General features: G+C 62.0%; 59 protein-coding genes (2 of these 59 only partly in view). 35 read left to right on the top strand and 24 right to left on the bottom strand.

What is annotated here, in order from left to right; translation table 11 throughout:
- Nucleotides 1–1,058, bottom strand: the 5' portion of a protein-coding gene (locus R0J92_RS08285; RefSeq protein WP_411051330.1) for an acyclic terpene utilization AtuA family protein. Its footprint begins 751 nt before the window's first position; only the first 1,058 of its 1,809 coding nucleotides appear in the window; it begins with the start codon at nt 1,056–1,058; its stop codon lies beyond the left edge, outside the window.
- Nucleotides 1,059–1,374: 316 nt separating this feature from the next.
- Between R0J92_RS08285 and paaA the strand changes: the two genes are divergently transcribed.
- The 17 genes from paaA (at nt 1,375) to R0J92_RS08200 (ending at nt 15,856) form a co-directional block, all read left to right on the top strand.
- The gene (paaA, locus tag R0J92_RS08280) at nt 1,375–2,367 is read left to right on the top strand and encodes a 1,2-phenylacetyl-CoA epoxidase subunit PaaA (protein ID WP_317384355.1); all 993 of its coding nucleotides are present in this window, start codon (nt 1,375–1,377) and stop codon (nt 2,365–2,367) included.
- A gap of 89 nt (nt 2,368–2,456) precedes the next feature.
- A complete protein-coding gene (gene paaB, locus R0J92_RS08275) occupies nt 2,457–2,741 on the top strand; it encodes a 1,2-phenylacetyl-CoA epoxidase subunit PaaB (protein ID WP_106161775.1) in 285 nt (94 codons plus the stop codon).
- Entirely contained in the window at nt 2,741–3,514 is a 774-nt protein-coding gene (gene paaC / locus R0J92_RS08270) for a 1,2-phenylacetyl-CoA epoxidase subunit PaaC (RefSeq protein WP_411051329.1), read from the top strand. The genes paaB and paaC overlap by 1 nt, the downstream gene beginning before the upstream one ends.
- Before the next feature lie 151 nt (nt 3,515–3,665).
- On the top strand, nt 3,666–4,142 hold the full coding sequence (gene paaD / locus R0J92_RS08265) for a 1,2-phenylacetyl-CoA epoxidase subunit PaaD (protein ID WP_411051328.1): 477 nt from the start codon (nt 3,666–3,668) through the stop codon (nt 4,140–4,142).
- A gap of 12 nt (nt 4,143–4,154) precedes the next feature.
- Complete coding sequence (locus R0J92_RS08260; protein ID WP_411051327.1) at nt 4,155–5,237, top strand: 2Fe-2S iron-sulfur cluster-binding protein; 1,083 nt, start codon at nt 4,155–4,157, stop codon at nt 5,235–5,237.
- A 110-nt stretch (nt 5,238–5,347) separates the two neighbouring features.
- Nucleotides 5,348–6,211 (top strand): branched-chain amino acid aminotransferase, encoded by an 864-nt coding sequence (locus R0J92_RS08255; RefSeq protein ID WP_317384359.1) that lies wholly within the window; start codon nt 5,348–5,350, stop codon nt 6,209–6,211.
- A 141-nt stretch (nt 6,212–6,352) separates the two neighbouring features.
- Nucleotides 6,353–6,808 (top strand): universal stress protein, encoded by a 456-nt coding sequence (locus R0J92_RS08250; protein ID WP_106161767.1) that lies wholly within the window; start codon nt 6,353–6,355, stop codon nt 6,806–6,808.
- 258 nt (nt 6,809–7,066) lie between these two features.
- The gene (locus R0J92_RS08245) at nt 7,067–7,630 is read left to right on the top strand and encodes a NifU family protein (RefSeq protein WP_106161765.1); all 564 of its coding nucleotides are present in this window, start codon (nt 7,067–7,069) and stop codon (nt 7,628–7,630) included.
- Between the two features lie 229 nt (nt 7,631–7,859).
- Nucleotides 7,860–8,528 (top strand): tRNA (adenosine(37)-N6)-threonylcarbamoyltransferase complex dimerization subunit type 1 TsaB, encoded by a 669-nt coding sequence (tsaB, locus tag R0J92_RS08240; protein WP_411051326.1) that lies wholly within the window; start codon nt 7,860–7,862, stop codon nt 8,526–8,528.
- Nucleotides 8,521–8,946 carry a GNAT family N-acetyltransferase gene (locus R0J92_RS08235; RefSeq protein WP_411051325.1) on the top strand — a complete coding sequence of 142 codons (426 nt, stop codon included), beginning with the start codon at nt 8,521–8,523 and terminating at the stop codon, nt 8,944–8,946. Before tsaB ends, R0J92_RS08235 begins: the two co-directional genes overlap by 8 nt.
- Before the next feature lie 6 nt (nt 8,947–8,952).
- Nucleotides 8,953–9,078 (top strand): hypothetical protein, encoded by a 126-nt coding sequence (locus tag R0J92_RS08230; RefSeq protein ID WP_279327821.1) that lies wholly within the window; start codon nt 8,953–8,955, stop codon nt 9,076–9,078.
- A 4-nt stretch (nt 9,079–9,082) separates the two neighbouring features.
- Complete coding sequence (locus R0J92_RS08225) at nt 9,083–10,078, top strand: BMP family protein (RefSeq protein ID WP_106161759.1); 996 nt, start codon at nt 9,083–9,085, stop codon at nt 10,076–10,078.
- Between the two features lie 199 nt (nt 10,079–10,277).
- Complete coding sequence (locus tag R0J92_RS08220) at nt 10,278–11,807, top strand: ABC transporter ATP-binding protein (protein ID WP_106161757.1); 1,530 nt, start codon at nt 10,278–10,280, stop codon at nt 11,805–11,807.
- Nucleotides 11,808–12,902: an ABC transporter permease gene (locus R0J92_RS08215; RefSeq protein ID WP_106161755.1), complete on the top strand. Its 1,095-nt coding sequence runs from the start codon at nt 11,808–11,810 to the stop codon at nt 12,900–12,902. It begins immediately after the preceding gene.
- A complete protein-coding gene (locus R0J92_RS08210) occupies nt 12,902–13,909 on the top strand; it encodes an ABC transporter permease (RefSeq protein ID WP_106161753.1) in 1,008 nt (335 codons plus the stop codon). The genes R0J92_RS08215 and R0J92_RS08210 overlap by 1 nt, the downstream gene beginning before the upstream one ends.
- A 262-nt stretch (nt 13,910–14,171) precedes the next feature.
- On the top strand, nt 14,172–15,089 hold the full coding sequence (locus R0J92_RS08205; protein ID WP_106161751.1) for a sulfite exporter TauE/SafE family protein: 918 nt from the start codon (nt 14,172–14,174) through the stop codon (nt 15,087–15,089).
- Nucleotides 15,089–15,856, top strand: a complete 768-nt coding sequence (locus R0J92_RS08200; RefSeq protein ID WP_411051324.1) for a TIGR02186 family protein — start codon at nt 15,089–15,091, stop codon at nt 15,854–15,856. Before R0J92_RS08205 ends, R0J92_RS08200 begins: the two co-directional genes overlap by 1 nt.
- A gap of 80 nt (nt 15,857–15,936) precedes the next feature.
- Here R0J92_RS08200 and R0J92_RS08195 read toward each other — a convergent pair whose 3' ends face one another.
- The 5 genes from R0J92_RS08195 to R0J92_RS08175 all read right to left on the bottom strand — a co-directional run bounded on the left by R0J92_RS08195 (nt 15,937) and on the right by R0J92_RS08175 (nt 22,336).
- The gene (locus tag R0J92_RS08195; RefSeq protein ID WP_411051323.1) at nt 15,937–16,674 is read right to left on the bottom strand and encodes an SDR family oxidoreductase; all 738 of its coding nucleotides are present in this window, start codon (nt 16,672–16,674) and stop codon (nt 15,937–15,939) included.
- Nucleotides 16,671–18,227 (bottom strand): ATP-dependent RecD-like DNA helicase, encoded by a 1,557-nt coding sequence (locus R0J92_RS08190; protein WP_317384366.1) that lies wholly within the window; start codon nt 18,225–18,227, stop codon nt 16,671–16,673. The genes R0J92_RS08195 and R0J92_RS08190 overlap by 4 nt, the downstream gene beginning before the upstream one ends.
- Nucleotides 18,228–18,333: 106 nt before the next feature.
- Nucleotides 18,334–19,053, bottom strand: coding sequence for a helix-turn-helix transcriptional regulator (locus R0J92_RS08185; RefSeq protein WP_411051322.1), 720 nt, complete (start codon nt 19,051–19,053; stop codon nt 18,334–18,336).
- 445 nt (nt 19,054–19,498) lie between these two features.
- Nucleotides 19,499–20,779, bottom strand: coding sequence for a crotonyl-CoA carboxylase/reductase (ccrA, locus tag R0J92_RS08180; protein WP_106161741.1), 1,281 nt, complete (start codon nt 20,777–20,779; stop codon nt 19,499–19,501).
- A 126-nt stretch (nt 20,780–20,905) separates the two neighbouring features.
- Nucleotides 20,906–22,336: a 1-acyl-sn-glycerol-3-phosphate acyltransferase gene (locus R0J92_RS08175; RefSeq protein ID WP_411051321.1), complete on the bottom strand. Its 1,431-nt coding sequence runs from the start codon at nt 22,334–22,336 to the stop codon at nt 20,906–20,908.
- 176 nt (nt 22,337–22,512) lie between these two features.
- On the opposite strand from R0J92_RS08175, the gene R0J92_RS08170 reads away from it, so the two are divergent.
- From R0J92_RS08170 to deoD, 3 genes are all read left to right on the top strand, one after another.
- Nucleotides 22,513–24,498: a methylmalonyl-CoA mutase family protein gene (locus R0J92_RS08170; protein ID WP_411051320.1), complete on the top strand. Its 1,986-nt coding sequence runs from the start codon at nt 22,513–22,515 to the stop codon at nt 24,496–24,498.
- A 129-nt stretch (nt 24,499–24,627) separates the two neighbouring features.
- Nucleotides 24,628–24,948 carry an H-NS family nucleoid-associated regulatory protein gene (locus R0J92_RS08165; protein ID WP_106161735.1) on the top strand — a complete coding sequence of 107 codons (321 nt, stop codon included), beginning with the start codon at nt 24,628–24,630 and terminating at the stop codon, nt 24,946–24,948.
- Between the two features lie 16 nt (nt 24,949–24,964).
- The gene (gene deoD, locus R0J92_RS08160; protein WP_106161733.1) at nt 24,965–25,669 is read left to right on the top strand and encodes a purine-nucleoside phosphorylase; all 705 of its coding nucleotides are present in this window, start codon (nt 24,965–24,967) and stop codon (nt 25,667–25,669) included.
- Nucleotides 25,670–25,757: 88 nt separating this feature from the next.
- Here deoD and R0J92_RS08155 read toward each other — a convergent pair whose 3' ends face one another.
- From R0J92_RS08155 to R0J92_RS08090, 14 genes are all read right to left on the bottom strand, one after another.
- Nucleotides 25,758–26,615: an urea carboxylase-associated family protein gene (locus R0J92_RS08155; RefSeq protein ID WP_411051319.1), complete on the bottom strand. Its 858-nt coding sequence runs from the start codon at nt 26,613–26,615 to the stop codon at nt 25,758–25,760.
- 264 nt (nt 26,616–26,879) lie between these two features.
- Nucleotides 26,880–28,097 carry a type III PLP-dependent enzyme gene (locus tag R0J92_RS08150; RefSeq protein WP_411051318.1) on the bottom strand — a complete coding sequence of 406 codons (1,218 nt, stop codon included), beginning with the start codon at nt 28,095–28,097 and terminating at the stop codon, nt 26,880–26,882.
- A gap of 211 nt (nt 28,098–28,308) precedes the next feature.
- Nucleotides 28,309–28,506: a hypothetical protein gene (locus R0J92_RS08145; RefSeq protein ID WP_317384372.1), complete on the bottom strand. Its 198-nt coding sequence runs from the start codon at nt 28,504–28,506 to the stop codon at nt 28,309–28,311.
- A gap of 67 nt (nt 28,507–28,573) precedes the next feature.
- A complete protein-coding gene (locus R0J92_RS08140) occupies nt 28,574–28,747 on the bottom strand; it encodes a hypothetical protein (protein ID WP_165798074.1) in 174 nt (57 codons plus the stop codon).
- Between the two features lie 589 nt (nt 28,748–29,336).
- Nucleotides 29,337–30,116 carry a succinate dehydrogenase iron-sulfur subunit gene (locus tag R0J92_RS08135; protein ID WP_106161727.1) on the bottom strand — a complete coding sequence of 260 codons (780 nt, stop codon included), beginning with the start codon at nt 30,114–30,116 and terminating at the stop codon, nt 29,337–29,339.
- Nucleotides 30,117–30,338: 222 nt separating this feature from the next.
- On the bottom strand, nt 30,339–31,190 hold the full coding sequence (locus R0J92_RS08130) for a hypothetical protein (RefSeq protein WP_411051317.1): 852 nt from the start codon (nt 31,188–31,190) through the stop codon (nt 30,339–30,341).
- Complete coding sequence (gene sdhA / locus R0J92_RS08125; protein WP_106161725.1) at nt 31,191–32,999, bottom strand: succinate dehydrogenase flavoprotein subunit; 1,809 nt, start codon at nt 32,997–32,999, stop codon at nt 31,191–31,193. It abuts the gene before it with no gap.
- A 23-nt stretch (nt 33,000–33,022) separates the two neighbouring features.
- On the bottom strand, nt 33,023–33,394 hold the full coding sequence (locus R0J92_RS08120) for a succinate dehydrogenase, hydrophobic membrane anchor protein (protein WP_106161723.1): 372 nt from the start codon (nt 33,392–33,394) through the stop codon (nt 33,023–33,025).
- Nucleotides 33,395–33,405: 11 nt separating this feature from the next.
- Nucleotides 33,406–33,789 carry a succinate dehydrogenase, cytochrome b556 subunit gene (gene sdhC / locus R0J92_RS08115; RefSeq protein ID WP_106161721.1) on the bottom strand — a complete coding sequence of 128 codons (384 nt, stop codon included), beginning with the start codon at nt 33,787–33,789 and terminating at the stop codon, nt 33,406–33,408.
- A 209-nt stretch (nt 33,790–33,998) separates the two neighbouring features.
- Entirely contained in the window at nt 33,999–34,673 is a 675-nt protein-coding gene (locus tag R0J92_RS08110; RefSeq protein ID WP_411051316.1) for a DUF1194 domain-containing protein, read from the bottom strand.
- A gap of 183 nt (nt 34,674–34,856) precedes the next feature.
- Complete coding sequence (locus R0J92_RS08105) at nt 34,857–35,900, bottom strand: MaoC family dehydratase (protein ID WP_411051315.1); 1,044 nt, start codon at nt 35,898–35,900, stop codon at nt 34,857–34,859.
- Nucleotide 35,901: 1 nt separating this feature from the next.
- Nucleotides 35,902–36,105: a DUF1737 domain-containing protein gene (locus tag R0J92_RS08100; RefSeq protein WP_011537137.1), complete on the bottom strand. Its 204-nt coding sequence runs from the start codon at nt 36,103–36,105 to the stop codon at nt 35,902–35,904.
- Nucleotides 36,106–36,108: 3 nt separating this feature from the next.
- Nucleotides 36,109–36,657, bottom strand: a complete 549-nt coding sequence (locus R0J92_RS08095; protein ID WP_411051314.1) for an NnrU family protein — start codon at nt 36,655–36,657, stop codon at nt 36,109–36,111.
- A gap of 38 nt (nt 36,658–36,695) precedes the next feature.
- A complete protein-coding gene (locus tag R0J92_RS08090) occupies nt 36,696–37,550 on the bottom strand; it encodes an HpcH/HpaI aldolase/citrate lyase family protein (RefSeq protein ID WP_411051313.1) in 855 nt (284 codons plus the stop codon).
- A 355-nt stretch (nt 37,551–37,905) separates the two neighbouring features.
- Between R0J92_RS08090 and R0J92_RS08085 the strand changes: the two genes are divergently transcribed.
- The 14 genes from R0J92_RS08085 (at nt 37,906) to R0J92_RS08020 (ending at nt 52,728) form a co-directional block, all read left to right on the top strand.
- On the top strand, nt 37,906–38,217 hold the full coding sequence (locus R0J92_RS08085) for a hypothetical protein (protein WP_106161711.1): 312 nt from the start codon (nt 37,906–37,908) through the stop codon (nt 38,215–38,217).
- A gap of 415 nt (nt 38,218–38,632) precedes the next feature.
- Nucleotides 38,633–39,595, top strand: coding sequence for a malate dehydrogenase (mdh, locus tag R0J92_RS08080; protein WP_106161709.1), 963 nt, complete (start codon nt 38,633–38,635; stop codon nt 39,593–39,595).
- 149 nt (nt 39,596–39,744) lie between these two features.
- Nucleotides 39,745–40,272 (top strand): GNAT family N-acetyltransferase, encoded by a 528-nt coding sequence (locus tag R0J92_RS08075; RefSeq protein ID WP_411051312.1) that lies wholly within the window; start codon nt 39,745–39,747, stop codon nt 40,270–40,272.
- Nucleotides 40,273–40,654: 382 nt separating this feature from the next.
- Nucleotides 40,655–41,848, top strand: a complete 1,194-nt coding sequence (sucC, locus tag R0J92_RS08070) for an ADP-forming succinate--CoA ligase subunit beta (RefSeq protein WP_317384381.1) — start codon at nt 40,655–40,657, stop codon at nt 41,846–41,848.
- A 454-nt stretch (nt 41,849–42,302) separates the two neighbouring features.
- Nucleotides 42,303–43,142 carry a glycosyltransferase family 25 protein gene (locus R0J92_RS08065; protein WP_411051311.1) on the top strand — a complete coding sequence of 280 codons (840 nt, stop codon included), beginning with the start codon at nt 42,303–42,305 and terminating at the stop codon, nt 43,140–43,142.
- Nucleotides 43,143–43,160: 18 nt separating this feature from the next.
- Nucleotides 43,161–44,048: a succinate--CoA ligase subunit alpha gene (sucD, locus tag R0J92_RS08060; RefSeq protein WP_411051310.1), complete on the top strand. Its 888-nt coding sequence runs from the start codon at nt 43,161–43,163 to the stop codon at nt 44,046–44,048.
- A 241-nt stretch (nt 44,049–44,289) separates the two neighbouring features.
- Nucleotides 44,290–47,241, top strand: coding sequence for a 2-oxoglutarate dehydrogenase E1 component (locus R0J92_RS08055; protein WP_106161696.1), 2,952 nt, complete (start codon nt 44,290–44,292; stop codon nt 47,239–47,241).
- A gap of 14 nt (nt 47,242–47,255) precedes the next feature.
- Nucleotides 47,256–48,779, top strand: coding sequence for a 2-oxoglutarate dehydrogenase complex dihydrolipoyllysine-residue succinyltransferase (gene odhB, locus R0J92_RS08050; RefSeq protein ID WP_317384384.1), 1,524 nt, complete (start codon nt 47,256–47,258; stop codon nt 48,777–48,779).
- A 50-nt stretch (nt 48,780–48,829) separates the two neighbouring features.
- On the top strand, nt 48,830–49,222 hold the full coding sequence (locus R0J92_RS08045) for a hypothetical protein (RefSeq protein ID WP_411051309.1): 393 nt from the start codon (nt 48,830–48,832) through the stop codon (nt 49,220–49,222).
- A complete protein-coding gene (locus tag R0J92_RS08040) occupies nt 49,219–49,629 on the top strand; it encodes an MAPEG family protein (protein WP_411051308.1) in 411 nt (136 codons plus the stop codon). The genes R0J92_RS08045 and R0J92_RS08040 overlap by 4 nt, the downstream gene beginning before the upstream one ends.
- A complete protein-coding gene (locus R0J92_RS08035; protein WP_411051307.1) occupies nt 49,626–50,186 on the top strand; it encodes a L,D-transpeptidase family protein in 561 nt (186 codons plus the stop codon). The genes R0J92_RS08040 and R0J92_RS08035 overlap by 4 nt, the downstream gene beginning before the upstream one ends.
- Nucleotides 50,187–50,323: 137 nt before the next feature.
- Nucleotides 50,324–51,721, top strand: a complete 1,398-nt coding sequence (lpdA, locus tag R0J92_RS08030; protein ID WP_411051306.1) for a dihydrolipoyl dehydrogenase — start codon at nt 50,324–50,326, stop codon at nt 51,719–51,721.
- Between the two features lie 89 nt (nt 51,722–51,810).
- On the top strand, nt 51,811–52,125 hold the full coding sequence (locus R0J92_RS08025; protein ID WP_411051305.1) for an EthD family reductase: 315 nt from the start codon (nt 51,811–51,813) through the stop codon (nt 52,123–52,125).
- A gap of 54 nt (nt 52,126–52,179) precedes the next feature.
- Nucleotides 52,180–52,728, top strand: a complete 549-nt coding sequence (locus R0J92_RS08020; RefSeq protein ID WP_317384389.1) for a hypothetical protein — start codon at nt 52,180–52,182, stop codon at nt 52,726–52,728.
- A 7-nt stretch (nt 52,729–52,735) separates the two neighbouring features.
- Here R0J92_RS08020 and R0J92_RS08015 read toward each other — a convergent pair whose 3' ends face one another.
- From R0J92_RS08015 to R0J92_RS08000, 4 genes are read right to left on the bottom strand one after another with little or no spacing between them, the layout of a single operon-like run.
- The gene (locus tag R0J92_RS08015; RefSeq protein WP_411051304.1) at nt 52,736–53,341 is read right to left on the bottom strand and encodes a pyridoxamine 5'-phosphate oxidase family protein; all 606 of its coding nucleotides are present in this window, start codon (nt 53,339–53,341) and stop codon (nt 52,736–52,738) included.
- A complete protein-coding gene (locus R0J92_RS08010; RefSeq protein WP_106161686.1) occupies nt 53,319–54,068 on the bottom strand; it encodes a lysophospholipid acyltransferase family protein in 750 nt (249 codons plus the stop codon). The genes R0J92_RS08015 and R0J92_RS08010 overlap by 23 nt, the downstream gene beginning before the upstream one ends.
- Nucleotides 54,065–54,958 (bottom strand): cell division protein FtsX, encoded by an 894-nt coding sequence (locus R0J92_RS08005; RefSeq protein WP_106161684.1) that lies wholly within the window; start codon nt 54,956–54,958, stop codon nt 54,065–54,067. Before R0J92_RS08005 ends, R0J92_RS08010 begins: the two co-directional genes overlap by 4 nt.
- Nucleotides 54,955–55,632 (bottom strand): cell division ATP-binding protein FtsE, encoded by a 678-nt coding sequence (locus tag R0J92_RS08000; protein ID WP_106161683.1) that lies wholly within the window; start codon nt 55,630–55,632, stop codon nt 54,955–54,957. Before R0J92_RS08000 ends, R0J92_RS08005 begins: the two co-directional genes overlap by 4 nt.
- A 213-nt stretch (nt 55,633–55,845) precedes the next feature.
- Here R0J92_RS08000 and R0J92_RS07995 point away from each other — a divergent pair, with 213 nt between their 5' ends.
- Nucleotides 55,846–55,864, top strand: the 5' end (the start) of a protein-coding gene (locus R0J92_RS07995; protein ID WP_411051303.1) for a zinc-ribbon domain-containing protein. It continues 1,031 nt past the right edge of the window; only the first 19 of its 1,050 coding nucleotides appear in the window; its start codon is at nt 55,846–55,848; its stop codon lies off the right edge, out of view.

Here is a 55,864-nt window from a genome sequence, read left to right as displayed (position 1 = left end):
AGCTGGGCGGAGGCTCTGGCCAGTGTCGCCTCGGCAAACCGCTCCGCCTTGCGCTCTGCATCCGCGCCATAAAAGGTGAAATACTCCCCGGTGCGAAACCCATTCGCCCAGGCCACGCAGGTCCTGTAGGTGCCGGGTCCACTCCGACCACGCGCGCCCAGCACCTGCACCCTGTCAGGGCCGATCTGCTCCAGCCTCACGTCGGAGAAATCACAGATCACATCCGGCAACACATACTCCCGGGGGTTGCCGATCTGGTAGAGGATCTGCTCGCCCACAGTGCCGCAACTCACAAGCCCACCGGTCCCCTCGGGCTTGGTCACGACAAAGCTGCCGTCGCCCGCGATCTCGGCAATCGGATAGCCCAGACTTTCGATATCGTCCGCGACCTCTTCCCAATCGGTGAAGGTGCCGCCGGTCGCCTGCACGCCGCATTCCAGCACATGCCCGGCGAGGCTGCCACCCGCGAGGTAGTTCAGATCCCCCTTGGACCAGCCGAAGTGATGGATCGCTGCCGCCAACGTCAGGCTGCTGCCCGCGCAGCCGCCGGTGATGATGATATCCGCACCCTCTTCCAGCGCAGCGACAATGGGCAGCGCGCCATGGTAGGCGGTGATGCTGGCGATGGTCTCCGTTGAGGGGAACTGCGCGCCCGTGTGAATGTCACGTGGTGCCTCAGCTGCCATCTGTTGTGCCCGCGCTATCAGGTCGTCACCGGTGATCACCGCCACCCTGAGGGCGAGGCCGGCACGGTCTATCGCGGCCTCCGCCGCCGCCGCGCACGCCTGCGGGTTCATACCACCCGCGTTGGCGATGACCGTCACCCCCTGGCGGGCAATCTGCGCAAGGTTCGGGGTCAGAGCATCGTGAATGAACGCCGCGATATAGCCGGACTTCGCCTCGCGCGCCCGCGCCTTGGCAAGATGTGCCATCGTTTGCTCAGCCAGGTAATTATAGACCAGAACGTCCAGATGACCTGCCGCCAACACCTGTGACGTGGCCTGTGCGTCGTCTCCCCAGTAGCCACAAGCTCCTCCGATACGCAGAATATTGTCCATTTCAGCCAGCTTGCAGCCCCTTCCACTCAGAATTGCAGACAGGGCATGGCGCGTTCGCGACTCACCCCCAGTCTTCCATCATGGCCGAGACGACACGGCCGAGTCTCGAAACCGCTGCAAATTTCTAGCTTTTACGGTGTGATAGCGGTCGGGTGACGTGTCCACCCAGGCATGCGTTACACATTTTCACAAATATGACTATTTCGGTTACATTTGACTTGAGCCGAATCGCACGGAGGCCTAGATTAAGGACAGACGGACAGATCCAGGTCCGGCCTTTGCCAAGTTATTCGGGTTACAACCGGAGGAGCCAGCCATGTACGCGCAGATGGTCAAATCGACCGGCACGGGAGTGCAATCCCTTGACGAGATGAGCCCTGAGGACCGCGCCTTTCAGGAGCGTATTGACGCGGGCGAGAAGATCGAACCGAAGGACTGGATGCCCGACGGCTACCGCAAGACGCTGATCCGCCAGATCGGCCAGCACGCCCATTCCGAAATTGTCGGCCAACTGCCCGAGGGCAACTGGATCACCCGCGCACCGACGCTGGAACGCAAGGCGATCCTCTTGGCCAAGGTGCAGGACGAGGCGGGCCACGGGCTCTACCTCTATTGCGCGGCGGAAACGCTGGGCATCTCGCGCGACGAGATGACCGAGATGCTGCTGGACGGGCGGATGAAATATTCGTCGATCTTCAACTACCCGACGCTGACATGGGCCGATATGGGCGCGGTGGGCTGGCTGGTCGATGGCGCCGCCATCATGAACCAGGTGCCGTTGCAGCGCACGTCCTTTGGCCCCTATTCCCGCGCCATGATCCGCGTCTGCAAGGAAGAGAGCTTCCACCAGCGTCAGGGCTTTGACATCATGATGAAGATGGCGCAGGGCAATGCTCAACAGAAGGCGATGGCACAGGATGCGCTGAACCGGTTCTGGTACCCGGCGCTGATGATGTTTGGCCCCTCAGACAAGGACTCGGTCCATTCCGCGCAGTCGATGGCGTGGAAGATCAAGATGAACACCAATGACGAGCTGCGTCAGAAGTTCGTCGACCAGACCGTACCGCAGGCAGAATACCTTGGCCTGACTGTGCCGGACGAAAACCTCAAGTGGAACGAGGAAAAGGGCGGCTACGATTTCTCCGAACCGGATTGGGAGGAGTTCTTTGAGGTCATCAAGGGCAACGGCCCCTGCAACACCGACCGTCTGGCGGCCCGCAACAAGGCTTGGGACGATGGTGCCTGGGTGCGCGAGGGCATGATGGCGCATGCCGCCAAGAAACGTGCCCGCAAGATGGCGGCGGAATAAGCGCCCCCCTTCGTTTTGACATCCCCTGCGGCAGTGCCGCGTGCCCACAGCCTCGGGCGCGCCCTGTCTCAGCACCGAAAGGACCAAACATGAAAACCGAATGGCCCCTCTGGGAAATCTTTATCCGCGGCCAGCATGGCCTCAGCCACCGTCACGTCGGCAGCCTGCATGCGCCCGACGCGGAAATGGCGATCAAGAACGCCCGCGACGTCTACACCCGCCGCAATGAGGGCGTGTCGATCTGGGTGGTCGAGGCAGAGCAGATTACAGCCTCGTCACCTTCGGAAAAAGGCCCGCTCTACGAGCCCTCCGAAAGCAAGGTCTACCGCCACCCATCCTTCTACGACATTCCTGATGACGTGGGGGCGATGTAATGGCGCGCGACGTGTCACGGGATGAGGCCTTCTACGAGTTTCTCCTGCGTATGGGAGACAACACGCTGATCCTCGGCCACCGCGTCAGCGAATGGTGCGGCCATGCCCCGGTGCTGGAAGAGGATATCGCGCTCGCCAATACTGCGCTCGACATGATCGGTCAGACCCAGATGTGGCTCGGCCTCGCGGCAGAGGTGCAGGGCGAGGGCAAGACCGCAGACGATCTGGCCTTCCTGCGCGACGCTTGGGACTTCCGCAATCTGCTGCTGGTCGAAATGCCAAACGGCGATTTTGGCCAGACCCTGATGCGGCAGTTCCTGTTTGATGCGTGGCACGTGCTGCAACTGCAGGCGCTGACCCAGTCTACCGACGACCGTGTCGCCGCAATTGCCGCCAAATCGGTGAAAGAAGCGACCTACCATCTGGACCGCTCTGCCGAGACCGTGGTGGCGCTGGGGGACGGCAGCGAGGAAAGCCATGCCCGGATGCAAGCGGCGCTTGATTACCTCTACCCCTATGTGGGCGAGATGTTCCTGACCGACGCAGTGGATACGACGCTGGTCGAGGCGGGCATTGCCCCCGATCCCGCGAGTTTGCGCGCGGAGTATGATGAAACACTCGCCCGTGTTTTGGGCGAGGCAACTCTGACACTCCCCGAAGCTCGCCGCGCCCGCGGTGGTGGCCGTGATGGCAAGATGCACACCGAACACCTCGGGCATCTGCTGACCACGATGCAATGGATGCAGCGCGCCTATCCGGGAGCGACGTGGTGATGTTTTTGCTGCCCTGTCCTTTTGCCCAGAGGGCCACGTCCGGCCCGGCGGGGTGGGCGGGGAACGCCCGCCCCGTGGGGGGCGGGTCAGACTGGCAGTCTGCCTCCGGCATGGGCGTGGCCCGGCCTATCGGCCGGACCGGAGGTTCATCGTGACCGACACGCAATCCAACCAGCCCTCTCTCGCGCAGATCTGGGAATGGCTCGACGCGGTGCCCGATCCGGAAATCCCGGTAATTTCCCTCGTCGACCTCGGCATCGTGCGCGATGTGCAGTGGAGCGATGACGGCCTCATCGTCACCCTGACGCCCACCTATTCCGGCTGCCCGGCGACCTCGATCATTCGTCTGGATGTCGAAACCGCGCTGGCCGCCCACGGGATTGAGCGCGTGGAGATCAAAACCCAGATCGCCCCGCCCTGGACCACCGATTGGCTGTCGGACAAAGGCCGCGCCCGGCTGGAGGAATACGGCATCGCGCCCCCTTCTCCCGCTGGCGGACCCGACCACTGCCCGCGCTGCGGCAGCCCCGATGTGACCCGCGTGAGCCAGTTCGGCTCCACCCCCTGCAAGGCCCATTGGCGCTGTACCGCCTGCCTGGAACCTTTCGACTATTTCAAATGCATCTGAGGAGGCTCGCTGATGACCCGCGCGCAGGCCCGCTTTCACCCGCTCGAAGTCACCGACATCAAGCACACCATCCGCGACGCGGTGGTACTCACGCTGAAGCCCGTCAATGGCGCGGCGGCTGAGTTCGACTTCACCCAAGGCCAGTATCTGACCTTTCGCCGCGATTTCGACGGCACCGAGCTGCGCCGCAGCTATTCGATCTGTGCGGGCAAGGAAGATGGCGTCTTGCAAGTCGGCATCAAACGGGTCGATGGCGGCGCCTTCTCGACCTGGGCCAATACCGACCTCAAGGTGGGCGACACGGTCGAGGCCATGCCACCGCAGGGGCGGTTCTTCACCGATCTCGACGCGGCTGCCGAAAAACACTACCTCGGCTTTGCTGGTGGCTCCGGCATCACGCCAGTGCTGTCGATCCTGAAAACCACCCTGCAGGCCGAACCCCAGTCCCGCTTCACGCTGGTCTATGCCAACCGGGGCATCAACTCGATCATGTTCCGCGAAGAGATCGAGGACCTGAAGAACCGCTACATGGGCCGCCTGTCGGTGATCCATGTGCTGGAAGCCGACGCGCAGGAGGTCGACCTGTTCACCGGCCTGGTCACACCTGAAAAATGCGCCCAGCTGTTCGAGCGCTGGATTCCGATCCACAACGTCGACACCGCCTTCATCTGCGGACCGGAACCTATGATGCTGGGCATTGCCGAGGCCCTGCGCGCCGCAGGTCTCTCGGACGCGCAGATCAAGTTCGAACTCTTCGCCTCCAACCAGCCGGGCCGGGCGGCGAAAAAAGCCGCCAGCAGTGACGCTGCTGCCAGCGCGCCGGTCACCGCTGCCATCACGCTGGATGGGGCCACGCGCTCGGTAACGCTGGATCGCAATACCAGCGTGCTCGAAGCGGCATTGGACAACGCCATGGATGCCCCGTGGTCCTGTCGCGCCGGCGTCTGTTCCACCTGCCGCTGTCGGGTGCTGGAAGGCGAGGTCGAGATGGCCGCCAACCACGCGCTGGAGGATGACGAGGTCGCCAAGGGCTTTGTGCTGTCGTGCCAGTCCTACCCGCTGACGGATCATCTGGTGGTCAGCTACGACGAATAACACGCGCAGGCGCCGAACGGACACGAGGCGGCATTGGCTCTGGACCTTGCCGGGCCCGCCGCATAACGTCCCGATCGTATCCAATCCGCATTCCCAGATCCGAGGTTCCCATGGCTGTCGGCAAAACGATCCGCACCTATTTCAACGGCCAGTGGCACGACGGCGATGTGCCGATCATGTCCGCCGCAGACCACGCCGCCTGGCTCGGGTCCTCCGTGTTTGACGGCGCGCGCTGGTTCGATGGCGTCAGCCCCGACCTCGACAAACACTGCGCCCGCGCCAATGCCTCTGCCGAGGCGCTGATGATGGCCGCCACGGTTCCCGCCGATCAGATGGTCGAGATCACCCGCGAGGGCCTGTCCGGGTTCTCCGCCGACAGTGCGGTCTACATCCGCCCGATGTACTGGGCCACCGAGGGCGACCAGACCCTGATTGCCCCCGCCCCGGAGGCGACGCAATTCGCGCTCTGCCTCGAAGAAATCCCGATGCCCGCCGAAGCCGCTTCCGCCACGCTCACGCGGACCAGCTTCTGCCGCCCGGTGCTGGAATCCTCGGTGGTCAATGCCAAGGCAGGGTGCCTTTATCCCAACAACGCCCGCATGCTGCGCGAGGCCCGCGCCAAAGGGTTCACCAACACGCTGACCTGCGACGTGATGGGCAATGTGGCAGAAACTGCGACCGCCAACATCTTTATGGTCAAGGACGGTGAGGTCTTCACCCCGATCGCCAATGGCACCTTTCTGTCGGGCATCACCCGCGCGCGCCACATCAGCAACCTGCGCGCCGATGGAATCACCGTGCATGAATGCGTGCTGACCTATGCGCATTTTGAGGCGGCGGATGAGGTCTTCACCTCCGGCAACATGTCCAAGGTCACCCCGGTCACCGCCTTTGATGATGTCACCTATCAGCACGGCCCCATCACCCGCCGGGTGCGCGAGATGTACTGGGACTGGGCCAAATCCGGCCACTGACCCACAGCCGCGCAACCACAGCAACAACAGCACCCCTGCCAGATCATCTGTGCGGATGCGACACATCGCACCCGCGACAGATCTATTGCGCGGGGTGGTTGCATCGGCCAATATGCTTCGGACACGACAGCAGAGGTTTTAATGCGCAAGTTCCTGGTCGTCCTCGACGACAGCCGCGAATGTCTGAACGCCATGCGGTTTGCCGCCATGCGCGCCGCCAACACCGGGGGAGGCGTGGTCATTCTTTCGGTCATTCCTCCGGATGAGTTCAACCATTGGATCGGCGTTGGTGAAGTCATGCGCGAGGAAGCCCGCGAACGCATCCACGCCCATTTCGAGGTTTTCGCCAAATGGATGCGCGACCGGCAGGGCGTTGATCCGGAACTGGTGATCCGCGAGGGCGAGGTCGTCCCCGAAATCCTGGCCCAAATCGAAACGGACCCCGAAGTCGGCATTCTGGTGCTTGGGGCCGCCAGCGACCGCAAGGGGCCCGGCCCGATCGTCACCCAGCTGACACGGACAGCGGGCTCCCTGCCCTTTCCGATCACCATCGTTCCCGGCGACATGTCGAAAGAACAGCTGGAAGCCATCACCTGACGGCCTTCAACGCGCTTCAAACATAGCCTGTTGCCACCAGCGACAGTCACCCAGAGCCCCACATCGCAAACCTGCGCAACAGCAGAGGTTTGCGCCTGCTACATCCCTTGCGTCGTGATCTGATGTGCCCAACTGGTGCGGATGCCTTGCAATTCGCACCGCAGTCGCTAATTTAGAATCATTCCAAAACTTGACAGACCCCGGTCGGGCGCGCATATGCACTACACACGCACCAGGCCAGCCTGACGGAGAACCGAGATGTTTATCCAGACCGAATCCACGCCGAACCCGGCGACCCTGAAATTCCTGCCCGGCCAGACTGTTCTGGACGCTGGCACCGCTGATTTCCCCTCAGCCGAGGCCGCCGCGAAGTCGCCTCTGGCGCAGCGTATCTTTGCCGTGAGCGGCGTCACCGGCGTCTTCTTTGGCAATGACTTCGTGACCGTCACCAAAGACGATTCGATTGAGTGGGATCACATCAAACCCGCCGTGCTTGGCGCGGTGATGGAGCATTACCAATCCGGCCAGCCGGTGATCGACGAAGGCGGCCAGCAGGCCTCCGGCCATGCCGAACACACCGGCGAAGACGGCGAAATCGTCAATCAGATCAAGGAACTGCTGGACAGCCGCGTGCGCCCCGCAGTGGCACAGGATGGCGGCGACATCACCTTCCACGGTTTTGACCGCGGCGTTGTCTATCTGCACATGCAGGGCGCCTGCGCCGGCTGCCCGTCATCGACACTGACGCTGAAGATGGGCATCGAGAACCTGTTGCGCCACTACATCCCCGAAGTGACCGAGGTGCGCCCGGTCGCCGTCTGAGGCACCGCACGCTCCGTTCAGACCTCCGTCAGCGTGGCGGGACGCGGCTTACGTATCGCGCCCTGCCACGCAAAGCATCTGGCGCAGTCGTTGACGACGCACGGGCACGCGGATCGATCCCCCCCTGTCGGTTCATCGCCCGGCGCATTTGCCCGGTGGCTTGCCACAGACCGGAAGCTCTGCCAAAGACTTCCTACCCGCAGCCAACGACGATAGCGATTGACCCGAAATGTCCTCTGACGCGCCCCTGATCCTGGGATTTGATACCTCCGCCCCCCATTGCGCGGTGGCCTTGCTGCGGGGGACCGAGATCCTGGTCCAGCATCAGGAGGACATGGCCAGGGGTCAGGCCGAACGGCTGATGCCCCTGCTGGAAGAGACACTCGCCGAAGGCGGCGCCACCTGGGCTGACCTGAACGCGGTCGCCGTGGGCATCGGCCCCGGAAATTTCACCGGCATTCGCATTTCCGTCTCTGCCGCGCGCGGTCTGGCGCTGGGGCTGGGCGTACCTGCCATTGGCGTCTCCAGCCTTGAGGCGCAGGCCTTTGGTACCACTGGTGTCGTGATCTCCAGCCTCGACGCCCGACGCGAGGGGCTTTATGTGCAGGTGTTCGGAACGCTAACCGGATCACAGCCCGGCCACTGCACACTCGACACGCTGCCGTCAGATATTCCCGCAGGCGCAGAGCCGAGCTGTCTGGGACACCGCGCTGACGAGATCGCGGCCCTTTGCGCGGGCACTGTCGCGACAGCGCGCTACCCGGTGGCCGAGGCCATCACCCGCGTGGCCGCCACCCGCCTTGGCCGGATCGACGTGCCGCCCCCGGCGCCGCTCTATCTGCGCGAGGCCGATGCCGCCCCCTCCCGGGACACGCCGCCCGCGCTTCTGGATGACTGAGAGCCGCAGCCCCGACGCGCTCGCCGCGACCCATGCGGCGGCCTTTTCCCAGTCACGCCCTTGGTCCGCCGAGGAATTCGCCGACCTTTTGGCCGACCGCTTCACCTATCTCACGGGGGATGCACGGGCCTTTGCAGTTGTGCGCGAGGTCGCAGGCGAGGCAGAGCTTCTGACCATCGCCACCCATCCGGATCACCAGCGCCAGGGCCGTGCCCGGCAGGTGATGGCGGACTGGATGGCCAAGGCAGCAGAACGTGGGGTCGAGGATGCTTTTCTTGAGGTCGCACAAGACAATACCGCCGCTCAGGCGCTATACTCTACTTGCGGATTCGGCCTTGTCGGGATTCGAAAGGCCTATTATCCGCGACCAGAGGCGGCAGCGGCGGATGCTTTGCTCATGAAACGCGTGTTTCCCTAAGGAAAGATGCTGTTTTTCGACCGGGTGGTCAAAAAAATGTTGACCCAGGCCGAGCGCAAGAGGCTAAATCGCTCCACCTTTTCGAACGGACACGCCCGCCACGCGGGGCAGAAAAAGAAAAACTGGGAGTAACTGAATGACCCTGATGAAATCGCTCATGGGCGCGGCAGCAGCAGTCGCGCTGACAGCGGGCGCGGCTCTGGCCAACCCGGCGCTTATTTTCGACCTTGGCGGCAAGTTCGACAAATCCTTCAACGAGGCCGCCTATAATGGCGCCAAGCGTTGGGCGGATGAGACCGGCGGCAAGTACCTCGAGATCGAAATGAAGTCCGAAGCCCAGCGCGAGCAGGCGCTGCGTCGCTTTGCCGAATCCGGTGCCAACCCGATCATCACCACCGGCTTTGCCATGAGCGCCCCGCTGGCCGATGTGGCCGGTGACTATCCGGACACCAAATTCGTCACCATCGACGGCTGGGTCGACGCCCCCAACGTGCATGTGGTCAGCTTCTCCGAGCACGAAGGCTCCTTCCTTGTGGGCATGCTGGCAGCCGAAGCGTCCGAATCCGGCACCGTTGGTTTCATCGGTGGCATGGATGTTCCGCTGATCCGCAAATTCGCCTGCGGCTACGCGCAAGGCGTCAAAGCTGTGAACCCGGATGCGACCGTCATTTCCAACATGACCGGCACCACCCCGGCGGCCTGGAACGACCCGGTGAAGGGCTCCGAGCTGACCAAGGCGCAAATCTCTCAGGGCGCGGACGTGATCTATGCCGCGGCTGGCGGCACCGGCGTGGGCGTTCTGCAAACCGCCGCGGATGAGGGCATCCTGTCCATCGGCGTCGACAGCAACCAGAACCACCTGCACCCGGGCAAGGTTCTGACCTCCATGCTGAAGCGCGTTGACGTCGCGGTCTACAACATCCTCAAGGATGGTGCGGACCTCGAAGTGGACAAGATCACCCTCGACCTGGCTGACAACGGCGTCGGCTACGCGATGGATGACAACAACGCCGATCTGATCACCGAAGAGATGCAGGCCTCCGTCGAGGACGCAAAGGCCAAGATCATCGCCGGTGACATCGAAGTGCACAACTACGCCAGCGACGACAGCTGCCCGGTTCTGAACTTCTGATCGACATGATCCGCGCCCCGTTCGCCCATGGCAGTCCAGCCCGGCGAGCGGGGCGTTTGCATATGGCCCGGAGGTCGCGCCGCGCGTGTCCTCCGGGTTTGGTTTTTCCCGTCCCGGTCCTCTTCTTATGAGATCATAACATGCAGTCTGAATGGGCTGCATCCGGATGAACCGGCGATGAGGTGACAGGGGAGCCCCGATGACGGCACCAGCAATCGAACTCAAAGGCATTTCAAAGGCCTTTGGCCCAGTCCAGGCGAACAAGGACATTTCCATCAGCGTTGAACCCGGGACCATCCACGGGATCATCGGTGAAAACGGCGCGGGCAAATCCACGCTGATGAGCATTCTCTACGGGTTCTACAAGGCCGACAAAGGCGAGATCTGGATCAAGGGGACCCGCACTGAGATCCCCGACAGCCTCGCCGCCATCTCTGCCGGCATCGGCATGGTGTTCCAGCATTTCAAGCTGGTCGAGAACTTCACCGTTCTGGAAAACATCGTGCTCGGCGCCGAGGATTCCGGCCTGCTGATGCCCTCCCTCTCCCGTGCTCGCAAGGAGCTGAAGGAGCTGGAGGAGGAATACGAGCTCTATGTTGATCCCGATAAACGCATCGACGAGATCGGCGTTGGCATGCAGCAACGGGTCGAGATCCTCAAGGCGCTCTACCGCAAGGCGGAGATCCTGATCCTCGACGAGCCCACCGGCGTTCTGACCCCGGCGGAGGCCGATCAGCTGTTCCGCATTCTCGACCGGCTACGCTCGGAAGGGAAAACCATCATCCTGATTACGCACAAGCTGCGCGAGATCATGGAATATACCGACACCGTCTCGGTGATGCGACGCGGCCAGATGACCGCCACCGTGAAGACCGCCGAAAGCAGCCCAGAACAGCTTGCAGAGCTGATGGTGGGCCGCAAGGTGCTGCTGCGTGTGGACAAGGTTCCCGCCACCCCCGGCAAGCCGATCCTGGAGATCGAGAAGCTCTCCGTGGTGGACAGCGCCGGGGTACAGCGGGTGAAGGACATCGACCTCACCGTGCGCGCGGGCGAAATCCTCGGCATCGCGGGCGTGGCCGGCAATGGCCAGTCGGAACTGCTGGAGGTGCTCGGCGGCATGCGCGAGGGCACCGGTGCCATTCGCATCAACGGCCAGCCCCTGCCCCTGTCCGGTGCCGGCTCCGACGCGCGGTCGCGGCGACATGATGGCATCGCCCATGTGCCGGAGGACCGTCAGCGCGAAGGCCTGATCATGGATTTCCACGCCTGGGAAAACGTCGGCTTTGGCTACCACCGGGAACCGGAATACCAAAAGGGCCTGTTCCTCGACAATGCCGCCCTGCGCGCCGACACCGCCGCCAAGATGGAGAAATTCGACGTGCGCCCGCCCAATCCCTGGCTGGCGGCCAAGAGCTTCTCCGGCGGCAACCAGCAGAAAATCGTGGTGGCACGAGAGATTGAGCGCAACCCCGACCTGTTGCTGATCGGCCAGCCCACGCGCGGCGTCGATATCGGCGCCATCGAATTTATCCACCAGCAGATCATGGCGCTGCGCGACCAAGGCAAGGCGATCCTTCTGGTTTCGGTGGAGCTGGAAGAGATCCTGTCGCTCAGCGACCGGGTTGCAGTGATGTTTGACGGTAAGATCATGGGCGAACGTCCCGCGGATCAAACCGATGAAAAAGAACTCGGCCTGTTGATGGCCGGCGTCGCGGGGGAGGCCGCGTAAATGGAAAAGATGCCTAAATGGGCCGATGTGGTGTTGATCCCGGTGATCAGCCTGCTGTTGGCCGCGATAATCTCCGCAATCGTGATCCTGCTGATCGGCGAAAGCCCGATGGAGGCGCTGGACCTGATGGTCACCGGCGCGCTGGGGTCGACCTACGGCTGGGGCTACACGCTCTATTATGCCACCAACTTCCTGTTCACCGGCCTTGCGGTGGCAGTGGCGGCCCATGCCGGGCTGTTCAACATCGGCGGCGAAGGACAGGCAATGATCGGCGGCCTCGGGCTGGCGATTGTCTGTCTCTACATCCCCTTTCCGCATTGGTCGATCGCATTGCTGGTCGCAGCCGTAGGGGCCGGTCTCTTTGGGGCAGCCTGGGCGGCGATCCCGGCCTATCTGCAGGCCAAGCGCGGCAGCCACATCGTCATCACCACCATCATGTTCAACTTCATCGCAGCAGCGGTGCTGAACTACATGCTTGTCAGCGTGCTGAAGCCCAAGGGCGCGATGGACCCGGCCACGGCGAAGTTCCCCGAAACCGCACAGCTGCCCTCGCTGCACGAGATCCTGGCGCCGCTGGGCATAGAGTTCTCCAAATCCGCCCCGGCCAACGTCACGCTGTTCGTCGGCCTCGCCGCCTGTGTGGTGATCTGGGGTCTGATCTGGCACACGCCGCTCGGCCATGAGATCCGCGCCCTCGGCAAATCCGAGCGCGGCGCGGTCTACGCGGGCATCTCGCCGGTGCGCACGGTGATGATCACCATGCTGATCTCCGGCGCGCTCTGCGGCTTGATGGCCACCAACAACGTCATGGGCGAGGCCGAGCGTCTGGTGCTGAACGCAACCGAGGGCGCGGGCTTCATCGGGATCGCGGTGGCCTTGATGGGCCGCAACCACCCGTTTGGGGTGTTCCTCGCGGCGATCCTGTTCGGGTTCCTCTATCAGGGCGGCGCCGAGCTGGCGCTCTGGACCAATATCCCGTCCGAGCTGATCGTGGTCATTCAGGCCTTGGTGATCCTCTTTACCGGGGCGCTCGACAATATGGTGCGCATACCGATCGAGAAGATCTTCCTCGCCTTCCGGAAGGAGAACGCCTGATGGATTTCCTGACCCTGATCCAGGTGCTCGACAGCACCGTGCGCATGGCGACCCCGCTGCTGCTGGCCTGTCTGGCCGGTCTGTTCTCGGAACGTGCGGGCATCTTCGACATCGGCCTTGAGGGCAAGATGCTGATGGCGGCGTTCTTTTCCGCCGCTGTCGCCGCCGTCACCGGCAATGTCTGGCTTGGCCTTTTGGCCGGGATCGGATCCTCCATGCTGCTCTCCGGCCTGCATGGTCTGGCCTCGATCACCTTCCGCGGCAACCAGCTGATCTCCGGCGTGGCGCTCAACTTCCTCGCCTCCGGTCTGACGGTGCTGATTGCCGAAAGCTGGTTTCAGCAGGGCGGCCGCACGCCGTCGCTGTTCACCAAAGGGCGCTTCAACGGGATCGAGCTGCCCTTTGCCATCGGCCCCTCCGAGGCCGAAGCCGCCGACCGGCCCCTGAGCGAGCTGATCAAGGAAGCCAACGTGATCCAGCAGCTCTATTCCGAGCTGATCTCCGGTCACTCCATCCTGGTCTATGTCGCCGTCCTGGCGGTGCCGCTGACCTGGTGGATCCTGTTCCGCACCCGCTTTGGTCTGCGCCTGCGGGCGGTGGGCGAAAACCCCGCCGCGGTCGACACCGCCGGGGTCTCCGTGCGTGGCCTGCGCTTTGCCGCAATCGGCATCGCCGGCGTGCTCTGCGGTATCGCCGGGGCCTATCTCGCCACCGGCCTGCAGGCGGGTTTCGTCAAGGAGATGACCTCCGGGCGTGGCTATATCGCGCTGGCGGCGCTGATCTTTGCCAAGTGGCGGCCTTGGCACGCGCTTGGCGCCTGCCTGCTGTTCGGCCTGCTGCAAGCGGTGGCCCTGCGGTTCCAGAGCATCCAGCTCGGTGGCGTGTCGATCCCCGTGCAGGTGATGGACGCCCTGCCCTATATCCTCACCGTGGTGATACTTGCAGGTTTTGTCGGCAAGGCGATCCCGCCGCGCGCCGGTGGCCAGCCCTACGTCAAGGAACGCTGACACCTGCGCCTGAGGGACATTGATTGAAAACCTGGAACGCCCGGCCAATAGGTCGGGCGTTTTGGTTTGCACCGCATCTGTGCCCGTCCGCCCTGCCCTTCTGTAGCGCCTTCGCCTCAGATCAGTGCGCGACGGCGTTTTTCTTTCACAGGCAGTCGCTTTCAAAATCTCCCTGTTCTACACTTCATGAAAACCCAGCCTCGTGAACGCTGCACAGCAGCATCTTAGTGTTTCACCCGCCAATAAAAGACTATTCAGGGCCATGAACATTTACCTCCCCATCGCCGAAGTGGCCGTGAACGCGTTCCTCATTCTGGGACTGGGCGGCATGGTTGGCGTGCTGTCGGGCATGTTCGGCGTGGGCGGTGGTTTCCTGCTGACGCCGCTGTTGTTCTTCATCGGCATCCCGCCTGCGGTGGCGGTGGCGACAGGGGCCAATCAGATCGTGGCCTCCTCGGTCTCTGGCGTGCTGGCGCATCTGCGTCGCCGCACCGTGGACCTGAAGATGGGCGCTGTGTTGCAGGCCGGAGGGCTGATCGGCGCAATCGCCGGGATCGCGATTTTCAACTACCTGAAATCATTGGGACAGGTCGATCTGTTCGTCACCCTCTGCTACGTGGTGTTCCTTGGGATCGTCGGCGGTTTGATGTTCATCGAAAGCGTCAACGCCCTGCGTAAATCCAAGCGCGGCGCTCCGCCCAAACGCAAGCAGCGCGGTTGGGTGCATTCGCTGCCCTTCAAAATGCGGTTCCGCACCTCGGGTCTCTATATCTCTGTCATTCCGCCGGTGGCTGTGGGGGTCTTCGTGGGTATGCTGACCGCGATCATGGGGGTCGGTGGTGGCTTCATCATGGTGCCGGCGATGATCTACCTGCTGGGCATGCCGACCAAGGTCGTGGTCGGCACCTCGCTGTTCCAGATTATTACCGTGACCGCAGCCACAACCATGATGCATGCCATCACCAACCAGACGGTGGACATCGTACTGGCGGTGCTGCTGCTGGTCGGTGGCGTCATCGGCGCGCAATTCGGCACCCGCATCGGCACCTTGCTGAAGGCAGAACAGCTGCGCATCCTGCTGGCGCTCCTGGTTATCCTAGTTTGCGCCAAACTGGCGCTGGACCTTCTTCTGGAACCCAGCGAGATCTACTCGTTGAACCCGATCAGGGAGGCCAACTGATGTCCCCCCTGCGCCTGCTGTTCCTATCGCTTTGGTCCATCGTGCTGGCGACTTATGTCAGCGCCGAAGAGGTCGTGCTCGGTCTCAGTCAGGACCGTGTCGCCATCACAGCTACCTTCGACGGCTCGGAGATCCTGATCTTTGGCGCGGTGAAGCGCGAAACCCCTATCCCGACACAGGCGCCGCTGGAGGTGGTGGTCACCGTATCCGGCCCAAGTGAACCCGTGATGGTGCGGCGCAAGGAACGCGAGCTGGGGATCTGGATCAATACCGAAGGCGTTGTCGTCGATTCCGCGCCCAGTTTCTACGCCGTGGCAACCTCGGCCCCGTTCAAAGAGGCGCTGAGCGATACCGAGGATCTGCGCCACAAGGTCTCCATCCAGCGCGCGATCCGCTCTGTGGGCTCCACGGTCGAAGGGTCGCAGGCCTTTACCGAGTCGCTGATGCGGATCCGTGAGAACAAAGGGTTCTACACGCTGCAGGAAAACGCGGTTGCCCTGGATGAACAGACCCTGTTCCGCACGGCCCTGCGCATGCCCGCAGACCTGATCGAGGGCAAGTATCAGACCCGCATCTTCCTGACCCGCGCGGGTCAGGTGGTCTCTCAGTATGAAACGGTGATCGAGGTGAACAAGGTCGGGATGGAACGGTTCCTGTTCAACCTTTCGCGCGAACAACCCGCCCTCTATGGCCTGCTGGCGCTGCTGATCGCCGCGATCTCCGGCTGGGGCGCCGCGGCCGGGTTCCAGCTTTTGCGCAATAGCTGATACGCGCCTCAACGTGGCCGCGAACGCGTTTTTGCAGCCAACGGGCCCTGGTCAGCCCTCTGATCAGCCACACCCAGTATTCAGCCGCGCCCGATATAGGGCATCTTGGTCGCCATCACCGTCATGAACTGCACGTTCGCCTCCAGCGGCAAGTTCGCCATATGCAGCACCGAGCGCGCCGCATCGGCCACGTCGAAACTGTCCATTGGCGCCGCGTCCGGATTGGCCTCTGCCTGCCGCCGTGCCAGGTCTTCGACCATCGGGGTACGGGCATTGCCGATGTCGATCTGACCGCAGGCGATGTCAAAGGCGCGCCCATCCAGCGACAGGGATTTTGTCAGCCCGGTGATCGCCGCCTTGGTGGCCGCATAGGGCACGCTGTTGGGCCGTGGCACATGCGCCGCGATGGAGCCGTTGTTGATGATACGGCCCCCCTGCGGCTGCTGCGCCCGCATCCGGGCAAAAGCAGCCCGGGCGCTGAGGAACATGCCGTTGAGGTTCACATTCACCGCCCGGAACCAATCCTCCAACGCGATCTCGTCGATGGTGCCCGGCGGTGTAAATATACCGGCGTTGTTGAACAGCACATCCAGAGACCCGGCCTCCGCGCAAAAGCGATCAAACGCCGCCTCGACCTGCGCGGGCTCGGTGACATCCGCAGGCAGCACCACGGCACGGCGATGCCCCGCGGCGATCTCCGCCAGCACCTCCGCACGCCGTGCCAACAGGCCGACCACCCAGCCCTCCGCGAGGAACAGCTCCGCGACTGCGCGGCCAATACCAGAACTGGCGCCGGTGATGAGGATGGATTTTGTCATACCGGGGCCTCTTCTTCCTGGGTTTCCAGTGTCAGTGTGGGGGCCGCCACCTGACGCAAATCATCAACGCGCAGCGCGCCGGTGGGTTTGGCCAATCGGTTGCGCACCACCCAGATCAACCGCTCCTGCGCGCGGGTGATCGCCACATAGGCCAGACGCTTCCACAAGGGCTGCCCCGCCTCCACCCGCCCCATGCGGGCCGCGGCATAGATGTCGGGGGCAAAGACCTGCGTGGTGTCCCATTGGCTGCCTTGCGCCTTGTGGATCGTCACCGCCGCCCCATGCAGAAAGGTCGCCCCCATGCGGGCGGCAAAGGGAATGAACGGCTCTTCCTCATCGGGTTTCTCGATCTTCACGATCGAGGCGGCCGAGACCTGCGGATCTTCTGCGCCCATCACATGCAGGCGCGAAAACCCGGGCTTGCGACCGGGGCCGAGGTAGATGACCTGCGCGCCCTTGATGAGGCCGCGCGCCTCCAGATCCAGCCGTTTCTTGCGGTGCTTCAACGGCAGCTCCAACCCGTCGCAGATCAGCGGTTCGCCTTCGAGGAGCTGATCCTCAGGCGCGCCATGCACGGCGCGAAAGGCGTTGATCAGCCGGATGCGGGTGTTATTGCGCCAGACCAGCACCGGCGAGCGCGCCATCAGGTCGACCTCCACCCGCTGGCCCCAGACCACGCGGTCATCCTGCCGGGCCTTGTCCTCGACCATGCGTTCGAAATCCTCAAACCCCAGCTGCGGGTCGGCCAGCGCATGCGCCAGATCGAGGATCGGGTTGTCCGCCTCCTGCCGGTGAATGCGGTTGAGGATCAGCTGGCGGTCCTCGGGCAGGTCCTCGAACACCATGGAGCCGGACTGATTGACCGGCGCCAGCTGGGCCGGGTCGCCAAACAGCACCAGCGTCGGGAAAATCTCCTTCAGATCCTCGAACTGGCGATTGTCCAGCATCGAGGCCTCATCGACAAAGCCGATATCCAGCGGCTCTTCGCGCCGCTTCCAGCCGGTGATGAAATCCGAGCCACGCAGACCCGCCGCCGCCAGCGCACCGGGCATGGATTTGTTCTTGGCGTAAAATGCCGCAGCCCGCGCCAGCGCGTCTTCGGGCAAGCCTTCGATCTCAGGCTGCTCGCCCTCGCCCGCCAGCCAGTCGGCGATGCGTTCGTATTCCGGGTCATAGACCGGCGTGTAGAGAATGCGGTGAATGGTGGTTGCGGGCACCCCGCGCAGCCGCAGCACGCTGGCCGCCTTGTTGGTGGGCGCGAGAATCGCCAGCGTGCGCTTGTCTTCGCTCTTCTTACGGCTCTCATAATCGCCTGAGACCACCTCGACCCCCGCGGCCGCCAGCGCCTTGTAGAACTCCGCCAGAAGCAGTGTCTTGCCGGACCCCGCCTTGCCGATCACGGCGCTGACGCCGGTCTCGCCACGCGGCGGATGCAGCAGATCTTCGCCCAGATCGACCCCCGCCTTGCGCAGTTGTTCGGTCAGTGCATCAAAGGCTTGCGCCTGATCATCGGAGAATTGCAGCGCGGGCGCCGGGGTCGTGGCCTGTGTCATGGCGCGACATTACATCCGCAGATCAGAGGGCACCAGTGGCATCGACCCATTGGCTGTCCGGTTCTTTCGCTCAGCCGCACTCACCGTGGCAGGCCTGCCGCAGCACTCAGCCCGCGATCAGCCCCATGGAGATTGCGCGGGCCACCGCATGGGTGGTGTTCTGCGCCTGCAGCTTGCCGCGCGCACCTTCGATATAGACCCGCAACGTATGTTCGGAAATCTCCAGCGTCTCGGCCGCGCGGGCGCGGCTATGCCCCTCCGCCAGCAAGCTCAACGCTTCGGTTTCGCGCATCGACAGGGGCTGCTCTGGAAGCGCGCGGAACGAGACCTCGAAATCAAGCGCCCTCCGGTTCACATAATGCGCCACCAGGATCAGGTCCCGGCAGTACTGCCGCGTGAACTTGTCCCAGCTCACATCATCACAGGTCTTGGTAATGCTGAACACGGCGTATTGCCCCGATGGGCCGCGCACTGGCACGCTAAAACCCTGATTGCCGAGACCAAAGGCCAGAGCGTCCCGTCGATAGGCCGAGGCCAGACGCGACGACCAATCAAGATCCCGCCAATCCACGGGATGAACGGCTTTGTAACAGCCAATGACAACTGGATCGACCCGATGATACCCCATCTCCGAATAGCGATCCTGCCAGGCGCGCGGCAATGTCGAACAGCCACTCATACCGTCGGACCGATCCACCCAACGATAAAATACATGATCAACCTCGAGAAGATTTCGAAGCTGTGTCATCACCGCGCCAATCTCTTCGAGATTGGCAGAACTCTCGATCATTTCGAGAATTGCATTCAACTTTTGACGTCTTGGCATTCAGTCTTGCACTCACTCTCGAAAGATACTCTCAGACGCGTCGTCACGGGATCTTTGCGTTGGCCGTGTCGAAGAATAGCGGCTGTCTGTCACTCAAATTGAATCCTCGGGTAAATTCAGCCAAATCGGCAACACTTGAACTCCTCCAACCAGACAAGAGACGGGTCAACACCACGATTTCAAACCATAAAGCGCGATAACGCAATGCTCGCTCATGTGACCGGGGCAGATTGATCGCCACTGCAAATAGGCAGGGACCGGGATCTCTCCCGACTTATTAAGCACGTCATGAACGCCCTCCCCTCAACTTCAATTCACAAGGCCCGCGCGCCCCAAGGCGGAACGCTCGGACCAGCCTAATCAGATCGTATTAAGATAGCACAAATCACCCGACCGCGAGGCGGTCGAGTGACATGCAGGCAATTGCGTTTAAACCTGTGGCGTCTCAGCCGTGGATGACCTCTTCCAGCGTGCGCAACCCGGTCTTCGGGGCCTGAACCAAAACCGACATATTGCCGGGCTTGTGCTCGTTGCGCAGCATTTTCATATGGGCCGCCGGCAGGTCCTTCCAAGTGAAGACCTCGGACATGCAGGGATCCAGACGCCGCTCGATCATCAGCTTGTTGGCCGCCGAGGCTTGCTTCAGATGGGCAAAATGTGACCCCTGCAGGCGCTTCTGATGCATCCACATATAGCGCACGTCGAAGGTGCAGTTGAACCCGGAGGTGCCGGCGCAGATCACCACCATGCCGCCCTTCTTCACCACGAAGGTGGAGACCGGAAAGGTTGCCTCCCCCGGGTGTTCGAACACCATGTCGACGTTGTTGCCCTTGCCGGTGATCTCCCAGATCGCCTTGCCGAACTTGCGCGCCTCTGTGAACCATTCGGCGTATTCCGGGGTGTTCACGGTGGGCAATTGCCCCCAGCAGTTAAAGTCACGGCGGTTCAGCACCCCCTTGGCGCCCAGCGACATCACAAACTCGCGTTTGCTCTCGTCCGAGATCACCCCGATCGCATTGGCCCCGGCGGTGTTGATCAGCTGGATCGCGTAGGAGCCCAGCCCGCCGGAGGCGCCCCAGACCAGCACGTTCTGGCCCGGCTTCAGGTCATGCGGTTCATGGCCGAACAGCATCCGGTAGGCGGTGGCCAGCGTCAGCGTGTAGCAGGCGCTTTCTTCCCAGGTCAGATGCTTGGGCCGCGGCATCAGCTGCTGGCTCTGCACGCGGGTGAACTGGCTGAACGATCCATCGGGCGTCTCGTAGCCCCAGATCCGCTGGCTGGTGGAATACATCGGGTCGCCGCCGTTGCATTCCTCGTCATCGCCATCATCCTGGTTGCAGTGGATCACCACCTCATCGCCGACCTTCCAGCGTTTCACCTTGTCGCCCACCGCCCAGACGATGCCCGAGGCGTCCGATCCAGCGATGTGATAGGGGGCCTTGTGGCCATCAAAGGGGCTGATCGGCTGACCCAACGCGGCCCAGACGCCGTTGTAGTTCACGCCCGCCGCCATCACCAGAACCAGCACGTCGTTGCTGTCGAGCGCAGGCACATCCACCACTTCCTGCTGCATCGCCGTATCCGGCTCGCCATGGCGTTCCTTACGGATCGCCCAAGCGTACATCTTCTGAGGCACATAGCCCATCGGGGGGATTTCCCCCATTTCATAGAGGTCTTTCTGCGGTGCGTCGTAGGTCATGATGCCGTCCTGCGTGTCCAAAGCCATGCCGGCCTCCCTTGGTCTGGATCTATGTCGGCGCAAGCATTCTGCGATGCAGAATCGTGCCGTCTCTCCTAAGGAGTAAAAACGACTGAGTAATATAGCAACCCCATTTGTGCACTATTTGTAATTTTATGACCCAGCGGATGCAGCATTTCTCTTCGCACTCGCAGAACTCTCGCCGGGATCCGATGGCGGTTCCAGCGCGATGGGCACCAGATGAGCGATGGAATTGGCGTAGAACCGCAACAGGTCGATCTGGCTCAGCTCCGGGGTGATGACGCCGCCCGTGGTGCGGATCAGCCCACGGCGGCGCATTTGCATCACCGCGCTCTGCACCGCGGGCCCATGCGCATGCTCCGGCATATGGATGGAGGCCTGCGGCATCCGCGCCACGGTCTCCGCCAGCGCCTGCACCAGCGCGGCCTCGCTCATCGCGCCCCGCTGCAACAACAGGTAGCTGACCATCGGCACCGGCAGCACGGGAACAACTTCGCCGATGCGGCGCATCAATTCGGCAGAGAGTATCCGCGCCCGATCCTGCCCCTCGCCCGAAGGCAATTCGCTGACGCTGAGCGGGCGGCCAAAGCTCACCGCGGCCTGACCGGCGTGCTGGTAGCGTCCGGTCATCCACAACCACAAATGGCGCAGGAGCCGCAGCATCACCGCGCCGATCCGGGCCCGAAAGCGCCGCTCTCCTGTGCGGGCGGCCTTGGTCAGGATCTTGTCCTCCAGCACCCGGTCGTAGTTCAGCGCCACCGGCACAAAGACCACATCCTTGCTCACCTCGGCGCTGCCATCGACGATATATTTCAACAGCCCGTGCTTCGGTGGCGCCAGCGCGCCTGTCAGGCTGAGGCCGCCTTCGGGGAACATCGCCTGCGTCACCCCCGCCCGCGTCGCCAGTCGCACATAGGCCGCCAGCACCGACCGGTAGAGCCCGTTTTGCGATTTGCGACGGATGAAGTAGGCCCCCATCGCACGGATCAACAGGCTCAGCGGCCAGACCCGCGCCCATTCCCCCACCGCGTAGGACAGGGCCGAGCGCTTGGCGACCAGATAGGTCACCAGCACGTAGTCCATGTTCGAGCGGTGGTTCATCACGAACACCACGGTGGCGTCGCGGTCGATCGCCTTTAGCAGCCCCTCGTCATAGCTGCCCAGCCGCACCCGATAGATCGCATTCGACAAAAGCCGCGCCGCCCGGATGGCAAAGCTGAAATAGGTGAAGGCGGAAAACGACGGCACGATCTCGCGCGCATAGCGGCGGGCGTCCTCGAACGCGACGTTCTCCGGGATGCCGTGCGCCGCCGCGTGATCCGACACCGCCTGCGCCACCTGCGGATCATAGATCAGTCGCTGGATCATGTCGTAACGCCGCGCCAGCTTGAACGGCTCGATCGGCCGCTCCAGCCGCTGGTTGAGCTGCGCCACCGCCCGCTCCAACCGCCGCCGGAAGAACCAGCGCACCGAGGGAAACAGGAAATGCGAGGCAAAGGTGACCGCCGCGAACAGCAGGATCAGCACAAAGGCCCAAAGAGGAAGTTCCACGGTCTGCGTCATGCCCGCAGTCTTACCCTGCACGCGCCGCGACACAACTGGAACCGCGCGCCTTCTGCAGGTGCAAAAGTCGCAGCGCAGAAATTGCCGCAACGCGGCGAATTGACAAGGTTGCATAATTCCAGTTTACATCCACATGACGAAACAAAATTACCCAAACGTGATTCACGAGGCCCGCCATGTCGCAGATGCAGAACAATCGCCCAGAGGCCCCCAGCCGGGATCGGCCCTGGCTGATCCGCACCTACGCTGGCCACTCCACCGCCTCGGCCTCCAATGCGCTCTATCGCGCCAACCTTGCCAAGGGGCAGACCGGCCTGTCGGTGGCCTTCGACCTGCCGACCCAGACCGGCTATGACAGCGACCACGTTCTGGCGCGTGGCGAGGTGGGCAAGGTCGGCGTGCCGGTCGGCCATCTGGGCGACATGCGCAGCCTGTTCGATCAGATTCCGCTGGAACAGATGAACACCTCGATGACAATCAATGCCACCGCGCCCTGGCTTCTGAGCCTTTATATTGCAGTGGCAGAGGAACAGGGCGCGGATGTTTCAAAACTTCAGGGCACGGTGCAGAACGACCTGATCAAGGAATACCTCAGCCGCGGCACCTATATCTGCCCCCCTGCCCCCAGCCTCAAGATGATCGCGGATGTGGCGGAATACTGTTACGAGAACGTGCCCAAGTGGAACCCGATGAACATCTGTTCCTACCACCTGCAGGAGGCAGGCGCGACGCCGGAGCAGGAGTTGGCCTTTGCATTGGCCACCGCGCAGGCGGTGCTGGACGAGCTGCAGCCGCGTGTCCCGGCGGAGGATTTTCCGGCCCTGGTCGGCCGCATCTCCTTCTTCGTCAATGCCGGCATCCGGTTCGTGACCGAGATGTGCAAGATGCGCGCCTTTGTCGACCTCTGGGACGAGATCTGCCGCACCCGCTACGGTGTCGAGGATCCGAAGTTCCGCCGCTTTCGCTACGGCGTGCAGGTGAACTCGCTGGGCCTCACCGAACAGCAGCCGGAAAACAACGTCTACCGCATCCTGATCGAGATGCTTGCTGTAACCCTGTCGAAAAACGCCCGCGCCCGTGCGGTGCAGCTGCCGGCCTGGAACGAGGCGCTCGGCCTGCCGCGTCCCTGGGACCAGCAATGGTCGATGCGCATGCAGCAGATCCTGGCCTATGAGACCGACCTCTTGGAATACGGCGACCTCTTTGATGGCAACCCGGTGGTGGATGCCAAGGTCGAAGCCCTGAAGGAGGGCGCCCGCGCGGAACTGGCGACGCTCGACAGCATGGGCGGCGCGGTGGCCTCGATCGAATACATGAAATCGCGGCTGGTGGACTCCAACGCCGAACGGCTGAACCGGATCGAACGCAACGAGACCGTGGTGGTCGGCGTCAACAAATGGACCGAGGGCGAGCCCTCGCCGCTGCAGACCGAGGATGGCGGCATCATGACCGCCGATCCCGCTGCCGAGGCCGATCAGATCGAACGCCTGAACGCCTGGCGCGCAAGCCGCGACTCGGCAGAGGTCGCCGCCGCCCTCGCGGCGCTGCGCCAAGCTGCGCGAGACGGCGATAACATCATGCCCGCCTCCGTGCAGGCCGCCAAGGCGGGCGTCACCACCGGCGAATGGGCGGAAGAGATGCGCAAGGTCTATGGCACCTATCGCGGCCCCACCGGCGTTTCGGCCTCGATCTCGAACAAGACCGAAGGCTTGGACGAGTTGCGCGAAGCGGTCAACGCGGTCTCCGATCAATTGGGGCGCAGATTGAAATTCGTGGTTGGAAAGCCCGGCCTGGACGGTCATTCCAATGGCGCAGAGCAAATTGCGTTTCGCGCCCGCGATTGCGGAATGGACATTACATATGACGGCATTCGCCTCACCCCGCAGGAGCTTGTCGCGTCTGCGCGTCAGGAAGAGGCCCATGTTGTCGGTCTTTCGATTCTGTCCGGCAGTCATTTGCCGCTGGTGAAAGACACCCTGACGCAACTTCGCGACGCCGGATTGGAAAATATCCCGGTTATTGTAGGGGGAATTATACCGGATGTTGACGCAGAAATGCTTTTGCAGATGGGCGTCGCGCGGGTCTACACGCCAAAGAACTTCGAGCTGAACGCGATCATGCAGGATATCGTTGAACTTGCGAAAACAGACACATCAGTTTAATTCGCTACGCTGAATTTCGCCAAAAAATACAGTTAATGAAAAATAGATGCTGAACAGCATCCTAATTTCGGGCTAATAGGGTCATCAGCCCGGAATTTTTGCCGTGGCTGAATTCTACGGAGTAACACTATGTCCATCGACCTCACCGAAATGTCCCGAAAAGAGCTGCTTCAACTGCATAAAGACGTTGAAAAAGCACTGAAAGATGCCGAAGTGCGCGAACGCACCGAAGCCTTGAAAGCTGCAGAACAAGCAGCCGCAGAATACGGATTCTCTCTGGATGAAGTTTTCGCCAACCCGGCAAAGGGTGCTGTGCGTAAATCCAAAGCAAGTCCGAAATACCGCAATCCGGAAAATCCCGACGAAACATGGACAGGCCGTGGCCGCAAACCGCATTGGGTCCACGCTGCACTCAAAAATGGTGTCGACATTTCCGACCTCGAAATCTGACCCGAGGTATTAATAAGTGACAGTTCATATTGGAGCAGAGAAAGGCGATTTCGCCGAAACCGTCCTCATGCCCGGGGATCCTTACCGCGCGAAATGGGCGGCGGAAACGTTTCTGAGCGATGTGCGCCTTGTCAACGAAGTTCGCGGCATGCTCGGGTTTACTGGGACATGGAATGGACATCGGGTTTCGATACAGGGCAGCGGCATGGGAATGCCGTCCCTGTCGATCTACGCCAACGAATTGATCCGGGATTTTGATGCACAAACCCTGATCCGCATCGGATCCTGTGGGGGCATGCAACCTCACGTAAAGGTGCGCGATGTCATTATCGCAATGTCGGCAACCAGCGTGAACACGCCCTCCAGCACCATTTTCAAGGACGTGAACTTTGCGCCGACAGCCGATTGGTCTTTGACGCGCAATGCGGTGCAGGCCGCCGAGGCACAGGGTCTCACCCCGCATGTGGGCGGGATCTACTCCTCCGACGTGTTCTATGACGAACGACCTGACCTCAACGAACAGATGGTTCGCCATGGTATCCTCGGCGTCGAAATGGAAGCGGCAGAGCTCTACACATTGGCTGCGCGGTATCAACGTCGCGCGCTTGCCGTATTGACCGTTTCTGATCACTTGCAGACCGGCGAGGCGCTTCCGTCCGAAGACCGCGAACGCAGCTTTGGCGAGATGGTTGAAATCGCCCTCGCCGCCGCCTTTGCCTGATAGCCGGACCGGGGCTGCTCCACTCACCAGCCCCTGCCCGACACAGAATCAAAAGGGCCGCCCCTCCGGGCGGCCCTTTTTTCACATCTCAGCGCCCGTGACTGCGGTCATAGCCATTCAGAGGTGGGCTTTGCCAACCGTCCAGCGCGCCCTCCGCTGGGGCGAAGACCTCCACCAGCATAGGATGACACGCGGCGCTGTCGCTGGAATGCTCAGCCGAACAATCGCCCCCCGGACAGGCACTCATCGCGCCCAAAAGGTCAATCTCGGCAAAGAATTCCAGATAGTCCCCGGGACGCACCGGGCTGGCTTTCATGAAATACTGGCCAGTGTCCCGGGTGAAGCCGGTGCACATGAACACGTTGAGCACATCATGCACATGCGGCTCCGCCTCCGCCAGCGACACCCCGAGGTGATCCGCCAGCGCCCGTGTCAGATTGGAATGGCAGCAGTGATGGTACTGGCTGCCCTGCAACAGGTTGCCGGTGTAGGGATCGCACCGCGTGCCGATCACGTCATGTACGGAGCCGCCATAGGCGTCGATCCCGTACCATTCCAGCGTGTCGGCAATGATCGTCGCGATCGGCCGCATGGACGGCAGGTTCGACCACAGACGTTCGCCGGTGGTGACATGGGTGCCATGCAGGGCACGAGTCTTGCCGGAGAAGAACCGCTCGGAAATATCATTGCGGTTCCACAGGTTCAGGTCCCCCACCTGCGGCCCCTCGATGGAGGAGATGCGGAAAAACTGCCCGGCGGCGACCTCGAAAGTGGCGGCTTCGCGCGGCGGCACGGTGACCTCGGCGATCTTTTCCGCGCCCACCCGCGCGCTGCGATAAAGGTCCAGGTCCGGTGTCGGCAGGGTCTCGTTGGGGTAGCAGATCACCGGTGGCACGGCGCGGCGGGCCTCTGCATCGTGAGGAATGGGGAAATGGGCGTCGGACATTCTTTGGTGGTCTCCCTGCGTTTCGGTCTTGGAAAAGGCCATGGGATCAGACGCAATCCCAGTGTCCGGTCGACAGACCGGACAGCCCCGCCCGCCCCCAAGGCAGGGGCTTTGCCCCACCCGGTCGGACGCTGCCCTCAGCCAAAAAGCGTCTGAGGTCATCAGCGGCCATTAACCTGCTGTCACCCTGCCCTGTCAAACAGATGAACCGCGCCGGGACGAGATTCCGACGCGGTTTTTTCAAGCCAATTCAGATTGCTTGGGTCAGATCACCACCACATCCAGCGGCGGAAACCCGTTGAAGCCGACCGTGGCATAGGTCGACGTATAGGCTCCGCAGGAATGGATCACCACGCGGTCCCCGGATTTCAGCCCCAGCGGCAGCTGCACCGGCTGCTTTTCATAGAGTACATCGACGCTGTCGCAGGAGGGGCCAGCCAGCACGCAGGCGCCCATCGTCTCGTGATCGCGGTCGGTGGTGATCCTGTAGCGGATCGCCTCGTCCATGGTTTCGGCCAGACCGGAGAACTTGCCGATATCGAGATAGACCCAGCGGTGCAGGTCGCTGTCGTGCTTGCGCGACACCAGCATCACCTCGGCGGCAATGGCACCGGCCTCGGCCACCAGCCCCCGTCCCGGCTCTGCCATGACCTCGGCGGCATCGGGAAAGCGCGCATTCACGCGTGTCATCACCGCGGCGGCATAGTCCTGTGGCGCCATCACCGCGCTGCGGTAGCCCGCCGGAAATCCGCCGCCGATGTTCAACAGCTTCAGATCATGTCCTGCGGCGCGCGCGCCCTGCCAGACATCCGCCACCTGATCGAGGATCGGCTCCCACATCTCCGGCTGGCGGGTCTGCGAGCCGACATGGAACGACAGCCCATGCGGCACCAGCCCCAGCGCCACACAGCGGTCCATCAGCGCCACCGCCATCTCCGGCGCGCAGCCAAACTTACGGCTCAGCGGCCAGTCGGCAGAGGAGCTTTCGACCAGAATGCGGATGCAGATATGGGCGCCGGGCGCATGTTCGGCCAGCTTTTCCAACTCTTCCACCGCATCGGCAGCGTAGTGGGTGATGCCCAGCCCATGGGCAAAGGCAATGTCGGCGGGTTTCTTGATGGTATTGCCGAATGTGATGCGATGGGCGGCGGCCCCGGCGGCGCGGCACATCTCAATCTCGGCGCGGCTGGCGGCATCAAAGTTCGAGCCCAGCGCGCACAGCCGGCGCAGGATCTCAGGCGCCGGGTTGGCCTTCACCGCGTAGTGGACGCGGGCACGGCCCAGACCACGGGCAAGCCCCATGTACTGACGCGCCACCGCCTCGCTGTCGATGACCAGCGTCGGGCGCTCAAAACAGGTGTTGGCAATGTAGGTGAGGTGGCGGGGGACAGGGTGCGCGTCGTCGCGGACATCCGGTCCGGTCACATTTACATTCATGGTCATCTCCAAAAGACCCGGCCATATATGACCGCTCAGTTCCATCAGAGACGTTACCGTCGCTACGTAACCCTAGGGATCTGAACCCTTTCGACAGAGGCGCGTGCGTTGGCGTCTTGAGCGCGCGTATCAGGCAAAAACCCGAGTCGATCAAGCACCAATTTCTGCAAGTAAGATATCTGTTTTGTGCATGGCAGATCAGGGACAGGGTCGTATGCAAAAACCCACAAATCCTGCCGCCTGCAAACCGGCTGCGTCAGCGGCGGGGCTGGTTTCGTTTGCAATCGACTGGGGCGCCCTCGCCTGCCTCTACCGCACCGCAATAGGCACAGTGCCAGCCATCAGAACTGCGGTTGCGCCGCCAGCGGCAGTCACGGGTCAGCGTGGTGGTTTTTCGCTGCCAGTACAGGTAGGTCAGCGTGCCCAGCAGCAGGAGGATCAGGAGAACCGGCATGACCTGCATCTATCCAGTGGCGTCGCGCGGTTCAAGCGCAACGCCGCATCAGTTCGTCGGCGCGCGTTCAGGCCGCTTCATAGTAGGCGAACACAGCGTCCTGCGCTTCGATCTCTCGGGTCACGACGGGCGCTTCGGGGGTGTAGTAGGCCCAGGCCTCGTCCAGCACGGCAAGCGCATCAACAGGCGCGGCAACGGCGGCTTCGGAGGGGATCTGCGGAATGGAAATCAGGTCGGTCATCGGATGTGTCTCATCATATCAGTGTCAGCGCCTCCCTCGGGCCATAATCTATGCCCGATGCTGCACTGCCGCATCCTACAGTTTTGCAACGACGCTATGCGCTTTCTGCAAGCACCCATCGCAGCCCTCAACCCTTTGATCGACCCGCCACTCTGCCCTTGCCGATCACGCCCATGTTGCGCCCCCGGCGTGCGCCCGGTTGACGGTGATTTCAGGTCGCTGTGCGAGACTGCTGCCGTCGCGACACACTGACCACAGGAGACCGGCCCGCCAAAGACCACCCCCTCATTGGGTGCAGGCTGGGTCCGATCCGAGCTCATTTTCGGGCATGGGGTTCATCCCCCATCCGATCCTCCGCCCCAATGGGCGGCCGCCTATTTTTGATGTCGACCAGGAGGCCCCGCTTGGCCGACAGGCCGAACAGCCCCTGCCCCTCCCCACAGGAGGGGGCTCCCCCCCAGACGCGGGGGCCGCTCTTGGTGTGCGGTGCATATCAGAGCACAAAAGAAAACCCCGCAGCCAATCGGCTACGGGGCAAATCACGTGGCCTTGCGGCACACATCAAACTGTTCGGATCAAACCGTTCAGATCAAACTGTGCGCTCGACCATCATTTCCTTGATATGCGCGATCGCCTTGGCGGGGTTCAGACCCTTCGGGCAGGTCTTGGCGCAGTTCATGATGGTGTGGCAGCGATAGAGCTTGAACGGATCTTCCAGCTGATCGAGACGCTCGCCCGTGGCCTCGTCACGGCTGTCGATGATCCAGCGGTAGGCGTGCAGCAGCGCTGCGGGGCCGAGGTAGCGGTCGCCATTCCACCAGTAGCTCGGGCACGCGGTCGAACAGGACGCGCACATCACGCATTCATACAGACCATCAAGCTTCTTGCGGTCCTCGATCGACTGTTTCCACTCCTTCGCGGGGCGGTTGGTCTTGGTCTCCAGCCACGGCATGATCGAGGCATGCTGGGCATAGAAATGCGTAAGGTCCGGGATCAGATCCTTCACCACCGACATATGCGGCAGCGGGTAGATCTTCACGTCGCCCTTCACCTCATCCAGGCCATAGATACAGGCCAGCGTGTTGATGCCGTCGATGTTCATCGCACAGGAGCCACAAATGCCCTCGCGGCAGGACCGGCGGAAGGTGAGCGTCGGATCAATCTCGTTCTTGATCTTGATCAGCGCGTCCAGAACCATGGGACCGCATTTGTCCATGTCCAGGAAATAGGTGTCGACCTGCGGCGTCTTCCCGTCATCCGGGTTCCAGCGATAGATCTGGAACTTGCGGACATTGGTCGCGCCTTCGGGCTTGGGCCACGTCTTCCCCGTGGTGATCCTGGAGTTTTTCGGAAGTGCGAATTCGACCATGATCGTGTCTCCTTGCTTAGCTGCCCGACGCCGCTGCCAGCGGCAGCACGGACGGGTAGAGGGCTGGACCCGGAATGCTCCGGGCGTCATTTCTGGCGCAAGACTTGCGCATAGGGTTGGGACGGAAGGTCACATCAAGGCCTCCCCGTCGAAATCCGGCAGGCTGATGAAACGCGGCAGGGCCACATCGGCGCGGCGCAGCGATCAGTGCAACAGCATCGGTCATGCGACATTCTCACTTTGCTGTGGTGCTGTCAGGCCGTCGCCATCATCGCTGGTGGTCTGCTCCGCAGACGCAAGGCGCGCCAACCAGGAAGTGTCGCGTTCATATCCCAGTGCGATCAGGTCATCGCCGTGACGCTCCAGATAGCGCTCCGCGGTGTGTCGCGGCAGTTTCGCAGGCCATTGCTCCGCCTTGCCCGAGGACACATGCGTTGCCGTACGCCCGGTGCCGCCGTCGGGGGACAGGCCACCAAAGAGCGAATTGTCGTAGTAGATCTGCCGGGCCACCTCGATCTCGGCCTGATCGAAGCCAAAGAACCGCAGCACGCCGATGAACAGCGCGCAGTCGTGGTCCTCGATCAGATCCTCGTAGCGCACGTCCATGGCGCGGGGATGCCCATAGGGCCAGGCCAGCATTTCTTTCACGACCTGCAGATGCATGTTCTGCATCTCGAAATCCAGCTTTGCCTCCTGCGAGGGCAAGGCCTGCAGGTGCTGCTGATAGCTCTTTCCGCCCAGATCGTCGCGGGGGCCATGCAGAAACCGTTCCTGCCGACCGGGGCTGTTCTCATGATAGCGCGCACCAGACAGCAGAACATCACGCGGGTCCCGAATGATATGCAAAAACCGTGCATCCGGCTGCTCGAACAAGTCCGGCGCAAAGGCACTGGCCCAGTTCACCACAATGACCCGCCCGGTTGCCGGAATTTTGTCCCATTTCGCCGGGTTATGCACCGGCACAAAAGGAATATCGAGCGCCTCCCCGATCAAACGCCAGACACGCCGCATCCAGACGGTGCCCGTCTTGTGATGCGTGCCGACGCATAAGATCCGGGGAGGCGCAGAGCTCATTTAGAAGGTCCGGGCCTTGGGCGCGATGGTCTCCAGGCTGATACCGCCCTCGCCTTCGCTGGTCAGCGGATCGGTGATGACCGGACGGAAGCTGAGCGTGGTCTCGTTGCCCTCGACACGGGCCACGGTGTGCACGCGCCAGTTTTCGTCATCGCGAGTGGAGTAATCCTCATGCGCATGCGCGCCGCGGCTTTCCTTGCGGGCCTCGGCCCCGACGATGGTCGCCAGCGCGTTGGGCATCAGGTTGGTCAGCTCCAGCGTCTCCATCAGGTCGGAGTTCCACACCAGCGAGGTATCAGTGACATGGAGATCGTCGAGCTTGGCCGCGATCGCGCCCATTTTCTCGACGCCTTCCTTCAAGGTCTTGTCGGTGCGGAACACCGCGGCATCCGCCTGCATGGTGCGCTGCATTTCCAGACGCAGCTCCGCCGTCGGCGTGCCGCCCTTGGCGTTGCGCAAACCGTCAAAGCGATCAAACGCCTTGTCGATGGAGGCCTGGTTGAGCACCGGGTTCGGCGCCTCAGGGTCCACCACCTTGCCCGCACGAATGGCCGACGCGCGGCCAAAGACCACCAAGTCGATCAGCGAGTTGGAGCCCAGGCGGTTGGCACCATGCACAGAGGCACAGCCCGCCTCGCCCACGGCCATCAGGCCCGGAACAACGCCGGTCGGGTTGTCTTCGGTCGGGTTCAGCACTTCGCCCCAGTAGTTGGTGGGAATGCCGCCCATGTTGTAGTGCACGGTGGGCAGAACCGGGATCGGCTCCTTGTTGACGTCCACGCCCGCAAAGATCTTTGCAGACTCGGAAATCCCCGGCAAACGCTCTGCCAGTGCCTCGGCGGGCAGGTGGCTGAGGTTCAGGTGGATGTGATCGCCGTCTGCGCCCACACCGCGGCCTTCGCGGATCTCCATGGTCATCGAGCGCGAGACATAGTCGCGCGGTGCGAGGTCTTTATAGTTGGGCGCATAGCGCTCCATGAACCGTTCGCCTTCGGAGTTGGTCAGGTAACCGCCTTCGCCGCGTGCGCCTTCGGTGATCAGACAGCCGGAACCGTAGATGCCGGTGGGGTGGAACTGCACGAATTCCATGTCCTGCAGCGGCAGGCCTGCGCGCGCCACCATGCCGCCACCGTCGCCGGTGCAGGTATGGGCGGAGGTCGCGGAGAAATAGGCGCGACCATAACCGCCGGTCGCCAGCACCACCATCTTGGCGTTGAACACATGCATGGTGCCGTCATCAAGCTTCCAGCACACCACACCCTGACACTGCCCGTCGTCGGACATGATCAGGTCGATGGCGAAATACTCGACGTAGAATTCAGCGTTGTTCTTCAGGCTCTGACCATAGAGCGTGTGCAGGATCGCGTGGCCGGTCCGGTCAGCCGCGGCACAGGTGCGCTGCACCGGCGGGCCGTCGCCAAACTCGGTGGTGTGGCCACCAAAGGGACGCTGATAGATCTTGCCCTCTTCGGTCCGCGAGAACGGCACGCCGTAGTGCTCCAGCTCATAGACCGCCTTGGGGGCCTCGCGCGCGAGGTATTCCATCGCGTCGGTATCACCGAGCCAGTCGGAGCCTTTGACGGTGTCATACATGTGCCACTGCCAACTGTCCGGGCCCATATTGCCCAGCGACGCCGCGATGCCACCCTGCGCCGCAACAGTGTGCGAGCGGGTCGGGAACACCTTGGTCACACAGGCCGTACGCAGGCCTTGTTCTGCCATGCCGAGCGTGGCGCGCAGACCTGCGCCACCAGCACCGACAACCACCACGTCATAATCGTGGGTTTCATATTCATATGCTGCTGTCATCGTCTTTGTTCCTTACCGCCGGATCACAGGGCGAGTTTGACGAGGGCAAAGAGCCCCGCGGCAATCATCGTGTAGGAAAAGGCCGACACTGCAATCAGCGTCAGCTTTTCGGCGAGCCCGTGCATGTAGTCCTCAACCGCGACCAATGTTTCGCGCATCAGGTGGACAATGCCCACGACCAGGGTCAGGCCGGTGATGATCGCCGGGACAGGGCGTCCGTAATAGGCCAGCACCTCTTCGTAGGTGCCACCCAGACCAAGGCCAAAGGTGATCACGAAGGCCGGAACCAGCACCACCAGAAGGATGGAGCTGACCATCATCTGCCAGTGATGATGCGTGCCCGCACGTCCTGCACCAAGCCCTTCGGCACGTTTGCGGTCGGTCAGATAATTCATGTCTCTGCTCCTTACACCACGATCGCCACAAGGACGGTCAGGATGGTTGCACCGACGAACATGCCAATGCCCATCTTCTCCGAGATCGCGACCTCGAGGCAGTAGCCGAAGTCCCAGACCACGTGGCGCAGACGGCCCAGCATGTGATAGAAGATCGCCCAAGTCGCCGCGAGCAGGACGATATTGCCCAGCACGCTGCGCAACAGCCCGTCGATGAAGGCAAAGGCGCTCTCGGAGGTTGCAGCGGCAAGCAGCCACCACACCACGAGCAGCGAGGCCCCCAGCATCGCAATCCCGGTGATACGCACCATGATTGAAGACAGGGAGGTGAGCTGCGGGCGGTAGATGGTCAAATGCGGCGAAAGCGGGCGATTGCCCCGATTGACATCGGCCATGTTGGCTCCTTTCCGGTTAGCTGGTCTCGTTTTAGCTTATTTTTGCGCACTGTCACGCAAACGAGTGGTAAAAATCACCTGTTATCGTCGCAGTTTGTTGCAATTTCTTCACCTTGTGATCACAAGCCAGATCGCTGTGATCACAAACTGTATCCCTAGCGGAATAGTCAGAAACAAACTCGCAAACCCTCAGTGAGTCGCATGTGCTTTTAGCGCGAAAGGGTTGCTGTCTGCTTCACGACTTCGCGCAGCAGCTTCTTGCGGATCTGTTCCGGGTAGTCTTCGAAACGCGCCGCATAGACCACAAAGGCGCCCGGACCGTGGATCACATGCTCAAAGAAATAGGCGGCCAGATCCTCCTCGCTGGCCTCGATCGCGATGGCATTCACGGTGACACCAGCAGCGGTCAGCCGCGACCGCAGCGTCTCCGGGTTGATCCCTTCGTTTGACGGGCCATCGCCCGAAACATCCACCACACGGCGCTGACAGGACGGCACCGCGTCAAACATAGGCAGAACATACCCCAACAGCTCGCCGATCGCGGTCGAGTAATTGCGCCATTTGCGCGAGGTGTCCTCCACCGCCTGCGTAAAGGCATCCAGCGCGGCGAAATCAGGGATTGAGGTCCAGGGCACCGACACCACCTGCCGTGATGTGCCGCTCCATTGCACCAGGGCCACTTCGGCACGGGCCTGCACCAGCGCTTCGCTGATCAGGGGATCCCGCAGCGCGCGCGCCAGCCCGTCCATCTGCAACCGGTATTCCTTTGGATCGACGGATCCGGACACATCCACCGCCAATACCAGCGCCAAGTCACACGCGCGCAGGCCACCCGGTATCAGGCTACAAAGACAACTGAGAGCTGTGACAAACAGGCGACGCATGAGGTAAAGACTGCGGCGACGCGGACCTCTCGGCAAGATCAAAGCCATGCTGCGACTGCAGCCTCGCGCAGATGTCACCACGCCAGACCCAAGCTTTGCAGTCTTGCCCCACCAAGACCCGGCGATGAGAGCCAAACGCCCCGAAAAGACGGGGCGGCCCCTCCAACAACGCGGCCCCGCCCACTACAGGGGCATCAAGGCCCAGTAATCGAGGTCCAGCAGAACCTCCGGCAGGTATTTCCCGTCCTCGCCCTTCAGCTGGAACGGCGCGCCACCCGAGGTCGCCACCAGCCGCAACCGGATGGCCCCCACCCCGGGCGCTGCGGTCTGCGCCTTGTCCAGCACCTCGGACCAGGCCCGTATGGTGGTGCCTGACAGGCAGGGGTTTGCATGCGCGCCGCCATTGAGCCCGACGATCATCTGCGCATTGGCCAGCCCGTTGAACGACAGCGCCCGCGCCATGGAGATCACATGACCGCCATAGATCAGCCGTGTGCCATCAGGGCGCGCGGTGCTGTCGAAATGCACCTTGGCGGTGTTCTGCCACAGGCGGGTGGCCAGCATATGCTCGGCCTCCTCTACCGTGACGCCATCGACGTGGTCGATCTGCTCGCCGATGGCGTAGTCACCCCAGCGATGCGGCTCGCCCGCCAGTTCAAAATCATATGCCGAAAAATCCAGCCCCGCAGGCAGGGCAAGAACATCCGCCGTCAACACCGGCTGCAATTCCGGCACATGGGTTTCGGGCGCCTCTGCCTCCGGGTTGCCCTTGCGCACCATGACCCAGCGCACATACTCCAGCACGCAGTCATCGTGTTGATTGAGCCCCCGCGTGCGCACCCAGACCACCCCGGTCTTGCCGTTGGAGTTCTGCTTGAGGCCGATCACCTCGCTCTCGGCGCGCAGCGTATCGCCTGCGTAGACCGGCAGATGCCAGCGCCCCTCGGCATAACCAAGGTTCGCCACCGCATTGAGCGAGATATCCGGCACCGTCTTGCCAAAGACGATGTGGAACGCCGCCAGATCATCCAGCGGCGCGCCTTTTTTGTCAGCGACCAGACCAACCGAGCGGGCAAATTCATCCGAGGAATAGAGCGCATGCCGGGCCGGGTAGAGCGCGTGATAGAGCGCCCGTTCGCCGCCCGAGACGGTGCGTGGCACCGCGTGGCGGATCACCTCACCCAGCCTGTAGTCCTCGAAGAAACGCCCGCGGTTGGTCTTGGCCATGTCAGTGCGCTCCCAGTTTGGTATCGGGGGTGTAGGTGCCGTCCACCTCTTTCACCACCGACTGGCCGCAGCGCATGATGCCCTTGACCGGGTCAAAGGTCTGGGTCGGGCTGCCGTATAGCTCCCAACCCTTATTCAGCGCATCCGTCACTTTGTGACAGAAGGCCGACGTGTCATCCTCGCTCAGGAATCGATAAAGTTTCATGTTTTACCCCGGAAATGGTGAGGGCCCGATGAGCCCGTGAATATAGCCGATCACACCGACCAGCAGGATGGAAATCGCCAGGAACATCAGCCCCTTGGCAGTGGTGCCCTTGGGGCCCGGTTTCCATTCGGGCTCGGCGCGATTGATCGCCAGAACCTCGACCCCGGCCCAGACCAGCAACCCGCCGAACAGGATGACAGAAGCCAGATCGCCGTTGACCAGCAGGTGTGCCACCGCCCAGAGCGAGAAGCCGAACAGCATCGGGTGGCGCATCTTGCGAAACAGCCGCCCCTTGCGCGGTCCGGGGCTGGTAAAGAACAGCGCCAGCACCATCAGGGAATTGTTCACATGCACCAGGAAGGACGGCGGTGCCCAGACGTGGATGTACTCCGTGCCGCGATAGCCGATCACCATCAGCACGACGCTTGCCAGCAGAGCCAGCGCCACCAGCCCCTTGCCCTTCGTGCCGAGGCGTGCGCGCTGCGCCGGGGCGAGGCGTTTGAACAGGTGGGCGGCCCACCACAGGATGATGCCAAATATCAGAAGTGCCATGTCTTTCTCCAACGTCAGACGGGTGCTTGCCTCAACGACTAGCCGGAGATCCGGGCAATTGCATCCGCTTTCGCGATGATTTCACGTGCGGTCACCACATGCAGGTTCTCGACGATCTTGCCCTCTACCACGGCGACCCCTTGGCCCGCGGCCTCTGCGGCCTCGAACGCTGCGATCTGACGGCGAGCCAGATCCAGTTCCGCTTCTGAGGGGGCAAAGGCGGCATTGGCAACGTCCACCTGCGCCGGGTGAATCAATGTCTTGCCGTCAAAGCCCATGTCGCGGCCCTGCTCACATTCCATCGCCAGCCCCGCGTCATCCTTGAAGGCGTTGTAGACCCCGTCGACGATCACCTTGCCCTCAGCCTTGGCCGCCAGGAGGCACAGCCCGAGGCCCGGCATCAGCGGCAGGCGGTCGGCGCGGAACCGGGTCTGCATGTCCTTGGCCAGATCATTGGTGCCCATCACCATGCCCTGCAGCCTGGGGTGTGCGGCGATGGCGCCCGCGTTCAGCATGCCGCGCGGCGTTTCCATCATCGCCCAGAGCGGCACGTCACCCGTGATCTCTGCCAGCGCGTCCAGATCAGCCGGCGAAGACACCTTCGGCAAGAGGATCGCGTCACATCCCATATGAGCCGCCGCCTCTGCATCCGCACGCCCCCATGCGGTGTCGAGCCCGTTGATCCGCACGATCTTCAGCCGCGGCCCATAGCCACCCTGCGTCAGCGCCTCTGCCAGCGTGGCACGCGCATTGTCTTTTTCCTCCACTGACACCGCATCCTCGAGATCAAAGATGATCGCATCAACGGGTAGAGTACGGGCCTTGTCCAACGCGCGCGGCTTGGAGCCGGGGATGTAGAGAACAGAACGACAGGGGCGGGAGCGCGGGTCCATGGGGGCAGCCTCCAAGAGGATTGAGTGGGACATAATATTACCCAAATCGCTACAATCACATGCTGTTGATTTCAAGCTATATCTCGCCGCAATGCAGAAATCATCCATCACCCTCCATCGCTCACATTTTCAAACCTTTGATTTCACAAGAGAACGCGCGATTAACCAGTTCTTTGGACCTCTATGGCACTCTGAGTCCTACCGGCGCCCTCTTTTCGAAGACTGTTACCATCTGGCGCCCCGCGAACCTTGGGTTCGTCGTCATGATTTCGTCACCAAAACCGGTCCACCCCAGGTCGCCGGGGTGCCCATTCGGCCCCCTGCTGGGGACGCCGTTCCGAAAGGGGTAAAACCTATGAAGAAGACGCTGTTGAAACTCTCCGCGGGCCTCGCCCTTGTGCTGACCACCCAGATGGCGGCCGCTCAAAGCCAGAATTGCGCACCGCGCGATATGGTCGTTCAGCGCCTGGCCGAGAAATATGGCGAAAGCCGCCAGAGCATCGGCATGGGGCAACAGGGCATGGTCATGGAGACCTTTGCCTCTGACGAGACGGGGTCCTGGACGATTACTGTCACCAATCCGAACGGCATGACCTGCCTCGTGGCCTCCGGACAATCCTACGAAATTCTGGCCGAAGCGCTGCCCGTGATGGACACTGACGCCTGATCTATCGCGTCCCATCTTGCAGGACACGCGGCGCATATCCGGGCCCCTGGATATGCGGGGCCCAGGCTGGCTGAAGGCGGGCATCGAAATGCACCGGCCTGCGCCGCAAACAGCATCGCACCCTGTTCGCGCAATCTGATTCGCCCGTCCACGTCTCTGCCGGACCGGCAACCGCAGGAAATGACTGCTGACATCCGCTCCGCAGGCCACGGTCACGGCAATACCGAACCGGAGTGCGAGACGTGCATGCCTGTTCAATATCCAAAGCATCCTTCGCTAAAACTGCAAGGATTGTCGCAAACGAACGTAAAACAGGCTCAGACCGCGCGGATGCTGCAACGCAGAACACTTGCGAAGCGGAACCGAACGTCTTAGGCATCTGGTCAGAAATCAACCGGACCGGAGAGATTATCCCATGGCACGACCCAAAATCGCCCTTATCGGCGCAGGTCAGATCGGTGGCACCCTCGCGCATCTCGTAGCCCTCAAGGAACTTGGCGACGTCGTATTGTTCGACATTGCCGAAGGCACCCCTGAAGGCAAAGCGCTGGACATTGCCGAATCCGGTCCTTCCGAGGGCTTTGACGCCAGCCTGAAGGGCACGCAGGACTACGCAGATATCGCAGACGCCGACGTTTGCATCGTCACCGCAGGTGTTCCGCGCAAGCCGGGCATGTCCCGCGACGACCTGCTGGGCATCAACCTCAAGGTGATGAAATCCGTTGGCGAAGGCATCCGCGACAACGCGCCGAACGCCTTTGTGATCTGCATCACCAACCCGCTCGATGCGATGGTCTGGGCGCTGCGCGAGTTCTCCGGCCTGCCGCATGAAAAAGTCTGCGGCATGGCAGGTGTGCTGGATTCCGCACGCTTCCGTCACTTCCTCGCCGAGGAATTCAAAGTCTCCATGAAAGACGTCACCGCATTTGTTCTCGGCGGTCACGGCGATACCATGGTGCCGTCGGTGCGCTACTCCACCGTCGCCGGCATCCCGCTCCCCGACCTAGTGCAGATGGGCTGGACCACACAAGACAAGCTGGACGCCATCGTACAGCGCACCCGTGATGGTGGCGCAGAAATCGTTGGCCTGCTGAAAACCGGCTCTGCCTTCTACGCCCCGGCAACCTCGGCGGTCGAGATGGCCGAAGCCTACCTGAAAGACCAGAAACGCGTGCTGCCCTGCGCCGCATATGTGGACGGTGCACTGGGCCTCAACGGCATGTATGTCGGCGTGCCAACCGTGATCGGTGCTGGTGGTATCGAGCGCGTGGTGGACATCAAGCTGAACGCGGACGAACAGACAATGTTCGATGCATCCGTCAAAGCCGTGAAAGGCCTCGTCGAGGCCTGCAAGGGCATCGACAGCTCGCTGGCGTAAACACCGCACATATTTCAAAAACCAAAAGCGTCCCACACGGGGCGCTTTTTTCGTTTCATGGCAGATGTCGGCGCCGCCAGACCGCCCGCCTGAAGACGTATGTGCACTGCGCGCTTTGCTGCGGTCGCTCTACATGCTTAAACCACGCCATGACACCGCCCGAACTCAACACAACGCGCCTGCTGCTCCGAGGCTGGACACCCGAAGATCACGCCCCTTTTGCAGCGATCTGCGGTGATCCGGCGGTCATGCGCTACATCGGCAATGGCGCAACCCGGACGGCAGACCAAGCGGCAGCGAACATCGCATCCTTTCAGACCCAATGGGCAGAGCGCGGCTTTGGACTGTTCGCTGTTCAATCCAAGGAAACTGGTGATCTGATCGGGTTCACCGGATTTTCCCGACCCGACTTCTTGCCGGAGGTCTTGCCCGCCGTCGAGATCGGCTGGCGGTTCTCAAGACCAAGCTGGGGGCAAGGCTACGCAAGCGAAGCGGCTGCGGCCGCATTGGCCTTTGGCACGGACAGACTGGGCCTCACAGATATCGTGAGCATCACTCAGCGCGGGAACAGCGCCTCGGCACGTATCATGCAAAAGCTTGGCATGGTGTTTGACCGCCGCACAATCGACCCGACCTGCGGACGTGAGGTCGACGTCTATCGCCTGCCGCAAACCTAAGGCGGGATCGGCCCCTTGTGAGAGCGGCGCCACACCCGGTGGACCATAGTCAGACTTGCGCCTCCCCCAACACCGCTACCGATCACTCCAAGACAGCCCGCTCAGCCTCGGACAAGGTCATGGATGCAGAATGAAACAGAATGACCTCCAGTCGCTGGAAGGCTCTTGACGCGCTGCAGCAAAGCCGAAACGCGCCGCCAAGGATTGCGCGAATCGCTAAAATTTAGTCGCTTTCGATATGTGATCACACGCCTCAACCCTGTGATCACAAAATCGGAAAAACTTCATCATTTATCGCTCTCGTAACAGAAAAGCCTTTAACCTCCTGTTTGATATAGGCGTACTAGCAAGGGACAATTGCAGCCAGACGGGACAGTTTCTCATGAACATCCACGAATATCAGGCCAAGGCCCTCCTTCGCAGCTACGGCGCTCCGGTTTCCGACGGGCGCGTGGTGCTGAAAGCCGACGAAGCCAAAACCGCAGCCGGCGAGCTGGACGGCCCGCTTTGGGTCGTGAAAGCCCAGATCCACGCAGGAGGTCGCGGCAAGGGCTCTTTCAACGAGGCCGACGCCGGTGACAAAGGCGGCGTTCGCCTGACCAAATCGGTCGAAGAAGCCGCCGAAGAAGCCAAGAAAATGCTGGGCCGCACGCTTGTGACCCACCAGACCGGCCCGGCCGGCAAAAAAGTGAACCGCATCTACATCGAGGCGGGCTCCGGCATTCAGACCGAGCTTTACCTGGCGCTGCTGGTGGACCGCGTGACCTCGCGCGTGTCGTTCGTGTGCTCCACCGAGGGCGGCATGGACATCGAAGAGGTCGCCGCAGAGACGCCAGAGAAGATCCTGTCTTTCTCTGTTGATCCGGCCACCGGTTATCAGGCCTACCACGGCCGCCGCGTTGCATTCTCGCTCGGCCTTGAGGGCGCGCAGGTCAAGCAGTGCGTCAAACTGATGGGTCAGCTGTACCAAGCCTTCATCGAGAAGGACATGGAGATGCTGGAGATCAACCCGCTGATCGTCAGCGACGCGGGCGACCTCAAGGTGCTGGACGCCAAGGTCGGTTTTGATGGCAACGCGATCTACCGCCACGCCGACATCGCCGCGCTGCGCGACGAGACCGAAGAAGACCCCAAGGAACTCGAAGCCTCCAAGTACGACCTGAACTACATCGCGCTCGACGGTGAGATCGGCTGCATGGTGAACGGTGCAGGTCTGGCGATGGCCACCATGGACATCATCAAGCTGTATGGCGCAGAGCCTGCGAACTTCCTCGATGTGGGCGGCGGCGCCACCAAAGAGAAAGTGACCGAAGCGTTCAAGATCATCACCTCCGACAAGAACGTCAAAGGCATCCTGGTGAACATCTTTGGCGGCATCATGCGCTGCGACGTGATTGCAGAAGGCGTGATCGCAGCCGTTAAAGAGGTGGGCCTTGAGGTTCCGCTGGTTGTGCGTCTCGAAGGCACCAACGTCGAGAAGGGCAAAGAGATCATCGCGACCTCTGGCCTGAACGTGATCGCCGCGGATGATCTGTCCGATGGGGCCGAGAAGATCGTGAAAGCGGTGAAGGGCTGAGCAAGTGTGGGATTGGCCGACTGCGCTGGAGACAATCGTAATCGCACTTCTTAGTGCGATTGCCCTGCTTCCAGTTTTCTTGCTAACGGCCAAGAAAGGCAGTGCATACGGAATTGGTACAGGGTTCGCAATTTTTGCAGTCGCGACCCTTTCCGTCTGGGGATTGCTTGAAAGCGCTCCTGCGATCGGTCCCGACGGACTCCCGGTTCTCACGTCTCCCACACACATGCTCGAAATCCGCGTTGCTACAATCTGGACACCGATATTTCTGACAGTTTTGTTCTTAGGGACATTCGTCATTTCGGGATTGGTCCGGGAAAGAACCAAGGAGGCTTAGATGGCCACTCTTGTCGACCATAACACCAAAGTCATCTGTCAGGGTCTCACCCGCCCGCAGATTTCATGGTCGTGGGCCGGCAGCCATAGTGTGATCTGAGCAGAGATACTGAACCCGATGAAGCTTTCGACTTATATCATCTCTCTGACCCGTGCCAAAGGGCGTCATGCGCAGATGCGTGCGACGCTGGCGGATGCGGGTATAGAGGCGGAGTTTGTCGAGGCCGTGGATCTGGCTGAAACCTCGGAAGCGGAGCTGTTGCAGCAGTGCAAGAGCTTTGGTCCCTGGGGGGTGTTTGCCCATGGCAACATGGCCTGCACCTTGAGCCACGCCAAGGTTTGGGAGCAGTTTCTGGCGTCGGATGCGGAGGTTGCCCTCATTTTTGAGGATGACGTCTTCATCTCGCCGGAGTTGCGCCAATGGACCGAAGATCTGAGCTGGTGGCCGCAAGGCTGCGAGCTGGTGAATTTGGAGTTCTGGCGCAGTGAGAGCCTCAAGGTGATGCTGGGCACATCCATCGCGCAGCACCTGGGACGACAGGTGGCGCCGATGTTGTCGCGCAACCCCGGATCTGCGGGCTATCTGGTCACGCGCAAGGGGGCCGAGGCGCTGCTGGCGTCACGTCCATTTGCGGTCTCGATCGATCAGCTGTTGTTCAATCCGCTCATCTCTCCTTTGGCCAATTCACTTCGGCCTTATCAGATCACGCCTGCCCTCGTCACACAGGGCAACACCCCTCCTGAAGAGGGCACTTTTCTGGGCCATGCGCAGCGCAAGCCCCAAGGTGCGCTCTACCGTAAACAAAAACGCCTGCGGGGCATGGCCGAGTTGCGCGCCCTGCCCCTGCACCTCCTTCGCCTGATCTCGGGACGCGCACGGCTTGTGCGGGTTACCTTTGCGGATCGGGCGCTCACCGACGACAGCGCGGCGCGTGCCGCCGAGGCACAAACCGCATAATCGAAAGGAAAGGACATCATGGCAGTCCTCATCGACGAAAACACCAAAGTTATCTGTCAGGGTCTCACCGGCTCTCAGGGCACCTTCCACACCGAGCAGGCCATCGCCTATGGCACCAAGATGGTTGGCGGCGTGACCCCCGGCAAAGGTGGTCAGACCCACCTCGACCTGCCGGTCTTCAACTCCGTGCATGAAGCCAAGCATGTGACCGAGGCCAATGCCTCCGTGATCTACGTGCCGCCGCCGTTTGCCGCTGATTCCATCCTTGAGGCGATCGACGCCGAAATGGAACTCATTGTCTGCATCACCGAAGGCATCCCGGTTCTGGACATGATGAAAGTGAAGCGCGCGCTGGAATCCTCCAAGTCGCGCCTCATTGGCCCCAACTGCCCCGGCGTCATCACCCCCGACGCCTGCAAGATCGGCATCATGCCCGGCCATATCCACAAGCGTGGCTCGGTCGGTGTTGTGTCCCGTTCCGGCACCCTGACTTATGAGGCCGTGAAGCAGACCTCTGACATCGGTCTCGGCCAGTCTTCGGCTGTGGGCATCGGCGGCGACCCGATCAAGGGCACCGAGCATATCGACGTTCTGGACATGTTCCTCGACGATGATGAGACACAGTCCATCATCATGATCGGTGAGATCGGTGGCTCTGCCGAAGAAGAAGCGGCGGAATTCATCGCCGAGCAGAAGAAAAAAGGCCGTTGGAAGCCGATTGCGGGCTTCATCGCAGGCCGCACCGCCCCTCCGGGCCGCCGCATGGGCCACGCGGGCGCGATTGTCGCCGGCGGCAAGGGCGGCGCAGATGACAAGATCGAAGCAATGAAATCCGCAGGCATCGTTGTTGCCGACAGCCCGGCCACTCTGGGCGAAGCGGTTCAGAAAGCGATCGCAAACGGCTGATGCGACCGCATCCGTCATATAGCAAAAGATCACCAGATGATCTGAGGGGCGGGCGCTTTGCGCCCACCCCGCTTCTGCGCTTGCAGTGCAGACACAGGGATCCTGTTGCCGATGCGGCCCTCTGGCCGCCTTCGCCGCAAGATCCGCCAAGACCTTGGCACGGAACATTTCGCCCTTTCGGGCTTTCAGTCCCAGACAACAGGCTGATCGCTTACGGTCCAAACCCATATGAGGCACTCAAATGACCGAACAGAGCCCCAACGACATCTTCCATGCGTCCTCCTTCATGCAGGGGCACAACGCGGAGTATCTGGAGCAGCTTTATGCCCAATACGCCAATGATCCCAATGCGGTGGATGCTGCATGGGCCGAGTTCTTTCGCGCCATGGGCGACGCTGAACCGGATGTCAAAGCCGAAGCCGCAGGCCCGAGCTGGGCGCGCAAGGACTGGCCTCCTGCACCGGAAGACGACCTGACCGGGGCACTGACCGGTGAATGGCCCGCCCCGGCCGAGGCCAAGGCGGCTGGCAAGAAGATCGCGGACAAGGCGAAGGAAAAGGGCGTTGAGGTCTCTGACGAGGCGATCCAGCGCGCGGTGCTGGACTCGATCCGCGCCATCATGCTGATCCGCGCATATCGTATCCGGGGCCACCTGGCCGCTGATCTGGATCCGCTGGGCATGCGCGCCGCGACGGCGCATCCGGAGCTGGATCCGAAGACCTACGGCTTTAACGACGCCGACATGGATCGCCCGATCTTCATCGACAACGTGCTGGGCCTGCAGGTCGCGCCGATGCGCCAAATCGTGGACATCGTGAAGCGGACCTATTGTGGCACCTTCGCGCTGCAGTACATGCATATCTCCAACCCGGAGCAATCCGCATGGCTGAAAGAGCGCATCGAAGGCTATGACAAGGAAATCCGCTTCACCCGCGAGGGCCGCAAGGCGATCCTGAACAAGATGGTCGAGGCAGAGGGCTTTGAGAAGTTCCTGCACGTCAAATACATGGGCACCAAGCGGTTTGGTCTGGACGGCGGTGAGAGCCTGATCCCCGCGATGGAGCAGATCATCAAGCGCGGCGGCAGCCTGGGCGTCAAGGATATCGTCATCGGCATGCCGCACCGGGGCCGCCTGTCGGTTCTGGCCAATGTGATGCAGAAGCCATATCGCGCGATCTTCAACGAATTCCAGGGCGGCAGCTTCAAACCTGAAGATGTGGATGGCTCTGGCGATGTGAAATATCACCTCGGCGCCTCCTCGGACCGTGAGTTCGACGGCAACAAGGTCCACCTGTCGCTGACCGCAAACCCCTCGCACCTGGAGGCGGTGAACCCGGTTGTTCTGGGCAAGGTCCGCGCCAAGCAGGACCAGCTCAACGACAAGGACCGCACGGCAGTCATGCCGATCCTGTTGCATGGCGATGCGGCCTTTGCGGGTCAGGGCGTGGTTGCCGAGTGCTTTGCGCTCTCCGGTCTGCGCGGGCACCGTGCGGGCGGCACCATGCATATCGTCGTGAACAACCAGATCGGTTTCACCACCGCGCCGCATTTCTCGCGCTCCTCGCCCTACCCCACCGACAACGCGCTGGTGGTCGAGGCCCCGATCTTCCACGTCAACGGTGACGATCCCGAAGCGGTGGTGCATGCGGCCAAGGTCGCAACCGAGTTCCGCCAGAAGTTCCACAAGGACGTGGTCATCGACATCTTCTGCTACCGCCGGTTTGGTCACAACGAAGGCGATGAGCCGATGTTCACCAACCCGTTGATGTACAAGAAGATCAAGGGCCACAAGACGACCCTGAGCCTGTACACTGAACGTCTGGTGAAGGACGGTCTGATCCCCGAGGGCGAGATCGAGGATATGAAAGCCGCGTTTCAGGCGCACCTCAATGAGGAGTTTGAAACAGGCAAGACCTACAAGCCCAACAAAGCCGACTGGCTGGATGGGCGCTGGTCGCATCTTGATCGCAAGGACGAGGATTATCAGCGTGGCGAAACCGCCATCAAGCCCGAGACGCTTGAGGAAGTCGGCAAGGGTCTGACCACCCTGCCCGAGGGCTACCCGGTGCATAAGACCATCGGTCGCTTCCTCGACGCGCGCAAAAAGATGTTCGACAGCGGTGAAGGCTTTGACTGGGCCACCGGTGAAGCGCTGGCCTTCGGCTCGCTGCTCTCCGAGGGCTATCCGGTGCGCCTGTCCGGTCAGGACAGCACCCGCGGCACCTTCTCGCAGCGTCACTCCGGCATCGTCAATCAAGACACCGAGGAACGCTACTACCCGCTGAACAACATCCGTGAGGGTCAGTCCCAATACGAGGTCATCGACTCGGCGCTGTCTGAATATGCGGTTCTGGGCTTTGAGTATGGCTATTCGCTGGCGGAACCCAACGCGCTGACGCTCTGGGAAGCGCAGTTTGGCGATTTCGCCAACGGTGCGCAGATCATGTTCGACCAGTTCGTCTCCTCGGGCGAGAGCAAATGGCTGCGGATGTCGGGTCTTGTGTGCCTCTTGCCGCATGGTTTTGAGGGTCAGGGGCCGGAGCACTCCTCCGCGCGTCTGGAGCGCTTCCTGCAGATGTGCGGTCAGGACAACTGGATCGTGGCAAACTGTACGACGCCCGCGAACTACTTCCACATCCTGCGCCGTCAGCTGCACCGCACCTTCCGCAAGCCGCTGGTGCTGATGACGCCGAAATCGCTGTTGCGCCACAAGCTGGCCGTCAGCAAGGCGCATGAGTTCACCACCGGCTCCTCCTTCCACCGCGTGTTGTGGGATGACGCCGAAACCGGTGCGTCCGAAACCAAGCTGGTCGAGGACAAGAAGATCAAGCGGGTCGTGCTGTGCTCCGGCAAGGTCTACTTCGATCTGCTGGAAGAGCGCGACGCTCGCGGCATCGACGATGTCTACATCATGCGCATCGAGCAGTTCTATCCCTTCCCGGCGATCAGCCTGGTGAAGGAGCTGGAGCGGTTCAAGGACGCGGAGATGGTCTGGTGTCAGGAAGAGCCCAAGAACCAGGGTCCCTGGACCTTTATCGAGCCCAACATCGAATGGGTTCTCACCCGCATCAAAGCAAAACATACCCGTCCGGCCTATGTCGGTCGTGCCACCTCGGCCTCACCCGCAACGGGTCTGGCCAGCGAACATAAAGCCCAACAAGCGGCGCTTGTGAACGAAGCGCTGAGCATCTGAGGAAGATTGAAATCATGACCACCGAAGTGCGCGTGCCCACCCTGGGCGAATCCGTGACCGAAGCAACGGTTGCCACCTGGTTCAAAAAGCCCGGCGATGCCGTGGCGCAGGACGAAATGCTCTGCGAGCTGGAAACCGACAAGGTCACGGTCGAGGTCCCCGCCCCGGCGGCCGGCACCCTGGCCGAGATCGTAGCCAAGGAAGGCGAAACCGTTGGCGTTGATGCCCTGCTGGCCAATATCTCCGCCGCTGGCGAGGCCGGGCAGGAAACACCGGAACCCAAGGCTGCGACCAAGGAGGCTCCCGCTGCCGCCGCATCGGGCGGTGAAGAGGCCGCCGTTGACGTGATGGTGCCCACCCTGGGCGAAAGCGTCTCTGAGGCGACCGTTTCCACCTGGTTCAAGAAGGTCGGCGACACCGTCGCGCAGGACGAAATGCTGTGTGAGCTGGAAACCGACAAGGTCTCTGTCGAGGTGCCCGCCCCCGCTGCAGGCACCCTGACCGAGATCAGCGCCGAAGAAGGCGCAACCGTGCAGGCGTCCGCCAAGCTGGGCGTGATCTCTGCAGGCGCTGGCGCAACGGCAGCGGCGGCCCCGGCTGCTGCACCTGCGGCCGCTGAAGCGCCTGCCGCCGCGTCCAAGGACGTCGCAAATGCGCCATCGGCGGAAAAGGCGATGGCCGAAGCCGGTCTCTCCGCGGATCAGGTCAAGGGTTCGGGCCGCGATGGCCGCATCATGAAAGAAGACGTCGCAAGCGCGATTTCCGCAGCCAAATCCGCACCTGCTGCGACCACCTCGGCTCCGGCCGCGCCGCGCGCACCGGTCTCTGCCGATGATGCCTCGCGCGAAGAACGGGTGAAGATGACCCGTCTGCGCCAGACCATCGCCCGTCGCCTGAAGGACAGTCAGAACACCGCCGCGATGCTGACCACCTATAACGAGGTCGACATGACCGAGGTGATGGCACTGCGCAACGAATACAAAGACCTGTTCCTGAAGAAGCACGGCGTGAAACTGGGCTTCATGTCTTTCTTCACCAAGGCCTGCGCGCACGCCCTGAAGGAAGTGCCGGAAGTCAACGCCGAGATTGACGGCACCGACATCATCTACAAGAACTTCGTGCATATGGGCATTGCCGCCGGCACGCCAACCGGCCTTGTGGTGCCAGTGATCCGCGACGTCGATGCGATGTCCTTTGCCGGTATCGAAAAGGCGATCGCCGAGAAAGGCGCGCGCGCGCGTGACGGCAAGCTGTCGATGGCGGAAATGCAGGGCGGCACCTTCACCATTTCCAACGGTGGTGTCTATGGCTCGCTGATGTCCTCCCCGATCCTGAACCCGCCGCAGTCCGGCATCCTCGGCATGCACAAGATCCAGGACCGCCCGATGGCGATCAACGGCAAGGTGGAAATCCGCCCGATGATGTATCTGGCGCTGTCCTATGACCACCGTATCGTCGACGGCAAAGGCGCTGTGACCTTCCTCGTGCGCGTCAAAGAAGCGCTGGAAGATCCTCGCCGGTTGTTGATGGATCTGTAAATTTAGAACGCGGCTGCCGCGTGGGCAGCCGCGTTTCTTCGGAGTGCGATATGGACGATCAGCCGGGTATAGATCGAAAGCATGAAGCCGATCTTGTTAAAGAAATTGGCATGTTCTCCATCAAGACCATGATGACACTATGCTCTGGAGGCTTCATTGTAATCCTGACATTTCTTAGTGGAATCAGCACCGCCAGCCCGGTTTCAGTGAATGTGTCGCAAATCAAACTTGCTCTTACGTGCCTACTTGGCGGGCTTGTCTTTTGCGTTATCACCCTATTCACGTCGTTTATTGTCAGCCAGGCGCGCCTAGGTCGAGACGCTCCATCGAAGCTTGATCGTTCTAGCTGGCTTCTAGTCATTCAGGCAGGGCCGTTGCTCTTAGCCTTTATGTTTTTTGTCGTGGGCGTATTCATCGCGCTTACAGGGATGACTGAACAATGACCCCCGAACTCACCGCTCTTACCCTCGCCGCACTCCTGCAGGTCATCCAGATCGCCCTGATGGCAGTGCCGGCCAACCTGGAACTCGGCCAGGGCAAGACCCTGTCGCCGCGCGACCGCGACCGCCTTGGCGGCGATCTGCAGGATCAGGTCTCCAAACGCACCGCACGGCTTTATCGCGCGATGAACAACCACTTCGAGGGGCTGATCCTCTTCTCGATTGCCTGCGTGGTGGTTACTCTGGCCGAAGCCTCCTCGCCAGTCACCGCCGTCTGCGCCTTTGCCTACCTCGGCGCGCGCGTGCTCTACATCCCGGCCTATGCCTTTGGCTGGGTGCCCTGGCGCAGCTTCATCTGGGCGGCGGGGTATCTGGCGACAGCCGCCATGCTGGTGGCAGCCCTGCTGTGAGACTTGCCCGGCATATCCTGCGGGCGACCGTGCTCGTTCTTGGGCTTGGCGTGGCCACCTTCGGCTATACCAAGCTGATGGCGCGCGCGGGCTCGGGCACACCGCCGCCAATGGCCGAAGCCCACGAACAGGCGGATGAGATCCTTGTGATCAAATCCACCCGCGCGCTACACTTGCGCCGTGCGGGCGAAACCATCCGCAGCTACGATATTTCGCTTGGCGCTGCACCCGCAGGTCACAAACAGTCCGAGGGCGATGAACGCACGCCCGAAGGCCGCTATGAAATCGACTGGCGCAATCCAAACTCCGTCGCGCATCTGAGCCTGCATATTTCCTACCCCAATGCCGCAGACCAGGCCGCAGCCAAAGCCGCCGCGCGCGATCCCGGCGGCAACATCATGATCCACGGCTTGCCCAACGGCTGGGGGGCCCTGGGCGCACTGCACCTGATGCGGGACTGGACCGACGGCTGTATCGCAGTCACGAATACCGAGATGCGCGAGATCTGGTCTCTCGTTCCAAACGGAACCCCAATCACCATCACGGAGGCGCTCTGATGATCCTTCAGATCGAACAAATTCGCTCTGGACATTATCGGGCGCATCTTCATCTTTTCACAAATACCTCGGGGGAGGCCCGCATGGGCCGGGGGCAGCGCCCCCTCCCCGCTCAACTCCAAAGGAGCACATGACCCATGGCATCCTATGACGTCATCATCATCGGTGCAGGCCCCGGCGGCTATGTCAGCGCCATTCGCTGCGCCCAACTGGGCCTGAAGACCGCCATTGTCGAAGGCCGCGAGACCCTTGGCGGCACCTGCCTGAACGTGGGCTGCATCCCCTCCAAGGCGCTGTTGCACGCGACCCATATGCTGCATGAGGCAGAACATAACTTCGGCGCCATGGGCCTGAAGGGCAAAAGCCCCTCGGTCGATTGGGATCAGATGAAATCCTACAAGGATGACGTCATCGGTCAGAACACCGGCGGCGTTGAGTTCCTCATGAAGAAGAACAAGATCGACTGGCTGAAAGGCTGGGCCTCGATCCCCGAGGCGGGCAAGGTCAAGGTCGGCGACGACACCCATGAGGCCAAAAACATCGTGATCGCCTCCGGCTCCGTTCCTTCCGCCCTGCCGGGTGTCGAGGTGGACAACGCCAAGGGTATCGTGGTCGACAGCACCGGCGCGCTGGAGCTGCCCAAGGTGCCAAAGAAAATGGTCGTCATCGGCGCAGGCGTCATCGGTCTGGAGCTGGGCTCGGTTTACGCGCGCCTCGGCGCCGAGGTCACCGTGGTCGAATATATGGACGCGGTCTGCCCCGGCATGGACAAGGACGTCCAGCGCGGCTTCAAGCGCATCCTGGAAAAGCAGGGTCTCAGCTTCATCATGGGCGCCGCCGTGCAGGGCGTCGAGACCACCAAGACCAAGGGCAAGGTCAAGTACCAGCTGAAAAAAGGTGGCGAGGAAGAGACCCTCGACGCCGATGTGGTGCTGGTCGCAACGGGCCGCAAACCCTATGCCGAGGGCCTCGGCCTTGATGCGCTGGGAGTGAAGATGACCGAGCGCGGCCAGATCGCCACCGACGCGCAATGGGCCACAAATATCAAAGGCGTCTATGCCATCGGCGACGTCATCGAGGGTCCGATGCTGGCGCATAAGGCCGAGGACGAGGGCATGGCCGTCGCCGAGGTGATCGCGGGCAAGCATGGCCATGTGAACTATGGTGTCATTCCGGGTGTGGTCTACACCACGCCTGAAGTGGCCACCGTGGGTGCCACCGAGGACGCGCTGAAGGCCGAGGGCCGCAAGATCAAGACCGGCAAGTTCATGTTCATGGGCAACGCGCGCGCCAAGGCCGTGCATCAGGCCGAGGGCGGTTTTGTCAAACTGATCGCAGACAAGGAAACCGACCGGATTCTGGGCGCAGCGATCATCGGCCCCGGCGCCGGCGACCTGATCCACGAGATCTGCGTAGCGATGGAATTCGGCGCCTCTGCCGAAGATCTGGCCCTGACCTGCCACGCACACCCGACCTATTCCGAGGCCGTACGCGAAGCCGCCCTTGCCTGCGGCGACGGCGCGATCCACAGTTAAGCCCAACTCGGGCAACGCGCCCCGGCGCGTCCATCACCAGCGGCCCGCCTATTGGCGGGCCGTTTGCGTCCTACTCAGGAGACATGCCAATGACCATCAGCCTGCAAGTGCTCTACCCCGCCTCCGATGAGGCGACGTTTGACTATGATTATTACACCGAGACCCATCTGCCCCTGATCGAGGAACACTGGGGCGATCTGATGGAAACGGTCGAGGCCTCGCGCGGGCTGGCCGGGGGGCCGGATGTGCCGCCGCCCTATCTGTTGATCGCGACCATCACCTTTCCCGATCAGGAGACCCTCGACACGGCCATGGGGGACAAGGGCGGCGTGATCATTGATGATGTGGCCAATTTCACCAACATCCGTCCGCAGATCCTTGTGGGCGAGTTGTTGATGAGCTGAGGCAAGCGCACTGGTGGCCAAAACAGGTCACCGGCGGATTTTTGGGGCTGTGTTTTGAAGAAACGCATTCTGTTCTGGATCGTTGTCGCAGGTTTTGCGATAGGGCTTGGCGCGGCATCGCAGATCTGGCCAAAGCAATCACGCGCGGAACGTATTGCCGAACTGTTTTATGGTATCTGTCTTGCCCCCATACTGACCGGAGACAGTCCCGACGCGCTGCTGTCGGGGCTGACAAGGACACATGATATTTTGGGGGGAAAAGCTTGGATTGATCCTCAATCTATGAGCTTAGTTGAACGCGAAAAGCGGCGGTGTGAGATTTCCACCTTCGACCCACACCCCCTTCTTTACCAAGATGCGGAGGCCCTACTGCCACTGATTGAGGAAATCGTCAGCGTAGATTTCCCACAACTGGCTTATGATCCTATGGCCAAAATGGGCGATGAGGCCCTCTCCAAAGGGTGGTTCTTGGGGGCGGTGTACTCCCCGGAGCGGTGGGGGATTGCGCATTTCGCCTTTCCCGATTGGGGTGATAGCGCAGGCAGCATTCTCATGTTCGCGGCGCCAAACCGTCCTTTGCTGCGCTCCGCACCGCTCCAGTAGTCACGCATCACCACAAGGTTTTGGCGGCGCGGGGGGCCCATTCCTCATCATAGGCGTGACCGCCTTCTTCGCCAGCCGTCTGCTCGGCGAGGATCTCCCCCATCGAGGGAAGGCCTTCGGCCTCGTTACCAGAGGTCCAGATCCGCGACCGCATCAGGGCGCGGGCGCATTGGCTGTAGATTTCCCGGATCGAGATCACGATGACCGTGCGCGGCAGCTTACCCGCCTTCTCAAACCGCTGCAGCATGTCGGGGTCGGCGGTCACTTTGGCAGTGCCATTCACCCGCACCACATTGTTTGAACCGGGCACCAGAAACATCAGCGACACCCGCCCGTCGCGCAGGATATTGCGCAAGCTGTCGATGCGGTTGTTGCCGTACCAATCCGGCAGCGCCAGCGTGCCGGGGTCAAGCTCCAGCACCACCGGACCGTCATCACCGCGCGGGCTGTCGTCGGTGCCCTCGGGGCCGACCGTGGCCAGCATGCACAAGCGAGACGCCATGATCCATTTGCGATAGAGCGGCGTCATCTGCCGCGCCACTTTTCGTAAAGAAGGCGCTCCCGGTGTCCCGTAGAGCGCCTCAAGGTCCTCAATCGATGCGACGAAGTTCATCTTTGTCAAATCCCAGTTCTGCCATTAATGCATCTGACCGGGCTTCAATGCGTGTTTCCAGCTCGGTCATAAAGACGTCCCGCGGCTCTCCCGGCGGGATCGGGTCGAGAAACTCCACCGTGCCCAAGCCCGGTTTGCGCAGAATGCCGCTGCGCGGCCACAGCAGGCCCACATTGGTCGCCACCGGCACGCAAGGCTGTTTCAGTCCGACGTAGAGCACGCCGCTGCCGACCTTGTAGGACTTCTGCGCGCCCGGCGCGACACGGGTGCCCTGTGGGTAGATCACCAGCTGGCCGGGCTCGGAAAACTCTCGCGCCACATCCTGCACCATCTGGGTGATCGCCGCACCGCGCTTGCCGCGATCAACAGGGATGCAGCCGAGGCGCTTGGCATAGACGCCGATGATCGGCGTCCACATCAGCTCTCGTTTCATGATGAACTTGGCCTGCGGCAGGGCGTTAAAGATAATCAGGATATCGAGAAAGCTCTGATGCTTGGCGGCGATGATGACCTCGCCCGTGGGCACGGTCCCGCGCACCTCGGAGCGGATACCAACCATCCAGCGCGCCGACCAGATCGCCCAGCGGGCGTAGGTCTTGCAGGCTTGGCGCGCGCCGTTCTTTGACAGCAGCGCATAAGGCGCAAAGACGATGCCCAGCACCAGCATCGCCACATAGATCTGAAAGATGTAGAGCAGCGAGCGCAGATATTGAAAACCAAGGGTCACGCGAGTTCTCCGAGACGTTTGCGGGCCGCGCGGGTGGTGGCGACAAAGGCCACTGTCGCCGCGACAGGCGGAATGATGAGCGGCAGCAGCCAGCGCCAGCTCTGAAAGCCCAGCCCGGTGAGGAAACCGCCCTCCTCCGAGGCTTCGGGCATCAGGAATACCCCGATCATACCAAGAGCCACCCCCGCGGCGGCCCCGGTCAGGGCGCGCAGGGTGAAGCGACGCACGAAGGCCTGGGCGATGTAGCTGTCCTGCGCGCCCACCAGCCGCAGCACCTCAATGACCTGCGCATTGGCGGCCAGGGCGGCATTGGCGGCCAGCGTGATCATCGCGCCCATGGCCCCCCCGATGAGCAGAATCGACACCACGCCCAAACGGCGCAGGGCAATCGCGGCCTCCACCAGAGGGCGCCGCCAGCGGGCATGGTCATCCAGCACCGCGCCGGGCACCTCGGCCTGCAGGCGCAGGCGCAGCCCTTGGGCATCATAGCCGGGGTCGTCTTCTGTCACCTCGATCAGCTGCGGCACCGGCAGGGTATCAAGCGGGATCCCCGCCCCGAACCAGGGCGCCAGCAGCGCGGCCTGTTCGTCCGTTGTCAGGGCGCGGGCCTTGGCCACGCCCGGCGTCTGGCGCAGGATCTGCAGCGCCGCCTCGGTCTGGGCGACGCGCTGTTCAGCGGGAGCATTGATGCGCAGGGTCGCGGCGCGGGCCAGCTCGTCCGACCAGCGTGTGGCCACCCGGCCAGAGGCCAGCGACAGGGCCAGCGCAAAAACACAGAGAAACGCCATGGCGCCGGAGACGAACAGCGTCAGCTGGGCGGTGAAGCCCGAAGGCGGCACCACACGGTCCGCCTGCGCATCGCCGATGATAAGGGCCCGCAGCGCGTTCATAGGTCCGCTCCCGCCGAGACGATCTGTCGGTTCGTCAATCGCAGCACCCGCGCCTGCACCTGGTTCTTGGCGGCGCGAATGAGCGGCAGGTCATGGGTCGCCACAAGGATCGTCTTGCCCATATGGTTGAGCTCGACCAGCAGGCGCAGCAGGCGCTGCGACATTTCCCAGTCGACGTTGCCGGTGGGTTCATCGGCAATGATCACATCGGGGCTGAGGATCACCGCGCGGGCCAGTGCCGCACGCTGACGCTCGCCGCCAGAAAGCTCCGGGGGCAGCGCGTCCATCCTCTCGGAGAGGCCGACCCAGTTCATCAGCTCTTTCAGGTTGGCCTGCTCTTCGGTCAGCCCGCGTCCCGAGACCGTCAGCGGCAGGGCGATGTTTTCCACCACCGGCAGGTGATCGAGAAAGCGGCAGTCCTGATGCACCACGCCGACACGCCGGCGCAGATAGGCCATCTGGTCGCGATCCAGCCCCTTCACGTCCATGTTGAAGGCGCGCACCCGGCCCGCGGTGGGGGTCAGGGAGCCGTAGCAGAGCTTCAGCAACGTGGTCTTGCCCGCGCCGGAGGGGCCGGTCAGAAAGTGGAACGAGCCGGGCGCCAGCTGTACCGAGAGGTTGCTGAACAGCTCTCCCCCGCCATAGTTATAGCCCACATCTTCGAGTTCGATCACGATTGCATCCCAGCCCGGTGTATTGCGGTCGTCCCGCGTTCCATCGCGATGTTTTGCACGAGCATTGCGGCAGTTTCAATGGTGCGCAGGTCGCTCAGATGGGCTCAAACTGCCATCTGCGGGGGGATTGGCTCTTTCTTGCCTTTCAGGAAGTTACTATGATTACGGGTGAATTCACTTTTTCGCGGTCAGAAGGCCCACCAAGGAGACCGGATGAGACTCATTTGCCCCA

Source organism: Tritonibacter sp. SIMBA_163 (assembly GCF_046535935.1).
Lineage (GTDB): Bacteria > Pseudomonadota > Alphaproteobacteria > Rhodobacterales > Rhodobacteraceae > Epibacterium > Epibacterium scottomollicae.
The sequence above is the reverse complement of the archived record's forward strand: the minus strand, read 5'-3'. Positions and strand labels throughout refer to the sequence as shown.

Excerpts from the sequence above, each read along its gene's own strand:
- paaA (WP_317384355.1), top strand. The coding sequence starts at position 1,375 with ATGTACGCGCAGATGGTCAAATCGACCGGCACGGGAGTGCAATCCCTT.
- paaB (WP_106161775.1), top strand. The coding sequence starts at position 2,457 with ATGAAAACCGAATGGCCCCTCTGGGAAATCTTTATCCGCGGCCAGCAT.
- paaC (WP_411051329.1), top strand. The coding sequence starts at position 2,741 with ATGGCGCGCGACGTGTCACGGGATGAGGCCTTCTACGAGTTTCTCCTG.
- R0J92_RS08260 (WP_411051327.1), top strand. The coding sequence starts at position 4,155 with ATGACCCGCGCGCAGGCCCGCTTTCACCCGCTCGAAGTCACCGACATC.
- R0J92_RS08255 (WP_317384359.1), top strand. The coding sequence starts at position 5,348 with ATGGCTGTCGGCAAAACGATCCGCACCTATTTCAACGGCCAGTGGCAC.
- R0J92_RS08250 (WP_106161767.1), top strand. The coding sequence starts at position 6,353 with ATGCGCAAGTTCCTGGTCGTCCTCGACGACAGCCGCGAATGTCTGAAC.
- R0J92_RS08245 (WP_106161765.1), top strand. The coding sequence starts at position 7,067 with ATGTTTATCCAGACCGAATCCACGCCGAACCCGGCGACCCTGAAATTC.
- tsaB (WP_411051326.1), top strand. The coding sequence starts at position 7,860 with ATGTCCTCTGACGCGCCCCTGATCCTGGGATTTGATACCTCCGCCCCC.
- R0J92_RS08235 (WP_411051325.1), top strand. The coding sequence starts at position 8,521 with ATGACTGAGAGCCGCAGCCCCGACGCGCTCGCCGCGACCCATGCGGCG.
- R0J92_RS08230 (WP_279327821.1), top strand. The coding sequence starts at position 8,953 with ATGCTGTTTTTCGACCGGGTGGTCAAAAAAATGTTGACCCAGGCCGAG.
- R0J92_RS08225 (WP_106161759.1), top strand. The coding sequence starts at position 9,083 with ATGACCCTGATGAAATCGCTCATGGGCGCGGCAGCAGCAGTCGCGCTG.
- R0J92_RS08220 (WP_106161757.1), top strand. The coding sequence starts at position 10,278 with ATGACGGCACCAGCAATCGAACTCAAAGGCATTTCAAAGGCCTTTGGC.
- R0J92_RS08215 (WP_106161755.1), top strand. The coding sequence starts at position 11,808 with ATGGAAAAGATGCCTAAATGGGCCGATGTGGTGTTGATCCCGGTGATC.
- R0J92_RS08210 (WP_106161753.1), top strand. The coding sequence starts at position 12,902 with ATGGATTTCCTGACCCTGATCCAGGTGCTCGACAGCACCGTGCGCATG.
- R0J92_RS08205 (WP_106161751.1), top strand. The coding sequence starts at position 14,172 with ATGAACATTTACCTCCCCATCGCCGAAGTGGCCGTGAACGCGTTCCTC.
- R0J92_RS08200 (WP_411051324.1), top strand. The coding sequence starts at position 15,089 with ATGTCCCCCCTGCGCCTGCTGTTCCTATCGCTTTGGTCCATCGTGCTG.
- R0J92_RS08195 (WP_411051323.1), bottom strand. The coding sequence starts at position 16,674 with ATGACAAAATCCATCCTCATCACCGGCGCCAGTTCTGGTATTGGCCGC.
- R0J92_RS08190 (WP_317384366.1), bottom strand. The coding sequence starts at position 18,227 with ATGACACAGGCCACGACCCCGGCGCCCGCGCTGCAATTCTCCGATGAT.
- R0J92_RS08185 (WP_411051322.1), bottom strand. The coding sequence starts at position 19,053 with ATGCCAAGACGTCAAAAGTTGAATGCAATTCTCGAAATGATCGAGAGT.
- ccrA (WP_106161741.1), bottom strand. The coding sequence starts at position 20,779 with ATGGCTTTGGACACGCAGGACGGCATCATGACCTACGACGCACCGCAG.
- R0J92_RS08175 (WP_411051321.1), bottom strand. The coding sequence starts at position 22,336 with ATGACGCAGACCGTGGAACTTCCTCTTTGGGCCTTTGTGCTGATCCTG.
- R0J92_RS08170 (WP_411051320.1), top strand. The coding sequence starts at position 22,513 with ATGTCGCAGATGCAGAACAATCGCCCAGAGGCCCCCAGCCGGGATCGG.
- R0J92_RS08165 (WP_106161735.1), top strand. The coding sequence starts at position 24,628 with ATGTCCATCGACCTCACCGAAATGTCCCGAAAAGAGCTGCTTCAACTG.
- R0J92_RS08155 (WP_411051319.1), bottom strand. The coding sequence starts at position 26,615 with ATGTCCGACGCCCATTTCCCCATTCCTCACGATGCAGAGGCCCGCCGC.
- R0J92_RS08150 (WP_411051318.1), bottom strand. The coding sequence starts at position 28,097 with ATGGAACTGAGCGGTCATATATGGCCGGGTCTTTTGGAGATGACCATG.
- R0J92_RS08145 (WP_317384372.1), bottom strand. The coding sequence starts at position 28,506 with ATGCCGGTTCTCCTGATCCTCCTGCTGCTGGGCACGCTGACCTACCTG.
- R0J92_RS08140 (WP_165798074.1), bottom strand. The coding sequence starts at position 28,747 with ATGACCGACCTGATTTCCATTCCGCAGATCCCCTCCGAAGCCGCCGTT.
- R0J92_RS08135 (WP_106161727.1), bottom strand. The coding sequence starts at position 30,116 with ATGGTCGAATTCGCACTTCCGAAAAACTCCAGGATCACCACGGGGAAG.
- R0J92_RS08130 (WP_411051317.1), bottom strand. The coding sequence starts at position 31,190 with ATGAGCTCTGCGCCTCCCCGGATCTTATGCGTCGGCACGCATCACAAG.
- sdhA (WP_106161725.1), bottom strand. The coding sequence starts at position 32,999 with ATGACAGCAGCATATGAATATGAAACCCACGATTATGACGTGGTGGTT.
- R0J92_RS08120 (WP_106161723.1), bottom strand. The coding sequence starts at position 33,394 with ATGAATTATCTGACCGACCGCAAACGTGCCGAAGGGCTTGGTGCAGGA.
- sdhC (WP_106161721.1), bottom strand. The coding sequence starts at position 33,789 with ATGGCCGATGTCAATCGGGGCAATCGCCCGCTTTCGCCGCATTTGACC.
- R0J92_RS08110 (WP_411051316.1), bottom strand. The coding sequence starts at position 34,673 with ATGCGTCGCCTGTTTGTCACAGCTCTCAGTTGTCTTTGTAGCCTGATA.
- R0J92_RS08105 (WP_411051315.1), bottom strand. The coding sequence starts at position 35,900 with ATGGCCAAGACCAACCGCGGGCGTTTCTTCGAGGACTACAGGCTGGGT.
- R0J92_RS08100 (WP_011537137.1), bottom strand. The coding sequence starts at position 36,105 with ATGAAACTTTATCGATTCCTGAGCGAGGATGACACGTCGGCCTTCTGT.
- R0J92_RS08095 (WP_411051314.1), bottom strand. The coding sequence starts at position 36,657 with ATGGCACTTCTGATATTTGGCATCATCCTGTGGTGGGCCGCCCACCTG.
- R0J92_RS08090 (WP_411051313.1), bottom strand. The coding sequence starts at position 37,550 with ATGGACCCGCGCTCCCGCCCCTGTCGTTCTGTTCTCTACATCCCCGGC.
- R0J92_RS08085 (WP_106161711.1), top strand. The coding sequence starts at position 37,906 with ATGAAGAAGACGCTGTTGAAACTCTCCGCGGGCCTCGCCCTTGTGCTG.
- mdh (WP_106161709.1), top strand. The coding sequence starts at position 38,633 with ATGGCACGACCCAAAATCGCCCTTATCGGCGCAGGTCAGATCGGTGGC.
- R0J92_RS08075 (WP_411051312.1), top strand. The coding sequence starts at position 39,745 with ATGACACCGCCCGAACTCAACACAACGCGCCTGCTGCTCCGAGGCTGG.
- sucC (WP_317384381.1), top strand. The coding sequence starts at position 40,655 with ATGAACATCCACGAATATCAGGCCAAGGCCCTCCTTCGCAGCTACGGC.
- R0J92_RS08065 (WP_411051311.1), top strand. The coding sequence starts at position 42,303 with ATGAAGCTTTCGACTTATATCATCTCTCTGACCCGTGCCAAAGGGCGT.
- sucD (WP_411051310.1), top strand. The coding sequence starts at position 43,161 with ATGGCAGTCCTCATCGACGAAAACACCAAAGTTATCTGTCAGGGTCTC.
- R0J92_RS08055 (WP_106161696.1), top strand. The coding sequence starts at position 44,290 with ATGACCGAACAGAGCCCCAACGACATCTTCCATGCGTCCTCCTTCATG.
- odhB (WP_317384384.1), top strand. The coding sequence starts at position 47,256 with ATGACCACCGAAGTGCGCGTGCCCACCCTGGGCGAATCCGTGACCGAA.
- R0J92_RS08045 (WP_411051309.1), top strand. The coding sequence starts at position 48,830 with ATGGACGATCAGCCGGGTATAGATCGAAAGCATGAAGCCGATCTTGTT.
- R0J92_RS08040 (WP_411051308.1), top strand. The coding sequence starts at position 49,219 with ATGACCCCCGAACTCACCGCTCTTACCCTCGCCGCACTCCTGCAGGTC.
- lpdA (WP_411051306.1), top strand. The coding sequence starts at position 50,324 with ATGGCATCCTATGACGTCATCATCATCGGTGCAGGCCCCGGCGGCTAT.
- R0J92_RS08025 (WP_411051305.1), top strand. The coding sequence starts at position 51,811 with ATGACCATCAGCCTGCAAGTGCTCTACCCCGCCTCCGATGAGGCGACG.
- R0J92_RS08015 (WP_411051304.1), bottom strand. The coding sequence starts at position 53,341 with ATGAACTTCGTCGCATCGATTGAGGACCTTGAGGCGCTCTACGGGACA.
- R0J92_RS08005 (WP_106161684.1), bottom strand. The coding sequence starts at position 54,958 with ATGAACGCGCTGCGGGCCCTTATCATCGGCGATGCGCAGGCGGACCGT.